52 protein-coding genes and 4 pseudogenes are annotated in these 49,440 nt (G+C 68.5%); 34 read left to right on the plus strand and 22 right to left on the minus strand.

Translation table 11 applies throughout. The features are described from left to right. Window positions 1–56 precede the first annotated feature (56 nt). Together F8R89_RS36495 and F8R89_RS37190 are read right to left on the minus strand one after the other, a co-directional pair. Window positions 57–647: pseudogene (locus F8R89_RS36495) on the minus strand (DUF3710 domain-containing protein); the annotation flags it as partial. 150 nt (window positions 648–797) lie between these two features. Further along, window positions 798–2,489, minus strand: a pseudogene (locus F8R89_RS37190) (peptidoglycan DD-metalloendopeptidase family protein); the annotation flags it as partial. A 308-nt stretch (window positions 2,490–2,797) separates the two neighbouring features. Between F8R89_RS37190 and F8R89_RS00970 the strand changes: the two are divergent. Continuing rightward, the gene (locus F8R89_RS00970) at window positions 2,798–3,031 is read left to right on the plus strand and encodes a hypothetical protein (RefSeq protein WP_151782153.1); all 234 of its coding nucleotides are present in this window, start codon (window positions 2,798–2,800) and stop codon (window positions 3,029–3,031) included. A gap of 285 nt (window positions 3,032–3,316) precedes the next feature. On the opposite strand, the gene F8R89_RS00975 is transcribed toward F8R89_RS00970, so the two are convergent. The 7 genes and pseudogenes from F8R89_RS00975 to F8R89_RS01005 form a co-directional block, all read right to left on the minus strand. Further along, window positions 3,317–3,892, minus strand: a complete 576-nt coding sequence (locus F8R89_RS00975; RefSeq protein WP_225994274.1) for a hypothetical protein — start codon at window positions 3,890–3,892, stop codon at window positions 3,317–3,319. Between the two features lie 52 nt (window positions 3,893–3,944). Beyond that, window positions 3,945–4,817, minus strand: coding sequence for a hypothetical protein (locus F8R89_RS00980; RefSeq protein WP_225994275.1), 873 nt, complete (start codon window positions 4,815–4,817; stop codon window positions 3,945–3,947). Between the two features lie 258 nt (window positions 4,818–5,075). After that, window positions 5,076–5,651, minus strand: a complete 576-nt coding sequence (locus F8R89_RS00985) for a transcriptional regulator (RefSeq protein ID WP_151782154.1) — start codon at window positions 5,649–5,651, stop codon at window positions 5,076–5,078. A gap of 96 nt (window positions 5,652–5,747) precedes the next feature. Continuing rightward, entirely contained in the window at window positions 5,748–7,277 is a 1,530-nt protein-coding gene (locus F8R89_RS00990) for a helix-turn-helix domain-containing protein (protein ID WP_151782190.1), read from the minus strand. 20 nt (window positions 7,278–7,297) lie between these two features. After that, a pseudogene (gene dnaB, locus F8R89_RS00995) lies at window positions 7,298–8,617 on the minus strand (replicative DNA helicase); the annotation flags it as partial. Window positions 8,618–8,731: 114 nt separating this feature from the next. Beyond that, on the minus strand, window positions 8,732–9,811 hold the full coding sequence (locus F8R89_RS01000) for a helix-turn-helix domain-containing protein (RefSeq protein WP_151782155.1): 1,080 nt from the start codon (window positions 9,809–9,811) through the stop codon (window positions 8,732–8,734). 390 nt (window positions 9,812–10,201) lie between these two features. Next, window positions 10,202–10,474: a helix-turn-helix domain-containing protein gene (locus tag F8R89_RS01005; protein ID WP_151782156.1), complete on the minus strand. Its 273-nt coding sequence runs from the start codon at window positions 10,472–10,474 to the stop codon at window positions 10,202–10,204. Window positions 10,475–10,579: 105 nt separating this feature from the next. On the opposite strand from F8R89_RS01005, the gene F8R89_RS01010 reads away from it, so the two are divergent. Next, window positions 10,580–11,224 carry an HAD family hydrolase gene (locus F8R89_RS01010; RefSeq protein ID WP_151782157.1) on the plus strand — a complete coding sequence of 215 codons (645 nt, stop codon included), beginning with the start codon at window positions 10,580–10,582 and terminating at the stop codon, window positions 11,222–11,224. Window positions 11,225–11,228: 4 nt separating this feature from the next. Further along, entirely contained in the window at window positions 11,229–12,068 is an 840-nt protein-coding gene (locus F8R89_RS01015; protein ID WP_151782158.1) for an NAD(P)-dependent oxidoreductase, read from the plus strand. Window positions 12,069–12,075: 7 nt separating this feature from the next. Here F8R89_RS01015 and F8R89_RS01020 read toward each other — a convergent pair whose 3' ends face one another. The 3 genes from F8R89_RS01020 to F8R89_RS01030 form a co-directional block, all read right to left on the minus strand. Then, window positions 12,076–12,645 carry a phosphotransferase-like protein gene (locus tag F8R89_RS01020; RefSeq protein ID WP_151782159.1) on the minus strand — a complete coding sequence of 190 codons (570 nt, stop codon included), beginning with the start codon at window positions 12,643–12,645 and terminating at the stop codon, window positions 12,076–12,078. Beyond that, window positions 12,642–13,679, minus strand: a complete 1,038-nt coding sequence (locus F8R89_RS01025; protein WP_192806012.1) for an AAA family ATPase — start codon at window positions 13,677–13,679, stop codon at window positions 12,642–12,644. The genes F8R89_RS01020 and F8R89_RS01025 overlap by 4 nt, the downstream gene beginning before the upstream one ends. Window positions 13,680–13,920: 241 nt before the next feature. Next, the gene (locus F8R89_RS01030; protein ID WP_151782160.1) at window positions 13,921–14,670 is read right to left on the minus strand and encodes a GntR family transcriptional regulator; all 750 of its coding nucleotides are present in this window, start codon (window positions 14,668–14,670) and stop codon (window positions 13,921–13,923) included. 329 nt (window positions 14,671–14,999) lie between these two features. Here F8R89_RS01030 and F8R89_RS01035 point away from each other — a divergent pair, with 329 nt between their 5' ends. The 14 genes from F8R89_RS01035 (at window position 15,000) to F8R89_RS01105 (ending at window position 27,264) form a co-directional block, all read left to right on the plus strand. Then, entirely contained in the window at window positions 15,000–15,569 is a 570-nt protein-coding gene (locus tag F8R89_RS01035) for a hypothetical protein (protein WP_151782161.1), read from the plus strand. Window positions 15,570–15,974: 405 nt separating this feature from the next. Further along, entirely contained in the window at window positions 15,975–16,388 is a 414-nt protein-coding gene (locus F8R89_RS01040; protein WP_225994276.1) for a hypothetical protein, read from the plus strand. A 143-nt stretch (window positions 16,389–16,531) separates the two neighbouring features. Further along, window positions 16,532–16,861 (plus strand): hypothetical protein, encoded by a 330-nt coding sequence (locus F8R89_RS01045; RefSeq protein ID WP_192806013.1) that lies wholly within the window; start codon window positions 16,532–16,534, stop codon window positions 16,859–16,861. 291 nt (window positions 16,862–17,152) lie between these two features. Then, window positions 17,153–17,386 (plus strand): hypothetical protein, encoded by a 234-nt coding sequence (locus tag F8R89_RS01055; protein WP_225994277.1) that lies wholly within the window; start codon window positions 17,153–17,155, stop codon window positions 17,384–17,386. Window positions 17,387–17,519: 133 nt separating this feature from the next. Continuing rightward, window positions 17,520–17,795, plus strand: coding sequence for a hypothetical protein (locus tag F8R89_RS01060; protein WP_225994278.1), 276 nt, complete (start codon window positions 17,520–17,522; stop codon window positions 17,793–17,795). A gap of 318 nt (window positions 17,796–18,113) precedes the next feature. Beyond that, window positions 18,114–19,835: a DUF2637 domain-containing protein gene (locus F8R89_RS01065; RefSeq protein ID WP_151782163.1), complete on the plus strand. Its 1,722-nt coding sequence runs from the start codon at window positions 18,114–18,116 to the stop codon at window positions 19,833–19,835. Between the two features lie 142 nt (window positions 19,836–19,977). Beyond that, the gene (locus F8R89_RS01070) at window positions 19,978–20,487 is read left to right on the plus strand and encodes a hypothetical protein (RefSeq protein WP_151782164.1); all 510 of its coding nucleotides are present in this window, start codon (window positions 19,978–19,980) and stop codon (window positions 20,485–20,487) included. Further along, window positions 20,487–20,705 carry a hypothetical protein gene (locus F8R89_RS01075; RefSeq protein WP_151782165.1) on the plus strand — a complete coding sequence of 73 codons (219 nt, stop codon included), beginning with the start codon at window positions 20,487–20,489 and terminating at the stop codon, window positions 20,703–20,705. The genes F8R89_RS01070 and F8R89_RS01075 overlap by 1 nt, the downstream gene beginning before the upstream one ends. Before the next feature lie 121 nt (window positions 20,706–20,826). Then, entirely contained in the window at window positions 20,827–22,917 is a 2,091-nt protein-coding gene (locus F8R89_RS01080; RefSeq protein ID WP_151782166.1) for a hypothetical protein, read from the plus strand. A 26-nt stretch (window positions 22,918–22,943) separates the two neighbouring features. Next, window positions 22,944–23,321, plus strand: coding sequence for a hypothetical protein (locus F8R89_RS01085; protein WP_151782167.1), 378 nt, complete (start codon window positions 22,944–22,946; stop codon window positions 23,319–23,321). A gap of 83 nt (window positions 23,322–23,404) precedes the next feature. Further along, window positions 23,405–23,848, plus strand: coding sequence for an NUDIX domain-containing protein (locus F8R89_RS01090; protein ID WP_151782168.1), 444 nt, complete (start codon window positions 23,405–23,407; stop codon window positions 23,846–23,848). Window positions 23,849–23,949: 101 nt separating this feature from the next. Then, on the plus strand, window positions 23,950–26,400 hold the full coding sequence (locus F8R89_RS36505) for a DNA translocase FtsK (protein ID WP_225994279.1): 2,451 nt from the start codon (window positions 23,950–23,952) through the stop codon (window positions 26,398–26,400). A 111-nt stretch (window positions 26,401–26,511) separates the two neighbouring features. Then, window positions 26,512–26,700, plus strand: coding sequence for a hypothetical protein (locus F8R89_RS01100; RefSeq protein ID WP_151782169.1), 189 nt, complete (start codon window positions 26,512–26,514; stop codon window positions 26,698–26,700). 12 nt (window positions 26,701–26,712) lie between these two features. After that, the gene (locus tag F8R89_RS01105) at window positions 26,713–27,264 is read left to right on the plus strand and encodes a hypothetical protein (RefSeq protein WP_225994280.1); all 552 of its coding nucleotides are present in this window, start codon (window positions 26,713–26,715) and stop codon (window positions 27,262–27,264) included. Between the two features lie 14 nt (window positions 27,265–27,278). On the opposite strand, the gene F8R89_RS01110 is transcribed toward F8R89_RS01105, so the two are convergent. After that, on the minus strand, window positions 27,279–27,467 hold the full coding sequence (locus F8R89_RS01110) for a hypothetical protein (RefSeq protein WP_151782170.1): 189 nt from the start codon (window positions 27,465–27,467) through the stop codon (window positions 27,279–27,281). 216 nt (window positions 27,468–27,683) lie between these two features. Between F8R89_RS01110 and F8R89_RS01115 the strand changes: the two genes are divergently transcribed. The 5 genes from F8R89_RS01115 to F8R89_RS01135 all read left to right on the plus strand — a co-directional run bounded on the left by F8R89_RS01115 (window position 27,684) and on the right by F8R89_RS01135 (window position 30,143). Then, window positions 27,684–28,133, plus strand: coding sequence for an RRQRL motif-containing zinc-binding protein (locus F8R89_RS01115; RefSeq protein ID WP_151782171.1), 450 nt, complete (start codon window positions 27,684–27,686; stop codon window positions 28,131–28,133). 20 nt (window positions 28,134–28,153) lie between these two features. Beyond that, complete coding sequence (locus F8R89_RS01120) at window positions 28,154–28,627, plus strand: Pycsar system effector family protein (protein WP_151782172.1); 474 nt, start codon at window positions 28,154–28,156, stop codon at window positions 28,625–28,627. A 218-nt stretch (window positions 28,628–28,845) separates the two neighbouring features. Beyond that, window positions 28,846–29,523 (plus strand): GGDEF domain-containing protein, encoded by a 678-nt coding sequence (locus F8R89_RS01125; RefSeq protein WP_151782173.1) that lies wholly within the window; start codon window positions 28,846–28,848, stop codon window positions 29,521–29,523. Then, window positions 29,520–29,801, plus strand: coding sequence for a hypothetical protein (locus F8R89_RS01130; RefSeq protein WP_151782174.1), 282 nt, complete (start codon window positions 29,520–29,522; stop codon window positions 29,799–29,801). The genes F8R89_RS01125 and F8R89_RS01130 overlap by 4 nt, the downstream gene beginning before the upstream one ends. 21 nt (window positions 29,802–29,822) lie before the next feature. Beyond that, a complete protein-coding gene (locus F8R89_RS01135) occupies window positions 29,823–30,143 on the plus strand; it encodes a WhiB family transcriptional regulator (RefSeq protein WP_151782175.1) in 321 nt (106 codons plus the stop codon). Window positions 30,144–30,346: 203 nt separating this feature from the next. Here F8R89_RS01135 and F8R89_RS01140 read toward each other — a convergent pair whose 3' ends face one another. The 3 genes from F8R89_RS01140 to F8R89_RS01150 all read right to left on the minus strand — a co-directional run bounded on the left by F8R89_RS01140 (window position 30,347) and on the right by F8R89_RS01150 (window position 31,638). Then, a complete protein-coding gene (locus F8R89_RS01140) occupies window positions 30,347–30,604 on the minus strand; it encodes a hypothetical protein (protein ID WP_151782176.1) in 258 nt (85 codons plus the stop codon). A 128-nt stretch (window positions 30,605–30,732) separates the two neighbouring features. Further along, entirely contained in the window at window positions 30,733–30,996 is a 264-nt protein-coding gene (locus F8R89_RS01145; RefSeq protein WP_151782177.1) for a hypothetical protein, read from the minus strand. Beyond that, the gene (locus tag F8R89_RS01150) at window positions 30,997–31,638 is read right to left on the minus strand and encodes a hypothetical protein (RefSeq protein ID WP_151782178.1); all 642 of its coding nucleotides are present in this window, start codon (window positions 31,636–31,638) and stop codon (window positions 30,997–30,999) included. It lies immediately after the preceding gene. A gap of 219 nt (window positions 31,639–31,857) precedes the next feature. On the opposite strand from F8R89_RS01150, the gene F8R89_RS01155 reads away from it, so the two are divergent. From F8R89_RS01155 to F8R89_RS01165, 3 genes and pseudogenes are all read left to right on the plus strand, one after another. Beyond that, window positions 31,858–33,009 (plus strand): ParA family protein, encoded by a 1,152-nt coding sequence (locus F8R89_RS01155; RefSeq protein ID WP_151782179.1) that lies wholly within the window; start codon window positions 31,858–31,860, stop codon window positions 33,007–33,009. Then, on the plus strand, window positions 33,009–34,172 hold the full coding sequence (locus F8R89_RS01160; protein ID WP_192806014.1) for a ParB/RepB/Spo0J family partition protein: 1,164 nt from the start codon (window positions 33,009–33,011) through the stop codon (window positions 34,170–34,172). Before F8R89_RS01155 ends, F8R89_RS01160 begins: the two co-directional genes overlap by 1 nt. A 102-nt stretch (window positions 34,173–34,274) precedes the next feature. Then, a pseudogene (locus F8R89_RS01165) lies at window positions 34,275–34,543 on the plus strand (hypothetical protein). 115 nt (window positions 34,544–34,658) lie between these two features. On the opposite strand, the gene F8R89_RS01170 reads toward F8R89_RS01165, so the two are convergent. After that, complete coding sequence (locus tag F8R89_RS01170; RefSeq protein ID WP_151782180.1) at window positions 34,659–35,384, minus strand: hypothetical protein; 726 nt, start codon at window positions 35,382–35,384, stop codon at window positions 34,659–34,661. Window positions 35,385–35,819: 435 nt separating this feature from the next. Between F8R89_RS01170 and F8R89_RS01175 the strand changes: the two genes are divergently transcribed. Then, window positions 35,820–36,956 (plus strand): replication-relaxation family protein, encoded by a 1,137-nt coding sequence (locus tag F8R89_RS01175; RefSeq protein WP_192806015.1) that lies wholly within the window; start codon window positions 35,820–35,822, stop codon window positions 36,954–36,956. Between the two features lie 289 nt (window positions 36,957–37,245). On the opposite strand, the gene F8R89_RS01180 is transcribed toward F8R89_RS01175, so the two are convergent. Beyond that, window positions 37,246–37,938 (minus strand): restriction endonuclease, encoded by a 693-nt coding sequence (locus F8R89_RS01180; RefSeq protein ID WP_151782182.1) that lies wholly within the window; start codon window positions 37,936–37,938, stop codon window positions 37,246–37,248. Between the two features lie 825 nt (window positions 37,939–38,763). On the opposite strand from F8R89_RS01180, the gene F8R89_RS36510 reads away from it, so the two are divergent. From F8R89_RS36510 to F8R89_RS01210, 4 genes are all read left to right on the plus strand, one after another. Then, on the plus strand, window positions 38,764–40,548 hold the full coding sequence (locus F8R89_RS36510; RefSeq protein WP_225994281.1) for a hypothetical protein: 1,785 nt from the start codon (window positions 38,764–38,766) through the stop codon (window positions 40,546–40,548). A 282-nt stretch (window positions 40,549–40,830) separates the two neighbouring features. Next, the gene (locus F8R89_RS01200; protein ID WP_225994249.1) at window positions 40,831–41,826 is read left to right on the plus strand and encodes a tyrosine-type recombinase/integrase; all 996 of its coding nucleotides are present in this window, start codon (window positions 40,831–40,833) and stop codon (window positions 41,824–41,826) included. Next, complete coding sequence (locus F8R89_RS01205) at window positions 41,826–42,149, plus strand: helix-turn-helix domain-containing protein (RefSeq protein WP_151782000.1); 324 nt, start codon at window positions 41,826–41,828, stop codon at window positions 42,147–42,149. Before F8R89_RS01200 ends, F8R89_RS01205 begins: the two co-directional genes overlap by 1 nt. 305 nt (window positions 42,150–42,454) lie before the next feature. Beyond that, window positions 42,455–43,879 carry a hypothetical protein gene (locus F8R89_RS01210; protein ID WP_151781999.1) on the plus strand — a complete coding sequence of 475 codons (1,425 nt, stop codon included), beginning with the start codon at window positions 42,455–42,457 and terminating at the stop codon, window positions 43,877–43,879. A 100-nt stretch (window positions 43,880–43,979) separates the two neighbouring features. Here F8R89_RS01210 and F8R89_RS01215 read toward each other — a convergent pair whose 3' ends face one another. From F8R89_RS01215 to F8R89_RS36075, 3 genes are all read right to left on the minus strand, one after another. Further along, entirely contained in the window at window positions 43,980–44,831 is an 852-nt protein-coding gene (locus F8R89_RS01215; protein ID WP_151782184.1) for a hypothetical protein, read from the minus strand. After that, a complete protein-coding gene (locus F8R89_RS01220; RefSeq protein ID WP_151782185.1) occupies window positions 44,828–45,172 on the minus strand; it encodes a helix-turn-helix domain-containing protein in 345 nt (114 codons plus the stop codon). Before F8R89_RS01220 ends, F8R89_RS01215 begins: the two co-directional genes overlap by 4 nt. A 316-nt stretch (window positions 45,173–45,488) precedes the next feature. After that, window positions 45,489–45,626: a hypothetical protein gene (locus F8R89_RS36075; protein ID WP_192805992.1), complete on the minus strand. Its 138-nt coding sequence runs from the start codon at window positions 45,624–45,626 to the stop codon at window positions 45,489–45,491. Between the two features lie 1,331 nt (window positions 45,627–46,957). Between F8R89_RS36075 and F8R89_RS01225 the strand changes: the two genes are divergently transcribed. The 4 genes from F8R89_RS01225 to F8R89_RS01235 all read left to right on the plus strand — a co-directional run bounded on the left by F8R89_RS01225 (window position 46,958) and on the right by F8R89_RS01235 (window position 48,396). Then, window positions 46,958–47,269: a hypothetical protein gene (locus F8R89_RS01225; protein ID WP_151782186.1), complete on the plus strand. Its 312-nt coding sequence runs from the start codon at window positions 46,958–46,960 to the stop codon at window positions 47,267–47,269. 171 nt (window positions 47,270–47,440) lie between these two features. After that, window positions 47,441–47,572 (plus strand): hypothetical protein, encoded by a 132-nt coding sequence (locus F8R89_RS37045; protein WP_264158874.1) that lies wholly within the window; start codon window positions 47,441–47,443, stop codon window positions 47,570–47,572. A 97-nt stretch (window positions 47,573–47,669) separates the two neighbouring features. Further along, on the plus strand, window positions 47,670–47,972 hold the full coding sequence (locus F8R89_RS01230) for a hypothetical protein (protein WP_151782187.1): 303 nt from the start codon (window positions 47,670–47,672) through the stop codon (window positions 47,970–47,972). Between the two features lie 241 nt (window positions 47,973–48,213). Further along, window positions 48,214–48,396 (plus strand): hypothetical protein, encoded by a 183-nt coding sequence (locus F8R89_RS01235; RefSeq protein ID WP_151782188.1) that lies wholly within the window; start codon window positions 48,214–48,216, stop codon window positions 48,394–48,396. 79 nt (window positions 48,397–48,475) lie between these two features. Here the strand turns inward: F8R89_RS01235 and F8R89_RS37300 are convergent, their stop codons facing one another. Beyond that, the gene (locus tag F8R89_RS37300; RefSeq protein WP_225994283.1) at window positions 48,476–49,069 is read right to left on the minus strand and encodes a helicase associated domain-containing protein; all 594 of its coding nucleotides are present in this window, start codon (window positions 49,067–49,069) and stop codon (window positions 48,476–48,478) included. Window positions 49,070–49,440 lie beyond the last annotated feature (371 nt).

Here is a 49,440-nt window from a genome sequence, read left to right on the forward strand (position 1 = left end):
GAAAACCCCTCATACTGCCCGGGCGCTCTAGGTTGCGGCTCTGCCAAACGCATTGGTCAGGCTGATTCCCTTGGGGATGCCGCTTGCTCCTCCTGTCGGACAGCCTCGGGAACCATCTGGGCGTCGTTGGGCAGCTGCAAGGCGATAGGGTCCCACGGGGCCATCGGACCCTCGCCCCGCACCACGACCGTGTCACGGAAGATCTGCTCGAGCAGGCCGGCCGCCTGCGGCTGCACCGCGCCCTGGCCCGAGATCAACCCGCGCAGGAACCAGCGGGGGCCGTCCACACCGACGAACCGCACGACCTGGAAACCACCCGTGCCGTCCGGCAGCTGCACCGGCACCTGGGCCCGCAGCTCCCAGCCGAGCGGGCCCTCGACCTCGTCGATGACGCCACCCTGCTGGGTAATCTTGGAGGCGAGTTCCTCGCGCACCTCATCCCAAATGCCCTCACGCTTGGGGGCGGCGAACGCCTGCAGCTGAATGGCGCTGTCGCGCAGCACGACCGTCGCCGCGACGATCGCGTCGCCCGCGACCTCCACCCGCAGCTCCATGCCGTCGACACCGGGCACGAGAAGCCCGCCCAGGTCCACCCGGCCGATTTCTGGGGACGTCGTCTCTTTGATGTCCCAGGGTCCGCGCGGACGGTCCGGCTTCCCCTTCTTTTTCCTTTCTCTGCTGGGTTGACTTTGAGGTTCTGGGATGTCTTCCTGCGGAATCGAGGAGGCGAATACGGTCGTCTCGTCAATGCGAGTCTTCCGAATTGTTTCGCGCGTGATTCCTGTGGCTTGACTCAGGTCAGCTCCACGCAAATCAGCCCCGTCAAGTTCCGCATCGGCGAGATTTACAGATTCCAGCTTGGTTTTTCGTAAGTCTGCCTCTTGCAGCTGTGATTTACTGAGATCGACGCCCTTGATTGACAGGCCGGACAAATCTGCCTTCTTCAGAATGAGCGGAGCATCCCGAGGGCGAGGCATTACGAGCACGGCTCCGAGGGCTTTAAGAACACTGGGTGGCCTCTTTTCGCTGCCATATTCGGAGGATGGGCGGCGGATGTAGGAGCAGAGAGCTTCGATAATGTTGGGGATGCTATGCGGTAGTTCGTTTGCCAGTGTTTGAAGTTCGGTCACAGCGTGCGCTCGTTCTGACTCTTGATGAGAGCGGAGCCGGCGGATCTCTGCTGAGACGAGGAACTCGGTCGGCTGCGGAACAGCCGCCTGGGGCGTCGTTGTCGGGGTGGCAACGGCATCGGCTGCCGTGGAGCCCATGACTGAGACCCCTAGCGTTGCCAGGTAGGCAACAGGGTCGATGTCGTCTCCCGCTGCGGCAGTCGTACGAACCTCGAAGTGCAGGTGCGGAGTCTCAGTGTTGCCGGTCGCGCCGCTCGAGCCGATCTTCTGCCCCATCATGACTGGGTTGCCCTGTTTCACCGAGATGGCCGAGAGATGGGCGTAGCAGCTGAAAGTGTCATCGTAGTGGTGCAGGGTGACTTGATAGCCGTAGCGGCCGTTCCATCCTGCTTGTACCACCCGTCCGGCCTGGATTGCTTTGACCGGGGTTCCGGTGGGAACGCTGAAGTCGATCCCGGGGTGGAGATCCGAGCGGATCATTTCCTTGTACTTCTTCGTGACAGGTCCATCGACGGGCAGTACGCCAGTTTTTGTGTTTCTGGAGAACCATCGGGGATGAGATTTGCGCGATGCGTTCTGGTTGATATTTTCCGATGGCGCTTCTTCGTCTATTCCGAGCCGTTGCCTTGCGGCTAGCACCGATTCCATCTTTTGCTGGAGAGCCTTCAACTGGCTCTCCAGGGACCTGCTTTTTTCTCGCTCGCGGTCCAATTCCGCTGCATGCTGCCTCTGGGCTTCATCTTGAGCTGCTGCATAGGCTTCGTTTTTTGCGGTTTTGAGCTTTTCTTGAAGGTCCTCGCAGCGTCGGACCGCGTCATCCCGCTCGGCCTCTGCCTGCCGCAGCTCGTCCGTCAGCTCGCTGATCTCTTCGGTCAGCTGGATCCGGCTTCGCTCGTACTGGGCGCGTTCCGACTGGAGCCTATCCAAAGCCTCGGATTTTACTGACTGGTCAGCAGAGGCTGCCTGCTCTAGAGCCCGGAACTTCTGTAGGACGCTATCCCGCTCCGCGCGAACTTCAACGAGCTCACTTCTGATCTGTGTGACCAGGCGTTCAGCTGACGCGAGTTCCTTCTGAACCGCTCTCGTCTGCTGCTCGAGCTCGAAGGCTTTGTATTCATAGGGCCGCGTGTCGCGGATGCAGTTGTAATACAGGCGTAAGGTGTCCGTCTGCATTTCTTCGGAGATTCCCCTGCCGTTTTTCTCCTTGAGAGCGGCGAAGAAGACGTCGAAGAAGGTCCGTGGAGGCCGGCGGTCGCCCGAAAGGAGACGCGATACCTGCGAGCTGGACAGGTCCACTGCGGACGCCAGTTCACTCAGGCCGTTGTAGCCACTGTGCTCGTAGAGATCACGCAACCGCATAACCAGAGCCAACTCGGACCCTTTGACACCATCCTTGACGGCCTTCAGCTCCGGCTGCTGACCCTGGTCCTGCTCGCTCACGTGTCCCCCGAGTGGTCCGTTGCCTTCATGGCAATCGTCCCACTTTGCCGAAGGTCTGACGGTGCGTCTTCTGGCAAGACCCTTGAGAACTCGAAGCTGATGGGGCCGCCGCGCGCTGGACCCTGACCGATCAGGGTTCGTCAAGCGTGCGCGGAACGATGGAGCCCTGCCCGCCCCTGCCCTGCCAGAGCCTCGGGCGGACAGGGCTCCCCGGCCGAAGGATGCTCATGCACATCGACCTGTCCGCCATTGTCGTCCTCGTTCTTGGAGGACTGGCCGTCTACGTCGCGTACAAGAAGCCCGAACTGGGGACCCCCCTCGGGCTGGGCGCCGTCATCATCACCCTCCTCGTCCTCCTCCTCCAGAGTCAGGACAGCCCCTCCACGGACTCCCAGGACAACAAGAGCCCGCAGACCTCAGGGCAGACGTGCTCGGCGGACGAGGACCGTATGCCGAGCTGACCGGGACCCGACCGAGGGTCCTTCCATCCGTGCCCCAAAGCGGAGGGGGCTGCCGGCGTCAGCAGGCAGCCCCCTCCGCTTGCATAAGCTACGCAACCACATCGCCCACCACGAGGGCATCTGGCCCTGAAGCTTAAGACCACCGCGATCCTGTTCGGCATGGCATTGCCATGCCGAACAAGGTACGGTGGAGGCGAAGCTAGCTGCCGCGGGCGGCTAGAAGTGGAGCCAGGTGACCTGGGGCAGACCGGGAGCCTGGCTCGGCGTCTGTCTGGGCCCTTCCTTTCAGCAGTCGGTGTTCACATCGATGTCCATGAGGGCTTGACCCAACATGTCCGTGTAGCGGCTGTCTCCTTGTCGCTGGTCCCGGACGGCCCCGGCGACGATGTCTGAGATCCACAGAAGCGGTTCCGTTGCACCGGGACGATGCTCCGCGCGCATCTGAGTGCCCTTGGGCAGCACGGTCTGCCGGGCCGTGGCGACGGTTCGGATGTCGCGCGCGTTGAGTTCCTTTTCCCGGGCTTCCAGGCAGAGGTGGGAAACCCCGAAGCCGTGCAGCTCGAAGATGAGTGTGCTCAGGCACTTGCTGCGTGCTCGTTCCTGCTTGCGCCTGGGAACAGGAGAGCCGACCGAAACGATGTGCAGGCCGTCCTGGTCGGCGACCGCCTGGGCGGCCTTCATGCGTTCCTTACGGTCCATCTCGCTCCAGTGGAGCTTGGCCGTGTCGCGCGGGCCTTTCAGACGGCGCATGGTGTGTCGGGCGGCGTCGGTGACAGCAGGGTCAAGGATCGTGGCCGCGATGATGTAGAAGCCGGCCGAGTCGTGCTCGAGGAAGGATTCGTCGAGCCAGGCGGTCTTCATCTCATCGCTGTTGTGGGTACGTGTACGTTCCCCCCGCGGATCACGTATGAGGTCACCTCCCCTGCCGAGCGGCACGGGCCGCGGGCTTCTTTGTCTGGGTGTGCTCCGGCTTGGCCGCGCTGCCGCCGTTGAGCTTGGTGGCAGCCTGCTTCCGGGGCTTGCGCGGCCGCATCGGGGCAGTGCGCTGGTATTGGTAGGCCATGGTGACGCCGCTGGGTGCGAGAGGGGCTTTGGTGTACTGAGGACGACGCTCGACCAGGCCAAGGTCCAGCAGTTTCTTCAGTCCACGCTCGTGGGTGTCTGGCGACCAGCCGTACCAGTCCGGTGCTCTCTCCGCAGGGAACTTCGACCAGTTCTTCTCCCGCAGGACCACCAGCAGCAGGGCCAGGGCGGGAAGGTCAATCTGCTCGTCGTAGCCCTTGGTCCAGAACGCGGCCGGGATCTGCAGGTAGAGGTCCTGCTCCGACTGCCCCACCGGCCTCTCGTAGGGGGCCCCGCTGCCGTCCTCTCGCAGCAGGGTCACGGTGATCATCGTCCCCTTGCGCGTGCAGGTGATCAGGTTGCGCTCCTGCAGCCGGCGCAGGGCGCGCCATGCTCCGGTACGTGCAGCCTGATCGGTGGCGGTCCGGTCGATGTCCATCATCCGTGCCCATACGGCGCTGTCATGCCTGGTCGACCAGCCGTCCGTACCGTTGCTGCAAGCGGCCACGATCAGCAGGTATGCCTTCAGCCCGCGCAGGTCACGACCGGTCACGAAGTCGCGGAGCGGCCCGTGCCGGCTCGTGGAACCTCTCGGAGCCTGCACGAACGTCTTACGCAAGGGCACGTTGGCGCGGATCGAGCGCTTGAGGATCTCCGTCCGGGTGTCCCGGCCTGTCGCCTTGGCTATCTGTATGTCCCGCTCAGCGGGCGAAGTCGTCTTCATGCCGCAGAAGTTAGACGCTTCGACCGGTTGAGCTCAACCGATTCAGCGTCCAGCAGCCTGGACGTGTGAGCGGGTGTATGAGAGAGCCAAGTGAGAGATCAATGTGAGAGAACAACCTGGAACGACAGTGTAAGGACAGTTGGGATCGGGGACGTTCCAGCCTTCCGACCTGCACGCGCTGCAGTGCTTGAGTCGGTGCCACGGCGCGCGGTGCCGACCACTTCGTCTTTCGCAACCAGCCCGAAAATCAGGCCCCGGTCATGCGGCGAAACCGATGTTGGTGACGTACTCGTACTGGCCCCATTCGGAGCCGAGGTCTACCGCCGCGTCGCTGACCCACGCGTCGTCCAGGGCTTGGTCGTCGTCGTTGGCCCAGGCTTGGACGATCCGGTCCCAGTGGCGGACGTTGAGGCTGCGGTACGACACCACTCGCTGGCGGGGCCGGTCGACCTGGGACTGGTTGACGGGGTGGAACTCCACGCGGGTGCCGCGCCCTTCGCGGTTGAGGCGGGCGAGCAGGTAGCGGGCCACGTTGTGGCGGCGCACGGTGCGGTAAGCCTGCTCGACGCGTTCGAGGTTCTTCCTCAAGGGTGTGCGCGTGCCGTCCAGCCAGGCTCGCAGGGTGTGGTCGGTGACGGTCAGGCCGGCGGCGCGGGCTGCGGCGCGGGCGTGGTCAGTGCGGGTGAGGTAGTGCAGGCGGGCGAGGAGGCCTCGCCGGGTGGTGATCGGGGTGGCGATGTAGCCGGCGAGGGCGTCCAGCTGGCGGGCGACGGCTTCGTGGCCTTTGAGGCCGCTGGCGCCGTACTTGCCGAACTCGATGTTCCGCTCAGGCATCTTTTCCAGTCCTCGGGTTACGGATCACTGTACGGGGCTGTGGGGGGCGATCGTCCGGCCCGGCGAGGGAATTGACGCCGGGCTGGGTGATCGGCGCTAGGAGGGCCTTGCAGGGGGCTGCGTGGCCTGGTCCTGGTCGTTGCCGACGGTGTAGACGTCCTTGAGCTTCACCTCGGTGACGCCGCGGCCCTCGGGGAACACTGCGCGCCAGTCGCCGATGACGTGGAGTTCGTCGGTGCCCATCGCGCGTACGACCATGAGGCCTTCGTCGTAGGCGCGGTGGGCCTTCCACCACAGGTTCGCGAAGGCTTGGGAGCGGATGAGGTGCATCCAGTCGGTGCGGTACAGCTCCCGGTTGTAGTTCGACTCCCCCAGTGTGGAGACGAACTTCGAGTACATCGCTTTGACGTACTCCAGCGTCACGTCGTCGTTGTCGGTGATCGCCCGGTCCCGGGCATCCTTGAGGGCGATGCGGAACTTCTCCAGCAGCCCCTCTGTGGCCCCCGAGGTCCATGACTCGTGGATCTGCGGTGAGTCGCACAGCCCGTACTTCGGGCCCGCCAGGCGCAGCAGGAGGCGCAGTGTCGGTTCGGTCACCCACAGCGGGCCGGGCTCGTCTCGGCTGCCGATCGGGTTGGGCAACACCGCGTCGTGCTCCCAGGCTGGCGGGGTGATCAGGTGGACGCCGGCGCGGCGCCGGTCGTGGTGGTCACCGGTGGAGTGCTCCAGCTGCCCGATCGGCAGGTGCGTCTTGAGCGCGGACAGGTAGGCGCCGTTGATGTCGAGCGCGGCCACCTCGTGCTCGCCCACGGGCAGTTCGGGGCGGGTCCACTTCGGTCGGGCCTCCCAGACCTGGTCGGCCCCACGGGCGGTCTGCTTGCGCAGGACGTCGGGCAGCCACGGGTGGGCGACCACGTCGTAGCGGCCGCCCTTGCGGCTGTGGTCGAGCAGTGCCATCGCGTCCGGGATCGCCCGCTTCACCAGCGCGGCCGTCGCCGCGTCGACATCGCCGGCGTGTTCGGCGAGCGCGACCGCGACCGCGGAGCCGATCAGGTCGGGCGAGTCGGATGCCGCCTGCACCCGGCGGCCGACGGGCACGACCTTAACGCCGCGCGCCGCCCGGCTTCGTTGCCCAGTGGACGCCGGCTGCCGCAGCTTCACAGGGGGCGCGGGCTGCTCCAGCTGCGTGGGCTCAGCCGTGGCGCACTCGGCAGGGTCTAGATGCTGCGGGTATCCCGCGACCTGGTGGCGGGCCGGCTGCCCGCACAGCACGCACGGTTGAGGCACGGGCAGGGCGTCGGCGTCGTCCGTGCCGGTCTCGTCTGCCTCCGCTGGGCTGTGGCCTGCGGGTTCGGCTTGGGGTATCTCCGCAGCCGCGGAGGCGTCCAGCTTGGTGCGGGCTCCCTCGAGGAAATACGCGTACTTCTCGCGCGCTTCGCCGCTCGGGTCCCGCCCGGACTCCCAGCCTGCGACCGTGGACGGGCTGACGCCCAAGGCCTGCGCTAGCTGGGCGCGTGAGAGGTTCAGTCCCTCACGCCGTGCGCGCCGCTCCTGGGCAGGCGGGAGCGGGATGAGGCCGGGCGATGTGGACGCGAGCAACGCGTCAATGGCCTGGAAAGCGCTCATCGTCTGTCCCTTCCGGTTGGTCACGTCTGCGCCATGTCGACGAAGCGGCTGTAGTGGCCCTGGAAGGCGACCGTGATGGTGGCGGTCGGCCCGTTGCGGTGCTTTCCGACGATGAAGTCGGCTTCGCCCGCGCGGGGTGACTCTTTGTCGTAGGCGTCCTCGCGGTGCAGGAGGATGACCATGTCCGCGTCGTTCTCGATGGCGCCGGATTCACGCAGGTCCGAGACGACCGGCTTTTTATCCTCGCGCTGCTCGGATCCACGGTTGAGCTGCGAGAGAGCGATGACCGGGACACGAAGGCTCTTAGCGAGCAGCTTCAGTCCGCGGGACATGGCGGCTACCTCTTCCTGGCGAGAGACACCGCGTCGGCTGGCCGGGGTCAGGAGCTGGAGGTAGTCGACGATGACCAGGTCCAGGCCGCCACGGGAGGCGATGCGGTGGGCGCGGGTGCGGATGTCGGCGACGCTCAGGCCGGGGGAGTCGTCGACGTGGAAGACGGCGCTGCCGATGTCGGGCAGCCGCCGGCCGATGCGCCGCCAGTCGTCATCGGTGACGGTGCCGCCGCGCAGGTGGTGCAGGCCCACACGGGCCTCTGCGGACAGCAGACGCATACCGATTTCGTCCTCGCTCATTTCCAGCGAGAAGAACGCGACGCTCAGGCCATGCTCGATGGCTGCTGCGCGGGCGAAGTCCAGGGCTGCGGTGGACTTGCCCATGGCAGGGCGGGCGGCGAGGACGATGAGCTGGCCGGGCTGCCAGCCCTTGGTGAGGGAGTCCAGGTCGGTGAAGCCGGTGGGTACGCCTGTGATCTCGTCGTCGGAGAGGGTGCCGATCTGGTCGACGACTCGTTCGAGGATGCTGGAGATGGGATTGCCGGTGGTGGTGCCGGTGCGGGCCTCGATGGCTTCCAGCAGATCGCTCTGCGCCTTGGCCACGATGTCGTCCAGTTCGCCCTCGGCGCTGTAGCCGAGCTGGGCGATGCGGGTGCCGGCCTCGGTGAGGCGACGCAGTACGGCTTGCTCGCGGACGATCTGCGCGTAGTACTCGGCATTCGCAGCGGTGGGCACGGCCTGCACGAGAGTGTGCAGGTAGCCGGGGCCGCCGATCTTGTTGATCTCGCCGCGCTTGGTGAGTTCGGCGGCAACAGTGATCGGGTCGGCGGGCTCGCCCTTGGCGTAGATGTCCACGATCGCGCCGTAGATCGTCTCGTGCGCAGGCCGGTAGAAGTCGGCGGCGCCAATCAGGTCGGTGACTTCGCCAATAGCGTCCTTGGACAGCAGCATGCCACCCAGGACGGACTGTTCGGCGTCGAGATCGTGTGGCGGCATGCGGTCGAGGCTGGCCTCGGGCGAAACGGCGGGGCTAGGTACGGTGATGGTCACGGATCTCCTTCGGTCCGTCGCGTCCGGGGCAGGGAGGTCAAACCAGGCCCCGGACGCTGCTGTGTACCGGGGTCAGGACGTGGTGCGGTCGGCGGACTGGCCACCGCGCAGAAGGCCGATCAGCGCAGCCGTATCGATCCTGGACGCGCCCTCGCGGCGCGGCCTGGCCTCAGACGCGCACCGCGGGCAGTCGTCAGCCGGGAACGCCCCCCCGCCGTGGCCGGGCTTGACGCACATTTCCCGGCGCTTGCCGGGAGCAGCAGCCGGGCGCTGCCCAGGCAGCGGAACCCGGGAGGCTTCCGCGTGCTTGACCAAGTCCTTCCAGTCCGGCCGTGCGGCCATCTCCCGGGCCCGGTCGGCGATCCACTCAGCTGGCAGCCCTGCGGCCAGCAGTTGCAGAGCTTGCTCCCGCAGGGCCAAGCGGCGGCCGTTGAGTAGCGGCCGTCCCAGAGCCTCGCTGTACGCGGCGAGAACCACGTCTGCGTCGTCCTGACCCGCACGGTCGACGGCGCTCCCGCCTGTTGCTTGTTCCGGCGCAGCCGTCTCTCTCTCTCGCCTGTGGGACTGCCGTGACGGCTGGAAGGCGAACGCGTCAGCGGGGACAGAGAAGAGAGAGTTCAAATCCTTAGAACTATTGGTGCTCGATTTGAACACCCGTGAGAGATCGATTTGAACACCCGTAGCGGGCTCTTCCGGCTGCGGGTGTTCAAATCGAGCACCCGCTGACCTGCGCTTTTTCGGCGGGTGCTCAGATCGAGCACCCGTGGCGCGGGCCGGTTTCGACGGGTGCTCGATCTGAGCACCCGTGGATGTGACATGGCAGAGATCGTTCACGTCATGGCCGCCCGGGCAGCCCTTCTCGTGCCCGCCGGCGAGGTCGTAGACCGGCGGCCGCCGGTCCGCACGCAGGTGGCTAACCATCTTCGGATCGCCCGGAATCAGAACGCCCGCGGACTTCAGCCGGCGCAGGTGCTTGAGCACCGTGGACTCGCCCATCAGGCACTCGCCCGCCAGCGTCTCCGCCGACGCGTAGCAGCCACGCATGTCGGCATTGGTGTGGTTCGCGACGCGCACGAGCACCAGTAGCTCGCCAGAGTTGTTGCAGAGCTTGATGCCGGTTTTGTCGACCCACGTCTGCGCCTGATAGCTCATCGGGCCACCTCTGCCAGCTGGACGCCGACGGCGGCCGGAGCGGCCCACGGCATGGCCGGTGGACGCGATGGGAATGAGATCGTCCGCGTGGTCTGCGGACTGTTGAACAGGCGGTGCAAGGGTTCATCTCCCCAGGTTGGGGAGCCGTGACCAGTAGATGTGACCTACCAGGATCCCGGAGTAGTGGCGTTGCGCAATCTCTTGCGCATACTCTGGGTATAGGTGACCACGCGGGCTCTAGAGCCCACGGGCATCACCCGGCAGACGAGGTCACCTCGCTGCTCACGACTCAAGGGTTGCGAGCTCGATTGAGTCGGACTTGGAAGCGGCTCCCGTTGTGGCGACGGGGGCCGCTTCGCATTTATGGCGGATAGGCGGGGAGGGGCATAGTCAGTCAGTCTCCGCGAAGAAGCCTTCGGCTGCCTCGGGATGCTTCGTAGCCCATCGCCTCAGGAGATGGGCATACGCTTCCAAGCGGTGTCGGTGCGGCTTCACGGCCCCGACTTCCCATCGGTTGAACGCGGCACGGGTGACGCCGAAGACCTTGGCCACCTCTTGCTGAGTCAAACCGTCAGCCTTACGCAGGCGTGCGCGAACCTCCGGCGGCGGCAGGATGTCCGGCCGCGCGACAAGCGCATCGACTGCATCAAGCAGTTCAGACACCAATCCCCCTCTCTTCACGTGATCCGAAACTATACACAACCCTTGACTGATTGCAGGGGAGTTGGTGCTGTGTCCCCAAAGATCCGTCAGGTTAGTGTCAACGCTGTGAGCCTCGCCCTTTTCGACCTGGACGGCACGCTGGTCGATCGCCAGTCGGCCTTCGTCGACGCCGTGGCCGCCTTCTGCCAGGCGCACCGATTCGGCCCCGAGATCGAAGCCTGGCTCCTCGCAGAACTCGCCGACCGGGCAAACGCAGCCGACTTCTCCCGCTTGCGCCAGGCGTTCACCCTGACTGAACCGGCAACAGAACTCTGGCAGGCATACGGCCACTGCATAGCGGGTGCCGTCTCGTGCCGTCCGACTGTCGTAGAGGGCGTGGCGCGACTTCGTGCAGTCGGCTGGACGGTCGGCATCGTCACCAACGGGGCCTCCGACATTCAGCGCGCCAAGCTCGCTGCCACCGGCCTCGTCGGCCTGGTCGACGGCGTCGCGGTCTCCGGCGATCACGAGATTCGCAAGCCGGACCCGCGACTCTTCGAACTCGCAGCCTCCCGTTGCGGCGTTAGCCTCGCAGACGGCGGCTGGATGGTCGGCGACAACCCGGCCGGGGATATCGGCGGCGGCCACCGGGTCGGCCTGAGCACCATCTGGCTGCGCGGCCGCCCGTGGCCCGACGGACTCCCCGCCGCGGATCACGTCGTCGGCGACGTCACCGACGCCATCACCATCCTGCTCGCAGAGACGGAGTAGCACCGTGGACCAGCCGACCGTCGGCATCCTCCACCCCGGCAGCATGGGCGCCGCCGTCGCAGCCTGCGCCGCGACCAACGCAGCCGACGTCCTGTGGTGCGAGGCCGGGCGCAGCTCCGCATCCGTGGAGCGCGCCGCGCAGGCCGGGCTGACACCTGTGGCTACGCTGGCCGAGCTGTTGGACCGCAGCGACATCGTCATCAGCCTCTGCCCACCGGCTTCTGCCGAGGAACTGGCCCACGACGTCGCCGGGCACCGCTTCGCCGGTGTGTACGTGGAGGCGAACGCCATCAACCCCGAGCGATCAACGCGGATCGCCGCGCTGCTTGAACCGGTCGCGATCGTCGTCGACGGTGGCGTTGTCGGCTCCCCGCCGGTCGGTGGCAAGACACCGGCCCTGTACCTGTCCGGCCCGGCCGGCGCGATCGAGCGCATCGAGGCGCTGTTCGTGGGCACCGCCGTCCGGACGGTCGTACTGGGCACGGACATCGGGAAGGCGTCCGCGTTGAAGCTGGCGTACGCCAGCTTCCAAAAGACGTCGCGGGTGCTGGTGGCGCTCGCGGTCGGCATGGCGCGGGAGCACGGCGTCGACCAGGAGCTCATCGAGGTCGCCTCGCGGCGCGCTGACTCGTACCTGTCCGAGCGGCAGTATGTCGCCAAGACTGCGGCCCGCGCTTGGCGCTGGGGCCCGGAGCTGGAGGAAGCTGCCGACACGCTCGCGGCCGCCGGCCTCCCACCGGAGATGCTGCGAGCGGCCGCGTCCACACTGGCACGGTGGCACGACACCAAGGACGACAGCTCGCTCACGCTCGCCGACGCCTTGGACCGACTCGCCCATCCATAGCCCGCACTCACAGCGTCGCCGCCCCCGTCCGCTGCGCCAGCAGCTGGTGGATAAGTCGCGCTGCGTCCTGCGGAGATGCTGCCGTGGTGTCCACCGTCAGGTCCCAGACCATGCCTGGATGCGCGTCCAAGTCCACGCGGGTCGCGTCCCACGCCGCCAGGCGCGCCGCGGTATCGCTGTCGCCGCGCTCTGCCGACCGCTGCTCGGTCACCTCGCGCGGGCACCACAACAGCACCACCGACCAGTCGGCCGGGTATCCGTTGACCAGAGCCCGGATGCCGTCAATTTGCCCAAGGTGCACCACAGGCACCCCGACCGTGAACGCGGCATCGACGCCGGGCCGGTCGATCGCGTACGTGTTGCCGTACCGGGCGTTTGCGTAGACGACGTCGCCCGCAGCCTCGAATTTGCGCAGTTGCTCCGCTGTGCCCATCCGGTAGCCGGCGGCCTTGCCTGTTCCGACCTTGAGCCGCGCGAACTGTGTGTACTTAGAGTTGAGTTTGCTGAGAGCGGTGGTGACAGTGTCCTTGCCCGATGCTGGCGGGCCGTAGAGGATCACGCCTTGCTTCTCCGTCATCCGTACATCGCCCCCATCGCCTGCCGGGCCTGGTCCGCAAGCGTCACCGCGGTTCCCAGCCGGTTGTCGACGACCAGGTGTGGCACCGCTGGGCGCAGGCCAAGGTCGATGGTCGTCATGTACTCATCCCACCGCTGAAGCTTCCACGCGTCCCGGGCCGCTGAGCGGAATCCGATGTACTCGCGCATCGACTCCTCGTCGCAGCGAACCCACACCGGGAACACATCGACACCCATCGAGCCCGCGCGGTTGGCCAAGCGCTGCATCCAGTCCGGGTCGGTCATCTCGGAGATGAACGGCGCGGTCAACACCGTGGAGATACCGCACTTGATGTTGGCCATGGCCGACTGCATCAGGCAGTCGTACTCCACGGGCCGAACCTGTTCACGGTAGAGCTTGGTGTGCCGGTCGTTCGCGTCGCCGCCCAGCGCGACGAGGAGACGCTCCACCAGCGGGCGGGTGAGCGGGTCCTTGTCGAGCAGCGGCCAGCCGGTGAGCTGAACGAAGAAGCGGGCGAGCTCCGTCTTACCGCTGCCAGCGAAGCCGCCGACCAGGATGAGTACAGGACGGTGGGGATCGCCGCCCGTGTGCCGGCGCTTCCAGGCGTCGATGATCCGCTGCTGCAGGTCGAAGTGGTCGGCTTCCCCGGAGCCCGGCGCGATGCGATGAATAGCCCGCTCAACCGCCAAGACATGCGAGCCGTTAAGGCGGTCATCCATCGGCGTGAGCTTGAACGACGTCTCCTCACCAGGCAGGGCGGTGCGGAAGCCCAAGTCGGGCTCGGTGGCCCGGTACAGAAGACAGTAAGCGCGCCGGTAGTGAGGACCGGGATACACCTCGCCCTGCTCGTGCTGCCAGAGAGTCTGAGGATTCGCGGCGGGAATGCCCTTCAGCTTGGCCTGCTCAGCAACCTGACGGAGGCGCTCACCGGCCTTCTCCAGGGTCAGCCCGTGAGCCTCACGCTGCTCGCGCAGCTTGTCCGGACGCCAGCCCGCTCGGTGCTTTCCCACCCTGTGCCCCTCCGTGATCGCCATGGCCGTGAGCCTAGAGCTGGCCCCGCAAATCCCATGTGTACGCGGATGTTGAAAACCCGTGAACCCAGGTGTGCACGAGCTTCGACAAGCCGCTGTGATGTCCCGTTCCGCTCTCCCCGGATGTGATGGCTCCCACAAGAAGAGCAGGTCGAGGGGGCAGAGCGCAGTGAACGGTAAACCCAAGAGCGAGGGTCTTGGTGGGCAATCTCAGCGGATGGCAGCAGGCGACGAGGTGTCGGACTCACCCGTTACCTCCGTGCCACATGCCTGGACGGAGAATGTCTTCCCAGACCTCCAGCGGTCCGTCCTCGTCGGAGTAGACGGTGCGCAGGACGAGGACAGGCACCGGCACATCTGCAGGAATGTCGATTCCGAATTCCTCAAGTTCGTTGGTGGATGCCAGACGGGCGGTGCTTTGCTCCGGGCCCGCGATGACCTGCTTGCCGGTGCGCTCGGTGTACAGATCATGTCGAAACTTTGGCATTGGACTGGCATCGAGCAACTCAGGCAGCGACTCCAGCGCTCGAATATGGATGACGTTCAACGCCAACACGGTGGGCTTGCCGTCTCGCATGAACGTACGCCGTCGAAACACGATCTCGTCATAGAGCTCGATGCCGAGCAGGTTCGCAACTTCCGAGTCGGCACAGGAGCGCAGATCGGAGCGCGAGTTCACGTAGGTCTCCCGAGGCGCCAGAGGGCGGCCAGTGCGACGCAGCCGCTCCAAGCGAGCAGCGCCCGTCACGACCGTCGGCGGCGTTTCCGTTGGCCCCAGGACCGTGGTCCCGCTGCCTTGCGTGGTGCGTACGAGCCCTTCGGCCTCCAGGGCCTGATAGGCGCGGTGAACGGTCGCAGTGGCCCCCTTCCCCGCTTCGACCTGGGCTTGGACCGACGGGAGACGCTCTCCAGGCGCGTATACCCCTTCGTCGATCTGTGCCGCGATCTCGTCGGCGATCTGACGCCACTTCGGCAGTTGCTTGGGCGGGGGCATCGCGACTCCTTCGGGTTGATGGCACCAGTGAACCCCTTCTAGAAGACCTTGACAAGTCTTCTAGAAGGGTTCATGGTCGTACTCGTGCAGTTCGTCGCCTCGCAAGGGACGCCCTGACAGCACGACTGCAAGACCGCAGGAAGTTGTCCGCCTCGCAAGAGGGGGCCGGGATGTGGCACCAACAAACTCCCGGGTTCTCGACTCCCTGCATGTACGTCGCAGCGCTATGCGCTGTCCGTCCTCCAGGACGCCGGGCTTCCGGTGCGCCTGGTGGGTGGAGAGAGCACCGCGACGCAGCCCGTACCCCTCCGCACGCAAGGAGATTCCGCATGACCATCACGTCCGCGATGCCCAAGGCCAAGGAGCGGAAGCGCCGGATCCGGACGAAGCGGGTCAGCAGCCTCCCCGCCATCAAGCTCTCGCAGCTCCGGCCGTCGCACATCGACCTCCGCAACCCGCTCAAGGCCGTCCTGGTCTGCGTGGACTGCGGGACCTGGGTGCCCATCACCGGCATGCAGGGCACGGTTCAGAAGCTGGTCCCGCACCACACCGGCAAGGCCTACGTTGACGCCGCAATCCGCTGCCGGAGCAGCAACCGCCGTGTTGAGTTCGACATGACGATTCCCGAGTGGTGCCGGGCCTTGACCGACGCGGTCAAGGAAGCCTCCAGCCGCCAGTCCACCGCGGTGCTGCCCAAGGCATTCAGCCCGCAGACCGACCGGACCCTGCGGGCTCGTGCCGAGCGCACGCCGGCCGGACGCCGGGCCGATTGGAATGCGGTGCTGCCCCGCGTGGCCGACACGGACAAGAACCGCCGCTCGATCCCCGCCGGTGACGCTCCCACGGAGGGCCCCGCGGTCCCGCTGGACACGCTCCGCCCCCAGCGCCCCGCGCGCTGAACCCTGCACGAACCGCCACGGCCCTGGCCATCCCGCGATTGAGGAGGCCCGGGCCGTGGCTGCTCGTACACGGAGACAAGGAGGGACTTCGCATGGCTATCCCTACTGATCCGCGTACCCCCCAACAGCGCGTCGCCGTCCGACTGGAAGCGGCTCACCGGCAGCTGACCAAACCGGGCTTGAGCCGCCGTGACCGCGCTCGGGTCGCTGACCGCATTCACCAGATGAAGCAGGAAGCCAGCGACCTCGGTCACTGACCTTGCAGCCTGCGCTGCCCGTCGGCCACCACGCTCTCCGGGGTGATGACCGGTGGAGTGCGCAGGACGCACTCACGCGACGAACCCCCAGGGATGCCGCCCTGGGGGTTCTTGTCGCAGGTCACCCTGATGGAAGGACTCGACCTACATGACCAGCATGACACTCCCGGCGCGTGCCGAGACCCGCCCGCCGCTGCCGATTCGTCCAACCCCGCACGAGCGGGACGGCCGCCAGGGCGGCGCGGGCACGGGACGTCCGCACCCGCAGCAGTACATGACAGCACGCCGCAGCGCCGCCGACCTGGCGCGTGTGGAGAACGAGATCGGCCCCCGCCTCTCTGGCGCGATCTACCAGAACGTGGACGGGCGTTTCGAAGTTCTGGCAGTGGTCACCGACCCTGCCGACGCCGCAGCGCTGCTGCGCCGCGACAGTGCCCGGTGGGCGGTCATCGTCCGGGACACCCTGCGCCCGGACGGGCAGCCGTTCGCGGTCGGTTCGGTGTGGACGACATCGGACTACCTGATCCGTCCCGCCAGGACGGCGTACGCGCCGGCGGCCTGACGATCCGCCACGGTCCCTCTCCCGCCCGCCAGAGCGTTAGGGGTGGGAGAGGGGCCGTGGCTGGCCGTCCGGCCAGCCACACGGTGACAGCCCCGGAAGGTCAGAGCTCCGGGGCTGTCTGGTCAAAGGACACAGGAGGTCCCGTGACCACGACGATCATGACACGCTCCCGTCCCAGCTCAACAGACGTCGACGCGACGGATGCGCACCACCAGCTCGGGGAACTGCTGACGCGCATGGTGCGTGAGGCCGACGCCCGGATCGCGGTCGGCCGACGGGCGCGGCGCACGATACAGGAGATGGTGCCTGGCTATGAGCGTCAGCCGGTGCTCACCCTGCACCGGTCGGTGATGGCCGACGACGCCTGTCCGCTCTGCGGCCGGTGGAGCTGCAAGGGCAGCGATTGCCCGCCCGGGGCGGCACCCGCCCCGAGCACCACGGTCCAGGACGCGCGTAAGGCGGTGACCGCATGATCACCCGCCTCACCGAAGAGGAACGCAAGAAGCTCTCCGAGAAGGTCCGCGAGGTCAACAAGCAGTCGCAGCAGCGGCCCCGCTGACGAAACGGACCGATGCCTCACCGCATACACGCGGCCCGGGCGGCGCAGCACCGCGCTGCCCGGGCCGCCCTCGCTCTCGGCCCTGGCCATCCCCTCGCCCGTCTGCTGCTGGCTGCCGCCGCCGTGGCTGCCGCAGCGGCATGGGAAGCGGGATACCGCGTGGCCGACCTCCACCTCACCCGCCGGCACCACGAACGGATACCGCGTGCCTGACGATCTGTACCAGCGCTACCAGGCAGCCGCCCGCGCCCACCAGGTAGTGCCTGACGATCTGTACCAGCGCTACCAGGCAGCCGCCCGCGCCCACCAGGAGCACACCACCAGCTGCCCCCGTTGTACTGGCACCGCCCGCTGCTCCGAAGGCGCGCGGCTGTGGTCGGTATTCGAGCGGCTGCAAGACGCCTATATCGACCGCCAGCGCACCAAGCGCACCCGCTGAACCACTGCCTCAATCGACACCGCCACCTCTGTCGGTTGCCTTCTGCGCCCGTCCCGGCCCCGCCTTTGGCGGCGGCCGGTACGGGCGCGGCGAGGGGAGCCGGACAGCCCGGACCACAGTCGAGGGAGGCCACATGGCCACGACGATGACCCCGCTCCAGCCCAGTATGGAAGCCACCGCCCAGGCCGCCGCTTTCGCGATCTTCGGCAGCGACATCCCGCCGATCAGGACGGAGGACTACAGCGGCAGCTGGCGCACCACCCTCCACGTCATCGCGGAGGAGTGGGTGGGCGAGGGCCGCTTGGAGCAGCACGCCGCCCGCACCGCGACCGCGCTCAACGAGTGCAGCAGCGGGACGGCATCGGCTCGCCCCAGGCGCTCGCCGGCGGCAGTGCGCTCCAGCCGCTGATCGACCGGTGCCGCCATTTCGGCATCACCACCGACCGCCGACCTTGAGCGGCATGGCGCGCAGCTTCCCGAGAGCTGACTTCGCGCCCACCCGGCGCGAGCAGCACCCAGTTTCGCGCCCGCCCCGTGACGCTTCGCGAGACCGGCCGCCCGCCGCCCGGGCCGCCGGCCAATTCATGCGCGCTGAGCGGGTGGAGCCGGTGCCAGTTTCGTGATCGACCGACCGCACCGACCACCGCTTCGGGAACGCCGCCCCGCGTTTCGGGAGCAACCCCCGCCATTTCGCGCACACCCTGAACGACCCCCTCCGGAGGCCCCCATGACGATCACCGACTGGCCGCGAACCGCGGCTGAACCCGACCCCGATACGAGCGCACCGGCCGCCGTTTCGGGAACACCCCAGCCGGTTTCGCGGACACCCGGCACCGTTTCGGATACGCCGGAGTTCGTTTCGGAGACGGAAAGCGGAACCGGAACGGACGCCTCCCCGGCGAAGCTCACCGGCACCCAGAAGTGGACGACCGGAGCGATCGTCATCGCCGCGCTCGCCCTCGCGGGCATCGGCCTGTACCTGTCCTTCGAGCACGTCGCGGACTTCGCCTACAAGGAGCTCCGCTTCGGCTCGCTGGGCAAGGGCCAACTGTTCGCGGTCGGCGTCGACGTCGGCATCATGGTGATGATCGCGGTCGACCTGCTGATGGCCTGGCTCAAGCGCCCCATCAGCTGGATTCGCTACCCGGTGTGGCTGCTGACCGCCGCGACCGTCGTCCTCAACGCCGCCTCCGGCGCCCCGGAGGGCGCCTGGAAGCTGCTGGACTACGTCGCGGCCGGCGCCCACGGCGTCGTTCCGGTCCTCTTCATCACCGTGGTGGAGCTGGGCCGTGACGCCATCGACCGCGTTGTCCGCCCTGAGCAGGTCGAACGGGACTCCATCCCGTGGCTGCGGTGGATCCTCGCCCCCGTCGCAACCGCCCGTATCTTCCGCAGGATGCGGCTGTGGGGCGTCACCTCCTACCCGGAGATGATCCGCCGCGACCAGCAGCTCATCGCTTACGAGCAGTGGCTCAAGCGCAAGTACAAGGGCGACATCTCCCAGGCGTCCGAGGATGAGCTGCTGCCGATGAAGATGGCCCCTTACGGCTACACCGTCGACCAGGCCCTGGCCATGCCCGATGAGCAGGAACAAGCAGCTCAGGAGCGTGCGGAGGAAGCCGAACGCCGCCGCCTGGACGCGGAGACGCGCAGCGAGGTCGCCAAGGCGGAGTCCGAAGCCGAGCGGCTGCGAGCCAAGGGCAAGGTGGAGGCGGTCCGCGCGGAGGTCGACGGCCAGACCGGCCAGGCCCGCGCCCACGCCCGAGCCCAGGTCAGCGCCGCAGAGCGGGCCGCCGCTCTGGAGCAGGAGGCGCTAGACCAGGCCGTCATCGCCGAAGCCCGCGCCCGTGAGGCGGAGGCGGAGCGCAAGGAGGCCGACGAGCGCGAGGCGAAGGCCGCCGCTGATCTCCGCGCGGCGGAACTGGAGCGCCATGCAGCCGAGAAGCGGAAGGAAGCAGCGGACGCCGACCGGGTCGCCGCAGCGGAGGCTCAGGCGATCGAGACCCAGGCCATCGCCGAAGCTCGCGAGGCCGCTGCCGAAGCGAACCGGCGTGCTGCCGAAACGGAGAGGGCCGCTGCCGAAACGCAGCGCGCCACCGCCGAAGCTGCCCGCAAGAAGGCGGAAGAGGAGCGCCTCGCGAAGGTCGCTCTTGCTGATGCCGCGCGTGCCGAGACGGAAGCCGCCGAAGCCGAGCGGGCTGCTGCCGAAACGCGGCGGGCTGCCGCCGAAATCGAGCGGCGCGCGGTCGAAGCCGAGGACGTTGCGAAGCTCAAGCCGCGCGAGCGGGCGGTCCGCAAGGTCGCCCGGATGATCCTCGCGACCGGCGGCGAAGCCGACCGGGTGCCGCTGGCCGACATCCAGCACGAGCTGGCGGTCACCTCGCCCGGCACCGCGTCGGAGTACCGCCAGGAGGCAGCCGAGCTGCTCGCCGGCGGCTACCGCCCCTGACCACGCACGACGGACTGTCCGACGGTTTCGCCGGCCCCCGAACTGCTGTCGACAGCTCGGGGACACGGCGAAGGCGCCGAGACGCCAACCCGCAGCTTCCCACCGATCCGGATCACCCCACCACCCCGAGGAGAAATCCCAGATGAGTAAGGACATCGCCACCCGGGTCATGACCGGTGTGCAGGCCCTGGCGCTGCCTGGGCAGCGTGAGGGCTGGCAGGCACAGCACCGCGGCTCCCTGCTGACCGACGCGCAGACCTACGACGCTCTCGCCGACGCTATCCAGGCCGACCTCAAGGCCCGCCGTCTGGACGGTGACCTGCCCTGGGGCATTTCGGCTGCGGCCCGGGCCCGTAAGCGGGTCAAGCCGCTGAGGGAAGCCGCTCGGGCCATGCGGCAGGCCGCGAAGGCCATCAACGGCACGGTCGCCGCCTATGAGGAGACACAGCCCGAGGTGGTCCTCCAGCGTCGGGAGGACAAGGCGCTGCGCAAGATGCAGCGCAAGCAGCAGCTCGGTGCCACCGCCCACAACAGCGCGCAGGCCACACTGCAGCGGCTCGCCCCCGCCGACAGCGAGGACGGCCAGGCCGGTGCGCCGAAGCTTCTGGGTGACTACTTCGGCGGCAACAACCGCCAGCAGCGGGGCGCCTGATGCCCGCTGCGATGTCGCCGCGCAAGGCTGCTCACTGGAACGCCCGATTCGAACAGGCCAGCGCGGCAGGCGAGAAGGGCCCGGAGGAATTCTTCCGGGTCTGGCTCGACCTGGTGAAGGTCTCCGCTTTGCAGAAGGTGAAGCGGACCGGCGACCACGCCCCCTTCAACGCCCTGTCCGCCGAGCTGGAACGGCTCTACCGGGATCACTGCCAGTAATCGTCATCGTCATCATCATCACCGCCGAAATGAGGGTTGACGGGGGTCCCAACCAGGCGTACGCGTACGCGTGCGAGGCGGCCCCCTTCCCTCACCGGCAGTTACCAGGAGAGGAGGGCGCGTGTCCGACGACGACAGCCCGGACAACGTGGTCTCACTGCCCCGGATTGGCTCCCCACCACCCCCGCCCGTCCCTGCGCCGCCGGCCCTCGACGGCGACCAGGACCCCCCTGCCGCCGGGGACGGTGTTGTTCGAATCAGTGCCTTCGACGCGCCCGCCGTGCCGCATACACCGCCCCCGCCGGATGCGGTGCCGGCGGCCCTGCGCAGCGACGGACTCAGCGAGCCGCATGCTCCCGGCGACGCCGGACCACCGCGCACCGGAGCGCTGTCCCTGGCCGCCATCCTCGCTATCGCTCTGGCCGCGTTCGAGGGTCTGCAGACCTGGATCCAGGAGTCCGGGCCGCGCCGGGCGGAGGCAGCAGCGCATCAGCGCGAACTGGAGTTGCTGGCGGCGAAGGCGACCGCGGACGCCACCCGGCACCACGCGGAAGCCGACCGCGAGCACGCCCGTGGCCGCCGTATCCCCTCCAGCCACGACTACGGCCGCAGCGCCCTCGGACGTGGCTCAGGCGGCACGGGACGGGGTGCAGGCGGCATCGGCCCAGGCAAGGGCGGAACGGGCCGCGCAGGGCCGCACAGCGGCTCCACGCACCGCTCCGGAGCAGGCCCCGGCGGCCGGCCGTCTACCGGCACCGGCCGGAGCGATGGCCATGCGGGCATGGGGCTAGGCTCCCGCCGGAACGGTCCCGGGGCTCACCGAAACGGCCCGGGCTCGCATCGAAACGGCTCCCTGCGGGACCGAAACAGTGGCGGGGGCAGCCGAAACGACGGCGGCTCTCGGCGAAAGGACGGCTCTGGGAGCTCCGGCGGAACCAGCGCCCGCGGCCCCGCCGGTTCGGGCAGCGGTCGCGGGAGCGCGGGCACGGATGGGAGCGGACACCGTTCCGCGCGCCGCGCCGTCGCGGACTGGTGGAGCAAGGGAAAGAAGCTCCGTGACACCGGCCCGGGTGCGAAGCACTCCGGGGGCAAGGGCAGTAAGGGCGGATCCGGTGCGGCGGACACGAAAGCCGCGCTCCGCAACGCGGTCAAGGCGAGCAAGCCGGGGCCGACGTTCTGGGAAAAGGCCGGCGACCGGATCGAAGAACGGTGGCGTAAGCGCCGTCCCAGCACTAACGCCCCCACCACCGGCGCGGACGGCAAGGACGGCAGCGCCAAGGGCCGCAACAGCCGCACGGGCAACGACGGCTGGACACCGCCCGGTAACCGCGGCGGTTTCCGCGAGGCTGTTTTTGACGCCGTGAACGACCGGTGGAAGAAACGGCGCGAACGCTGGACGGCCGACGGCGGACCGCGTCCCAAGCCGAACCCGTCCACGTCCCGAAAGCGCGGGAGTTCTGAGCGTGCCACCAACCCGGGGCCCTCCTCAGGCCCCGGTCCGGGCACGCCCGGCCCGGACGGCACCCGTGGCCACCCCGGATACGGGCAGGCACGGTCCTCGCCGTTCGACGCCGACACCGAGCCCCGCGTCACGATCACCGTCGAACAGGTCGACCCGCCGGGCGCCCACGCCAAGCGATGGGAGCCCGACGCGATCAGCCCCGCCCCCAAGGCACTGCCCGCCCAGAGCCAGCCCGCCCTGCCCCGCGCTCCGCAGCGACCGGCCGGGCCCCGCCCCGGCACCACTCGCAGAAAGGACCCCATCCCCATGCCCGCTGCATCGTCCGGCGCTGTGACACAAATGAACACTGCCGTCGGCATGGCCGGCGAACACCTCACCGAGATCACCCTGGACGACGTCCTCAAGGTCCTTACCCGGCTGACCACCGACGGCATGGAGACCCACGACGACGCGGTGAACCTGGCCGGCAGGGCCAGGAGGCTGCTCGCCGAGCTGGAACAGATGACGGACGACCTGGCCCGCACACACAACGTGTCCGGCCCGCGCACCAAGCGAGCCATCGCTGGCCTGATGGAGAGCGTGGCGGACATGGCCGCGACGGTGGAGCGACTCGCGCAGGCCGCTCTGGCTGCCGCCGAAGGCGCCGAAGCGGAGGAGACGGCGATGGCCAGGGACTACCGGCCTACGCAGGACGCGACCGCCGACGCCGGGCTGCACACGCCCAGCGCCCGCATCCACAACGAAAACTGACGAGAGGAAGCACAGTGCTCATCGGCATGGAAGGCGACAGCAACGGATACCTCGCGCTGGTCGCAAAGTTCCGCGCGCTGCGGAAGGCCGCCTCCGGTCTTATGGAAGAGTCCGAACGGCTCGCCCAGCGCATGCGCGCCAATGCCAACACGGCGACCCGACTGGCCGCGCTGAGCGCCGCCGCGCACGTCGACTCCCAGCACGTCGCCGCGATCGAGGACGTCGCCGGCCTGTTCAGTTCGGTGGCCGGCAGGTGCACAGGCCTGGCGGGCGCCGCCGACACCATGCACACCGCCGCAGGCCACCTCCACAGCGAGCACCAGGCGGAGTACGGCGGCATCCACGCGGCCGTGACGTCCTCCCGGGCGCGCCAGGCCAAACCCGGCTTCTACCGGCAGAACTGACCCGCCCTTCACGTCCCACCAGCGGGGGCCGCGCCTGACACCGGGCGCGGCCCCCACCCATATCCCGAGAACGGGGACCACCTATGACCGAGACGACCGCAACCGTCCAGCTGACCGCCGACGTGATCTGCATCCGAGGCGGCGACATGCTGCTCATCGAACGGGCTTGGCCGCCCTACGAAGGACTGTTCGCCCTGCCGGGTGGCTACGTCGAGCCCGGAGAGACCTTCCGCGCCGCCGCCGTGCGGGAACTGCGGGAAGAGACCGGCGTCCGCATCGCCGAGGACGACCTGGCCCTGGTCGGCGTCTACGACCGCCCCGACCGCGACCCTCGCGGCCGGTTCGTCAGCGTCGCGTACATGGCCACCGTCCCGGACGACGCCACCGCCCAGGCCGGGGACGACGCCGCCGCTGTGCGGTGGACACCACTGGCCACCTTCCATGACGCCCTCGCCTTCGACCACAGCCAGATCGTGGCCGACGCACGACACCTCCTCGCCGGCGGAAACGACCCCGGCGAGCACTGACACACCTCTGGCCTCGCTGGATGCGGCACCGCCCCGCCCGGGACGGTGCCGCATCCAGCACGCCCAGCGGCCCCAGCCACCGCACGGAAGGAACCTCACTGATGAGCACGCTGCCCACCCGAGCCAAGGCAGAGATGGCCGCCTACGGGGCATCCGCCGCCGCCCTCGCCTACGTCCCCTCCATGGAGCTCCTGCCCGCCAACGCCACCGCCGCCGCGATCAGTGGCGGCTGCGTGTGGTGGCTCTACCGCAAGGTCAAGACGAAGGACTTCCGCCGCACGATCCGCACCGCCCAGCGCGTGCTGGGACCGGTCACCGGCGGCGCCGTCTACGCGGCAGCCGCGATCGTCCCCGGCCACACCTGGTGGGAGCCGGTCGCGGCCCTGGCATGGGGCGGCCTCATGTCCGCAGCCCTGCCCATCACCCGCTCCACCTGGGCCCCGCCCGCCACCATCATCGCCGCCTACCCGCCCGGTTTCCGGGGCCTGGTCATGCAGATGTGGGACACCGCCGAAGTGGCTCCCGGCACCTGGCTGGAGAACATCGAGCAGACTGTCTCCCCCCAGTATCCGGACTTCACTGCCGACGTCGTGGCCCCGGCCGGAAAGCCGGTGCCGCGCATCGACCTGGTCGACGTCGCCGCCTGCTTCGGCTACCCCGTCGGCTGCGTCGCCCTGGACGAGATCCCCGGCACCGGCCCGGGCCGCCTGCGCCTCACCGTCGCCCCCACCGCCCGCCGCGGCGGCGGCAGCATCGAGGAGATGTGGGCGGCCAAGGTGGCCCGCCCAGGCGGAGCCATCCCCGGAAGCGAGATCGTCCGCGTCGAGCAGCTGCCCGCGCGCGCAGACCTCCCCGCCCGCGGCATGATCCTCGCCCAGGTCGACGCGGGCGAGGTCGCCCGCATCAACCACGCCCAGCTCTGCTCCGCATTCGGAGTCGAGCCCGAAGAACTGCGCCTGGTCGCCGAATCACGCGGCCGTGAGGCGCTGGTGACGCTGTACGACTCGGCACCGCTGAAGGGAGCACGCCGCGCCACCCGCGAGCTGCTCACCCTGGACGCCTACGGCCGCTACACCATCGGCACCGCCCACGACGGATCCAACGCCAAGGTCCACATGCAGTCCGCGGCCGGCACCCTGCACGGCTTCCTCGTCGGCGTCACCGGCTCCGGCAAAACCGTCGCCCTGGCGCTGATGTGCGCAGCGTGGGCACTGGCGGGCCTGACGAACTGGGTGACCTCCGCACGCCCCGACGCGCAGATGAGCGCAGTCGGACGGCACATCGACCGCCAGAGCGCCGGCCCGGTCTTCACCTGGTGGATGCTCAAGGCCGCCATCGCCCTGATGGACATCCGAGGCCAGATCAACAGCGAGGTCGGGCACGACTTCTCCGCACACTCCCCCTACCCGGGCCTGGTCCTGGTCCTCGACGAGTTCAACTCCCTCGTCGGCGACGATGCCTTGGGTGACGACATCGCCCACATGACCGACGTCCTCGCCCGCGAAGGCCGCAAATTCGGCATCGGCATCGTCTTCGCCGGCCAGTCCCTCAACCTGTCCAAGCTCGGCGGCGAAGCCTCCCTGCGCGACCAGGTCCAGGGCGGCATCGGCGTCGTACTGCGCATCGCCGCATCCTCCGGCGGCATCGCCGCCCGGCAAGCCACCGGAGGACTCGCCGGAGACGTCGACCTGGCCGACATCCCTGACCGGTTCAACGCCTCCACCTCACTGATGGACCGCATGCACGGCATCACCGACGACGCACCCGGCGAGACCACCCAAGGCGTCGGCCACACCGTCACCGGCTCCACAGCGACCATGATGCGCACCCTGTACGTCCACCTGCCCAAGGACGGCAGCCCCGACGGCCTCGGCGACATCTTCCCCGCCGACGGCTCCATCAACTGCCTCACCGACCGCGAGACCGACGCCCTGACCGAGCTGGGCCTGTGGCACGACTGGACCATGCCGCCGCCCTCCAAGAACGACGACGGCGAGGGCGCCGTACTGCCCCCGCAGTCCAGCGGGATCGGCTCCTTCGACCCGCCCGCCATCAAGCCGAAGAACCGCACCGTCAAGGACAAGGTCCTCGCCGCGGTCGACCGGCAGATGACGGCCAAGGAGATCCGCGCCCAGGTCGATGCCGCAGCAGGGAGTGTCCGCAACGCCCTGTCCGACCTGGTCGCCGAAGGGCGTCTCCACCAGGTCGACCACGGCGTCTACGCGCCTGTCGACCAGGACGCCACGACTGCTGTCGAGCAGGACGGGCAGGCAGCTCAGTCGGCCTCCGTCCCGGATGGGGTGGACGGCGCCCTCGTGGTTGAGGCCGCCAGTCTCGTCATCAGCAGCCAGTTCGGCTCGCAGTCGATGGTGCAGCGCAAGCTGCGGGTCGGCTTCGCCCTCGCCGGGCGCCTCCTGGACATCCTGGAGGAGCGCGGCATCGTCGGCCCCGCCGACGGCAGCAAAGCCCGCGACGTCCTGGTCGCCCCGGACGTTCAGGACGACGTTCTGCGCGAGCTGCGCGCCGACTTCGTCCTCGCCACCGGCGACTGACTTTTCGCCCCCCCATCGTCGCCCCCAGCACACCGCCGGGGGCGACGGCGTCCCGCCTGGCATCCGTCCGGGCTACACCACCTCACCCCGCCCCATGGAAGGAATCACCCCGTGATCGTCTCCGTGTCCGCCGCGCTGCTCCTGGCCGTCGTCGTCATCGTGCTGCTGCGCCAGCGCGCCGTCGGTATCGGCTCCGCCCTCGCGTGCACCGCCTTCGGGTTCTGCCTCGCCTCCACCGGCATCGCCCCAGCCATTGAGGCGTTCCTGGCCGCCCTTACCCGTCTCGCCACGCTGGTCTGACGGGAGACTCCGATGGCCGCCTCATCCCACACCGCGCCCGCCCGGACCGACCAGCAGACGAGCCCGGCACCCGCGACCGGCGCCCTGAGCCTGGACGCACGGCTGGCCGCTGCAGAGGCGGCCATGACCGTCCGACTGGACGAGGCCGCTGTCGCACACGAAGTGCGCACCGCCCACATCGACACCACACCCGTCGACCTTGCTGACGTCATCACCGTGCCGCTCACGCCGACACTCCAGCCGCAGCCCCAGCAGCTCCCCGCCACTCCGGTCGCCGCTCTCCTCGAGCGGGCCCGAGCCCGGATGGAAGCCGACGGATGGTGCGCAGGGGCGCTGACCGACGACAGCGGCGCCGTCTGCCTGCTCGGAGCCATCCGTAAGGAAGCCAGCGGTGACCGCGGCCTGGAGGCCGACGCCGCATCCGTCGTGCTGGACGCCATCCGCCGCCGTTTCGGCGACCACGTCGACTCGGTGCCGTCCTTCAACGACGCTCACGGCTCCGGCCGCATCCCCGCACGCATGCTGGGCGAAGCCGCCTCAATGGCCGACGCGCAGGGCCGGTAACCCGCCCGGACCCGTCAGTCCAGCTCGATGACGAGCCGCCCAAAGTCGTCCACCCAGGCCGGATAGACGTACCCACCAACTACGGCACGGTTCACGAACACCTCGACGTCCGCGTCGGTGTCGATGACCAGCACCCCGTCATCGTCCGTGAACGCCTGCCACGTCACACCGTCCGTGTCGATCACCGCGTCGAAATCGACCACCGGCGGATCACTGCGAAACCAGCCCATCACTCCCCCTGCCGCCCTGCCTGCGCGCGCACTCCAGCCTGACGCACCCGCCCTACCCACACCAGCCATGGAGACAAGCCCGATGCTCACCCCCCGCCCCCGCCGCCGGATCGGCCGGCCACGCCCGCAGCGCCCCGGCCCCCGCTACCCGCAGTGCCCCCGCCGCCCCTCCCCCGCCTGGGAGCCGCGGTGACGACCCGCACCCGACGCCGACGCACCACCACGCATCCACGCGCCGCGCACGGATTACCCGAATACGACTGGGGGACCGCACCCACCGAGCAATTGGCTACGCGCCGCCAACTGCGCGCTGCGGGACTGCGCCCCGGCGGGCAGGAGCCCGTCGCGCTCCTGCGTTGCAAGGCATGCGCAACGCGCCCATATCGCGCGTGCTCCCGCGCCGCCTACCTCTACCGCGTCGACCTGGCCCTGCCCGTGCGACCGATGACGCTCGCCAAAGAGGCCGCGCTCGACAAGGCCATGGCCGCGCGAACCACCTGCCCGCTCTGCCGACGGCGCTACCACCACGTCCTGCCGCTGCGCACCCTCGGCTCCTGCCTGGAGTGCCACGACGGCACCCCGGCCGACCCTGCCACCTACATCGCGCCACCTGACCACGCCCAGGCCCTGGCGGCCTGACCGTGAAAGGACCTCCTCGCATGCCGGCATCGTCTACGCCGCTCACCACGGGCCAGACCACAGACAAAGAGCTGGACGCAGCCTGCGCCGCAGTCACAGGCGAGATCGCCCGTACCGACGGCAAGGCGTCGCTGCTACTCGCTTTCAACGGCGCCGGCCTCGCTGGCCTGACCACACTTGCCGACCACGACCTGCCCGCCCACACCATCGCGGCGGGAGCCCTCGCCTTCGTCGCCCTCGGCACGGCGGCAGTGCTGCTGCTCCTGGTCGTCAGGCCCCGCCTGCACGGCCGCGACCGAGCGTCCTTCCCCTACTGGGCACGCCTGACCGAAGCCGAGATCCGCGCTTGCATGACCAGCGACACACGCGCCGCCCGCATCCGCGTCCTGTCCGGCATCGCCGTGGCCAAGTTCACCCAGCTGCGGCGTGCTGTCGACTGCACCCTCGCAGCGCTGGCTTTCCTCGCTCTGGCCGCGATCAGCGCCCCGCTCTAACAGAGTCCCAGGGCGGTCGCAGTAAAAGGGCCGGTGCGACCGCCTCGAGCGCTGACGCCATCGTCACAAAACGCCAGCACCTTCCAGCATGACTGCTGCCCGGCCCCGGCCTGGCACGGACGCCCCACACGGCAAGAGGCGCACCCCCACCAGAGCCTGGACAGCCCGGAGATGCGCCTCTCTCATTCCGCCCGCACGGGCGAGAACGGAGATCCATCATGCCCGCTACCGCCGCCTTACGTCAGCGGCCGCGCACCTTCGTCATCGCTGCGGCCGCCGTGCCGCTCGCCCTGGCGATCCTCGCTGACGACGTCCGGGTACGGCGCCATCTGGAGGCCGCACGCCGGGACCCGCTCACCGGCCTCGCCGACCGGCCGGCCCTCATGTACCGCATCACCCGCCTCGCCGCCACACACCGCGAGCAGCTGCACGTCCTGGTCGCCGACGCCGACGGGCTGAAGACCGTCAACGATGACCTGGGCCACGCCGCCGGCGACATGCTCATCGCCGCCGTCGGACGCCGCCTCGGCACGTGGGCAGCAGCGCGCGGCGGCCTTGCCGCACGTCTGGGAGGCGATGAATTCGCTGCCGTCGTGCTGCTGCCGCCGACCACGACCGTTCGGGAAGTCACCGCGCTGCGCGACCAACTGGCGCGGCCCGTCACATGCGGAACAGAGATCCTGAGCCCGGCGGTGTCCATCGGGACTGCCCGGGCCGCCGACCTGCCCGACGCAGCAGACGCTTCCCGCATCCTGCGCGGCGCGGACATGGCCATGTACCGGGTCAAGACCCGCCGCGAGCAGTGCGGCTACGTAGCCACACGCCACGACGCCTACACGCCCTCGGTCCATGGCCGCCGCCCGGGCCGCCCCGGCACCCACCTCCCGGTCGGGTGACCACCCAGGCCCGCAAGACCGCCCGGACCCTCGCCGACTTCGCCGGCGACGTACCCGCCCCGGGCGCCCTCCTGGACTGGCGCCACCACCTTCACTACCAGTGGCCCGCACCGTGCGTCCTGTGCCGACGCCCCACACCACTGCGCTCCCACGACGGAGAAGCCGCACACAAGGTCTGCGCGGAGCAGTGGATCACAGCCCACAACACCGAAGCCCTGCGCACACACCGCTTCGTGTCCGACCGCCGCACCACATCGAAACCCAACCAACACGCCTGACCGGCCCGCGATTGGAGACCCATGGGCACCACCGTCCAGCGCATCCCGTTCCCCGCGTCCGCAAGCCCGACCGCCTGCCGCCGCAACCCCCGCATATTCGACGTCGTCCGCGGCGAAGCCACCGATCCGGCCGCAGCGAGCCGCATCCAGAAGGCCAAAGCAGCCTGCCGACACTGCCCGATCGCCACGGACTGCCTGCGATGGGCACTCACCAACCCCGACCAGACCCCCACCAACGTGTGGGCAGCCACCACCGCAGGCGAACGCACAGTGCTGCGCACACGCCTGGCCCGCCGCCTCGGCCCCCACTGGATGGACGCCCTGACTCGGACCGTCAGCTGAGCCAATGCCACCAGGGCCGGTGACCCCGGCGCCACCATCACAGGCAGATGAGTAGCACTACGAAGGCCGTGCTCCCCCTTGCAGAGGGAAGCCGGGCCGCACAAAGGGGCCCCCGTCGTCCCGGATCAGTTCCGGGCGGCTGGGGCCCTTTTTTGTTGCCCCTTGCACGGGAAGTTTGTTGTCCGCGGACAACAAACCAGCTGCTAGCTGATCAGCGTGGTCACGTAGTTGGCAACGGTTTCGGCGGCATCACCGAGGGCGGGGATGCCCACGGTCTTGCAGTAGTGGACGCCCATGTCGACGGCCTCCCACAGGGCTGCTCCCGCGAAGGCGTAGAACGTGGCACCGGTCGGGGCTACCGGGTCAGGCAGCCAGTGCCGCGGGGGGTGGTACTCGCTGTGCTGGGGATTCTCCCCCGCCGGCCTGCTCCCGCGGGCCTTCCGTGTGACAAGCTTGAACACGGCATGTCCTCTGCTCTGCTGTGGTGGATGGTGCTGGAACGGGCCCTTCCACCGGGGTTTTCGACGCCCGCCGGTGTGGGGCCCGTTGCTATCCAACTCCTAGAGCCTGAAGAGCTTGTGCCGCTTGATCAGTCGGTTGTACGAAGCACAGCGCGCAGCCATGCCGTGACGGCACCCGGCACCGCGCCGATCACGGCCAGCAGCACCGAACCGGCTTCTGGGTGCAAGACATTGGTTGTAAGAAGCAATGCAATGCATCCGATCACTCCCACGACAATGAGGGACGTCCAGGTGAGTACGACGGTGTACGTCCCATCGCGGCGGCGCTGATGCTGCATCATCTGCTGCGCCCGCTGCCTGATCCGTTCGCGCGGAATCGCCTCGACTTCCATTCAGAAACCTCCTCCCTTCTGCATGTAGCGGTTGAACAGGGCCTGGGCAGCCGCAGCTGAGGCGGCGCCTGCCGTCCGGTCGATCTTCCGCTCGATGCGAGAAGTCATCGGCCCGACGGAGTTCTGGTTGACTCCCATGCGCTTGGAGGTCAGGTCGACAGGCCAGCCGTAGACCCGGCGAGCCTCGTAGACGTGCAGGGCTTCGTTGACACGGGGATTGTCCTCACCACGCGCCTTGCGGCGGCCCTCTTCGTCAATGGCCAAGATCGCCTTCAGCGCGGCCAGCTCCTCCGCACTCGCCACGTCTTTGAAGAGCCTGACGTAATTCGCCGTGTACCAGGAGTCCGGCTCCCATCGCGCCGGCACTCGGCGCAGGGCACGAACCGAGTACTCCTCCACGAGTTCGAAGAGGTGCAGGCGAGGATCCCGCTCGTACAGCATCCAGCCCGCCTCGAGACGGGCGAAGGACTTCTCGACGATGTCGACGGTGTCAGTGCGAGGGTCCGAACAACAGGTGAAAGCCCGCACTAACGCCTCGCCGTAGTGCGCGGTCAGCACCTCATCCTGAGCTGCCTTAATCTCGGGCGTCAGATCGTATTCGGGAAGCCTCCGCCTCCGTTGGTTCAAGTTGCGCCCCAGCACCCGTGTCCTCCTTGTCCGGTCTCCCCCAATCACGGTCGCAGAGAGACGGACAAGCGTTGTCCGCCAAGTCCCGCCTTGCACAAGAGACGATGACCGCCGATGGCCGTGCGGTTCGTTGTCCGCGGACAACGAACCGCACCATCTGCAGACCGGACTAATCGGCGTGTAGCGCGGCAAGCCCCGCACAAGACGATCCTTGAGGGTGAGTAAGGTAGCCGCATGACCGCTCCCTACGACCCGAACGATCGGGAAAAGGTAGTCGCGAAGCTGCCTGTGCAGCTACGCCGTGAACTCAAGATCCGGGCCGCCGAAGTCGGCATGGACATCCAGCACGCCGTCACCGCCGGCGTGAAGGCATGGCAGAAGACGGACAGCCACCCGACCGTCGATACCGCCGGTGGCTCCAGCTTCTCCACCTACCTACCCACGGGCCTGTACGCGGAGCTCAAGGTCAGCTGCAAGGCCCGCGGCCTCACCTACAACCAGGGCATGGCCCAAGCCATCCGCGGATGGCTCGACGCCACCCCGTCGCCGCGACGTGCGACCCCCAACATCACCGGCACTCGCCGCCTGATCATCGGCAACCAGAAGGGCGGCGTCGGCAAGACCAGCGTGGCGGCCGGAGTCGCCACGGCGCTCGCAGAGAACGGCAACAAGGTCGTCCTCATCGACTTCGACCCGCAATGCCACCTCACCCGCCAACTTGGCCACCAGATTCTCGACATCGAAGAGCCGAGCCTGGCCAAAGTCATGCTGGGCGAGACGAACCAGGACATGCGCAGCCTCCTAGTCCCGATAAAGGGCGGAGACTTCGAAGACCGCCTGTGGCTGCTCCCCGGCTGCAAGGACGCATTCCTTCTGGACGCGCGACTCGCCACCAGCCGCCACGTCCGTATCCGCGAGACGGCGCTGGAGAAGGCCCTCGAACCGCTCGAGGAAGACGTCGACTACGTCGTCGTCGACTGCCCGCCCAGCTTGGGCTACGCGATGGACACCGCCCTCTACTACGGACGTCTCCGTTCTGGCGAGGAACCCAACTCCTCCGGCATCGTCATCGTCGTCCTGGCGGAGGACTCCTCCGCCGACGCCTACGACATGCTCGACGAGCAGATCCAGGACCTCGCCGACGACCTCGACATCGACATCCCCAGCCTCGGCTTCGTGGTCAACATGTACGACAGCCGCAAGGGCTACGTCGCCACCTCATCCCTCGACAGCTGGAGAGAGATCGGCGAACCGCGCGTCCTCGCCGTCATTCCCGAGCTGAAAGACCAACGCGAGGCCGTGCGCGTCAAGAAGCCACTACTCGTGCACGCCCCCTACGGCGAACAAGCCGAAGCCATGCGCAACCTGGCCCGGGAGATCAGCTGATGAGCAAAGAAGAGGAACTCGGCAAGGGCGCATCTTTTGGCCGCAGCCGCGACCGCCGCAGCGAACGCGGCCGCGCCAAGGCGCTAGCGCAAGGCGACATCCCGCCCTACACACTCGTGCGCCTCCCGCTAGACGAGGTCGCCTCGACCCCGCTCAACCCGCGGCGCCGGTTCGGCACCGACGAAGACCTCACCCGCTTCGGCGAAGAGCTCCGCGCGGCCCAGCTCCACGCATGTGTCGCCGTCAGTCGGTCCGCCTACTTGAGCCTGTGGCCAGACCACGCTGCTCGCCTGGAACCATCAGCGCAACACGTCCTCGTCAACGGCGAACGCCGCGTGCGCAGCGCCCGGCACGTCTCCCTAACCCACCTCGACTTCGTCATCCGTGACGACCTCGCCGCAACGCGCGAGACGTTCATCAACCATGTTCTTCGGGAGAACCTTTCCCGCGAGAACTTCGACGTCATAGAACGCGCACACGGCGTCAAATCACTCGTCGAAGCGTGTGCAGAGGAAGCAGGGCCACGCGGAGCCCAAACCCGAGCTGCCGACCAGCTCGGACGCGACAAGTCCTGGGTCACGAACCAGTTGATCCTCCTCGCCCTACCTGAAGAACTCCAAACCCGTCTCAGCGAGGGCACCCTTCCCGAGCGCGATGGTCGCGTCATGGCCAGGCACGCCAAGGACAACCCAGATCTCGATGTCGAAGGGCTGCTGGCCTACCTTGACGAGACCCGGCAAGCAGAGAAGGAGAAGAAGGCGAGAGCATCTGCCGCCCTGGCCTCCGTTGCCGAGTCCTCCAAGAAGGATGGAACTGAAACCCCCGCGATCCCGTCACCGAGTGCACCGGTGGACACCTCGAACGGGAATGAGGGCCTCGGCACGGAGGAACTAGAGACGAGTGGTTCGTTGTCCGCGGACAACGAACCGGCGTCGGCAGCCGAGGGCAAGTCGGAGCTCTTCGACGGCGACCCGCTCGAGCAGCTCGATGTCTTCCGCCGCAGGGCAGTCAGGTTCGCCAAGGAAATGACCGGCCTAGAGGAGACCTACCGACTGGCGTCCAAAGCGAACCCTGAGCTCGCAGAGTCGCACCTGAGGCAGATCCTGGAGCGACTGGATCGAGTCGGGCGCCATCTAGAACTCCGTCAGAAGCAGTCGCAGTAAGTTCAATAGGAGTACTGGAGCGGTGGGGGGTGTTGTCCGCGGACAACACCCCCCACCGCAGTGGGACCCGCGTTGTGGGTGGCGGTTGCAAGGCTTGGACTGGTGAATGGCGATGATCAGCTGCTGAACGGCCGGGTCTCCGCTGCGGAGCACGACGACCTCAACCCCGGTCCGCTCCCGTACCGGACCTGTGCCGAACTGGTCGGCGGGCCGCTGGACGGCCTACTGCAGTCGACGACGGCGTAGCCCTGCCCACTGAGCTGTCACGGTGGCCCGGCGGCCTCGCCCTTTACGATCCGCGTCCTGGCGAGCCCCGCGCGCAGGGTCCTGGCGTCAGCTGTCGCTTCTACTGCTCCGGCGACACACCCTGACGCCAGGCCCGATCACGGCGCCGCCGCCCCGACCACAGACCCGACCGTGCCTGGTCAGCGGGGTGCCACATCGCTACTCGCCGTCCGGGGCAGGGAGCTGGATTCCCCTGGTACGTCAGATCCAGTGGATGCGTTGCCGCGTCGGCAGCAGGCTGAATTCGAGGGTGCGCAGCCCGGATCCCTCGGTCAGGTGCCACGGTGCGATCATCCACAGACCGTCCCGGTCGGGGACCGGCTCGACGGGGTAGCCGGTCAGCACCAGGTCCCAGCGGTCCGTGATCCCGTTGTCGCGGTCGTCTTCCACTGTCACCGTGCCGAGCACTTTGTGCGGGAGCTCCCGTCCAGCCTGCTTGGCTGTGAAGTTCTCCGAGAGCTCCTTGATGGTGAAATCCTTCTGGAGGTAAACCTCCCGGCTTGTCTCGCCAGGCTCGATGAGGATGACGCCGGCAGCAGTGGGCCGCCTGTTCTCATCGGCCACGACCAGGTCGCCGTCGAATCGAGCCTGCACGCGCCGGTCGCTGAGGTTCTCCAGGACCAGGACCTGTTGCAGAACGAGACGGTTGGCGCCGTCCTCATCCGCGGGGAAGTGCCATGTGTGCCCTGTCGGCCAGGTGCTGCAGGGCATCCCGGCGGGTGTCCATGCCTGCGGCTCCCACGGCGGGGGAGTGAGCTTGAGGGTGACCACCGGCGCTTGCGAGTCGAGCCGGCCGCGGATGGCGTCGGCGTTCATGAGCTGGCTGACCTGCAGCGTTTGACGTGTGAGGTATGCCTGCCACGCGACGAAGCCGAAGGCCAGGGTGGTGCTGATCGAGCCGAGGGCCACCCAGAAGGTTTCTGACATGGCGGAGATTTTGGCCCCACCCCGCAGGGCAGCGCCCGGGGTTCGAGACGAATCGTTAGCCAGCTAGAGAAGGCCGCGCGCCGGTTGGGCAGGGATGGTTCCCCCTATAGATCGCCCTACAGTTCCCCCTACACTCTCCCCTACAATGATCAAGTGTTCGGGTTGGAGCATCGGTGCAGCTCAGCGTACGGATCCGGGCCTGACTAGCGCTTCGACAGCCCCTTACTCTCACTTACTGTCAGTGAGAGTGTGGTGGAGTGATCGTCTCGGGGCCGCTGGGTCCCAGTGACCGCCCGGCCCCTGGACGGCTCCGGTGCCGCATACGCCTGGCGGGCGCAGCCCGTCGCGTGGCCCGCTGCGGGGACGAAGAGACGGAGAGCGGGAGGGGATCGGGTGGGCGGGACGCGGCGGTGGCCGTATGGGTCGACGGCGCGGGTGCGTGCTCTGGTGCTGCTGGCGCTGGGGGTGGTGAAGGTGGCCACGGCCGCCCAGCTGCGCGCTCTGGTGCTGCCGGGGACGGCGGATGCGCAGACGGTGCGCAACGCGTGCAAGGACCTTAAGGGTGCGGGGCTGGTGGAGTCGGTCGGGTCGACCAGCCGCCTGGGCAAGGCCGGCCAGCCGGTGACCGAGCAGCTGTGGAACCTCACCACCGCCGGCCTTGCGGCGGCCGCGACCGAACTGGACCGTCCCGTCCGTGAGATGGGCGGCACCGCGCGGGACGCGGCGAAGGCCGGCGCCGGGCACGCGCTGAAGGTGACGGACACGATCGACGCGTTCCGCCAGTCCGAGCCGCTGCCCACCAAGCGGGTTGCCCGGACGCGGCAGCCCGGCGCCGCGGCCGCCATTCCCGCGCAGCCGGCGGCGGTGACGCGCCCGCCGGGGCTGGGGAAGCTGCGGGGCTGGACCACCGAGGTCGCGCTGCCCGTCGTGGGCACGTTCACCGCGCCCGGTCGGGGAAGCCTGCGTGCCGATGCCGTTCTGACCGCGCCCGAGGACGGTGTGCCGGTGCTGTTCGTGGAGGTCGACAACCACACCGAGCCGCCGGCCGCCGTCGCCGACAAGATCGCCCGCTACCGGAAGTTCTTCCAACGCTCGGCGATGGACCACCGCGGCCAGGACGTGCCGCTGTGGTCGACGCTGTGGGAGGACTCCGGCCGCGGAGGCTTCCCGCCCGTTGCGCTCGTGTTCACCAAGCCGGTCGGCCCACGCGTCATGCAGGAACGCATCGGGGAGGTCGGCCGCCTGTCACAGGAGCACTGGCAGGGCCGCTGGCACACCGACTACACCAGCCCCGAGGGCAAGCGCGACGGCTACCGCGACTACGACGGCACCGTGCCCGTGCTCGCCACCACCCTGGCCCTGCTCGCCGAAAAGGGACCGCGCGGGCCGGTGTGGTGGCGCTACGGCCACACTGCGGTCGAGACCCTGGAGCAGGCCCTCGACAACCCCGACGACCACCGCGCCTACCGCCTACGCGACGAGCAGCGCCGCGCCGCCCGCCAGGCAGCCGACGAAGCCGGCCAGGCCCAGCGGGAGGAGGAGCGCCGCGTACGGGATGCCTCGAGGTGGTAGTGCCCGTCCTGCGGCAAGGACGTCTACCCCGACCCCGCTGCCAGCCTGGTGCCCGGCAGCGGTGAATGCGGAGTGTGCCGTGACCGCCGCGCACGCCTCGCACAGGAGGCACAGGAGGCACAGGAGCAGGCGGAGGCCGAGGCTGAGGCCTTGCGTTCGCGTCGACGTGAGGGCGCGTTCGGGTGGCTTCGCAAGTGAAGGACCCCGGGAATGAGGGAACCCGGCAAATTTGCCGGGTTCCGCTTAACTACGGGCCTTCACGGCTGCCCATAGCGGGCGAGGTTTGCTTTCAGCTCAGTGATGTGGGTCGGCGCGGGGGTGGGACTGCCCTCAGGAGCTCCCACAGCGGACGCGAGCCGGCTGCCCACGTAGCGAGCGTCTCGCGGTCCACTATGTGCAGCCGCTGCTGCCTCGCGAAAGCCACGGCGGGCGCCGTCACTCGTCCGTTCGTGACGATGACCGCGACGTCCGCGCCGTGCACCTGACGCGCTGTGCCGTTGAGCACTTGCAGATCAGGGGTTCCCACTGCCGATCCTCGGGCTCCGTTGCGGCGGTGCTTGCACTGGATGACCCAGCGGCGGCCGTAAGGGTCGGTTGCCTTCACGTCCGCGCCCAGGTCCCCGCCACCGCCGACACGGACGGCATTGCGGCATCCATCGCGGTACATCAGGTCCCGCACGGCGTCCTCGAACCGTGAGTGGTGCAGCCCGTCCAGCTGCGCAAGCCCGTACCGCAGACTCTGCGCTCGCGCGGCATCCCAACGCGCCCGCTGCTGACGCTGGTGCCCCCATGCGAAGCCTGCCAGGGAGGCGAGGAACGCGGCGATGACGAGGACCCACCAGTGGGTCACAAGCCAATCGACCACCACTATGAACAGCCCGATCGCGACCGCGGCAGCCGCCAGAACGCCGAACAGGTCCGCCTCTGCCTGCTTCCTGCTGCGCCGGCGTGGTCGACGCGCAGGGGACCGCCGCGGCGTCACCGGGCACCGTCCGAGCGCTCCCACGGGATCGGGTACGAGACCGTAGGCTGCGGCCGCTGCTTCACCGTGTTCGTGCTCTCGAACTTGACCGGATAGCGAACCGTGGACTGCGGACGCGGAGTCGACCCCCCTCCGCTCGCACCCCCACCGCCGCCGCCCATCCCCACGACCGCTAACGCGATGACGGCTAAGACCGTCATCTCCCGCCTTGCGCCCGGAGCCCATCGCGAATGACCGCGAACCGGCGTCCCGTCAGAGCGCACGTAATCCCGTACCCAAGGCAACGGATGCCTCCCCCTCGTGATGAATCCCCGCAACGGCCGGCCCATAGTTGCAGCCAGCACTGACAACGGGTCAGCTCACCACTGCGTGGGGTGATCAATCCAGGTGGGAACAGGCCAGCTCATACCTGCGCGCAGCTCGCGAGGGGGGCCTGGCGAAGCTGGAGGGTGTCTAGCCAATGCTGGGGCTTTCGGCCAGAACGCCGACGACCCTGAGGGCGAGGACGTCCGGCACGCCTCCGTCGGCCAGCTCGCGCTCACGTACTGGGTGAACCGGCACTTGCACCGCCTGTCGGTTCTGACCATCACCTGGCTCGGATAGCCCCGGTGCAGGCGCTCGACCCCGGCATGCAACGGCCAGGGACAGGACGTCGCCGGCGTGACAGGAACTCGGTCAGCGACCGTAGTAGCCGACACCCAGCCCACCCTTGATCGGGAATAAACGTGATTGCCGGAATTACTTATGATCACCCGGCATCTGTTGGATTGTCAGTGCCCGGTTCTACCTTCGAGGGGAAGTCCTCCCAAGCGAAGGCGGTGCACGTTGGCGAACGGCGTCTGGCACGAGGAACTCCAGCAAGTCCTCGCACTCGACAAGGACGACCTCGGTCTCCCCCGCGACAGCAGACACCTCGTGCCCGATTTGATCGACGCGCTACTTCGCCCGATTGCCGAACGCGACCGGTTCCTGCTGCAGTGCGTCGAAAGCCAGGCGGGTCGCGTGTGCAAGGCAGAGCAGAACGGCGTGCAGAGCCGTTTCATGTACGTCCGGAAGCATCGCGGACCCGATGGCCTGGTGCGCTTACGGGCGGCGCACCTGCCCACGTCCCACGAGATGACGCCGGAGGAAAGCGACCGGCACAAGGCCATGAAGGAGTTCGTGGCCCGGACCTGTGACGCGGCCGGCATCCGGTACGACGTGGAGAAGGCGACCAAGTTCCGAACGTCCCGGCCGGACGTGACCGTCATCGGTGATGGAGGGCTGAATCTGGGATGCGAGGCGCAGTACTACAACGCCAGCTCCGGGACGGTCCTGCGCCGGTCCCGAGCACACGCCAGCGCCGGGCTCACCGCCAACTGGATCACTGACAACGACAAGTTCCATCTCGTCGACCGAGCGAACTGGATGCTGACCCGGCCGGCGACGTGGCGGCAGATCAGCAATGCCATCGATCTTCCGCTGATGGGCGGATACCGCGTTCTCGTCGAGTGGGCCTGTACAGCGGCGGCCGAACGTCCGTGCCCCGACGGGCTGGCGAAGACTGGCTGCGGCCGGGTGCACCTGCAGTGGGACACCCCCCGGCGGCTGGACGACGAAGGTACGGGCTGGACCGGGGCAGCCGGAAACACCCGGGGTGTCACCGTCGGCCAGACGCTGATCGGCGCGGCCACCGGAGCCGTGGTGCCGCTCTTCATCCCCTCACAACGCAGCCCGCGGGCTGGGGCATACATGTGGGTGCCTGCCCGGGACCGGACCACGTGGTCCGGGTACCGGCCGATCGAAGAGCCGCCTGTGGAGGGAGTCGTCGAACCTGGCGACGCGATCCACTTCTCGGATGAGGAGGCGGAGCTGTCCTGCCGATTCGGAGAGGAAAAGTGGACGCCAAGCGCACCGTTGCCCCGACGCGGTCTCGCGCAGCTCTCCATCACTGTCGACAGGCCCCAGTCTTCCGTGCACCCAGCCGCGGCGGAGCTCGCGCCGCATCGTGTACCGCTGGTCCTTCGCCAGCCGCAACCCGCGGAGGGCGAGACCGGGGCTTTCCGACGTGACCAGGCGGCACAGCCCATCCCGCCCTTGGGCGCAGAGCCGGGTACCTGTCCAACCCCGGCTGCGCGGCTGCCGTCACAGCTGGTCAGCACCCCCACTGCAGAGAACCGACAAGCCCCTCAGGACGCGCCCAGCACAGGCACGCCGAAAGACGAACCAGATTCGAACACACCCATTGTTTCGGCCATGGCTGAGACGCGCTTTCCCAGCGACCTGCTCGCCGCCCGGACCCGCCTGAACCAGGCCACCGCGGAGCTGTCAGCGCTGCTGCGAACCCTGCCCTGGTCGGTGGAACCCCTAGATGGCTGGCCCGGTATCGAACACCCTCATACCAAAGAGGCCACCGAAGGCCGGGATCCCAGCCCAGGATGGACCAACGAGCAGAAGGCCGCCGTCGCCCGGCTGCGCCGGGAGTGCTTCGAACTGTCCGCAACTGTCGCTACTCACTCTTACTGGGATGCCTTCCAGGGCGAGGACGTGGTCAAGGAACGGATGCGACTCAGAGCTGCCTCCCGCCCCGAGATGACGATGACCACAGCGGGCCTGAGCCCGGCTGTCTGAGCCGTACGGCGCAGGGCATGTCCTACATCTACCCGCCCTCTGTGCGAAAGGTGCTGGGTTGGTGGGTGGTGGTGTGGTGGCTGGTTGGTGTGTTGGTCTGGGAGTTTTGGGTTCGCTCGGTCGGTTGGTTTGGTCGGTGGGCGTCGGGATTCCTGATGGGTGCGGGGTATCCCGGAGGGGGTGTGGCGAGGTCGGGGGGTGGGTGTGGTGTTGCGGGTGGTGCAGTCGTCCGGGCCAGGGACCGGTGGGCGGTCGGGCCCGGGTGGGTTGGATGGGGAGTTGGTGGACCGGTTCGTCCTCGCGGGGGCGGGGGCGGGGGTTTCGGATCGGTCGCTGGCGGAGGACCGTCAGGTCCTCATGGAGTTCGCTGCCTTTGTGGGCGCAGGCTTGTGGACGGTGCGGCCGGCGGTGGTGGATGGCTGGCTGGTGTATTTGCGTGGGGTGCGGGGGTTGGCGCGGGCGACGGTGTATGACCGGGCCAACACGGTCGCCCGGTTCTACGGCTTTGTGCTGGCCCGCTGTCAGCAGGAGGTGTATGCCCGTACGGGGTGGGTGGTGGTGCAGCCGGTTGATGAGTTCAACCGGCCCCGGCACACCGATTACGGGATGGTCCGGGTTCCGCCGTCGGTGGCGGAGGTGGCGGGCTTGTTCGACGGCTGGCGGGGGCAGGTGGCGGGTGCGCGGAAGTATCTGCCGGCGGCCCGTAATTATGTGGTGGCGTCGTTGTGGCGGCGGGCGGGCCTGCGGATCAATGAGTCGGTGATGCTGGATGTGGCGGACTGGCGGCCGGAGTTGGGCGGGTTCGGGAAGCTGCATGTGCGGTTCGGCAAGGGCAGCATGGGGCGGGGGCCCCGGGCTCGGCTGGTGCCGGGTATCGATGGGGTGGATGTGCTGCTGCAGTGGTGGCTGACGGAGCTGCGTCCGCGGTTCGGTGACGATCTGGGTGCGGCGGGTGCCCCGTTGTTTCCGAGTGAGCGGCGCCGGCCGGACGGCCGGCCGTCCCGGGTGGCGGCGTCGAGTCTGCGTGCGGCACTGGCGGGGGCTGTGCTGCATCATCTGCCCGCGTGGGCGGGCCGGTTGACCCCGCACACGCTGCGCCATTTCTGTGCGTCGTCGCTGTATGAGCGGGGGGTGGATCTCAAGGCGATCCAGGAGTTGCTCGGGCATGAGTGGCTGGTGACGACGACCCGCTACGTCCATGTGCGCAGCGAGCACATCGAGCAGGCGTGGGTGCGGGCGAACGCGCGGGTGGCTTCTCGTCTGGGGGTGGGCGGCTGATGCGCTGGGAGCTGAGGGCGCGGGCTGTCGAGCGGGGGATTGTCACGGCCGCGGAGATGCGCCGCCGGCTGGCCGGCCAGGGGCTGAGGGTCAGCGCGGGCAAGATGTCCCATCTGTGGTCGGGCAGGCCCCTGACGGTCCGCCTTGAGGATCTGGATGTCTTCTGCGCGGTGCTGGCCTGCCGGCCGTCGGATCTGCTGGTGCCGGAGGAACCCGCCCCGCCGCCTCACTTCGCTCCTGCGGCCGGCCACCAGCCGGCCGCGCCGCCTTTTCTGCCCGCGGCCGCAGGGCTCTCCCGGACGCGTCTGGTGCCGCCGCTGTGAAAGGTCCGGCGCGTGCCAGGGCGAGGTGCGGGGTGTGTGGGGTGCGGCCGCCGGCGATGGCGCGGGTGGAGTTCTGTTTCACGTGCTGGCCGGGCGGGCCGGTGGCGGCGCCGCCGTGTCTGCGCTGCGGGTCGTCCCGTCTGTTCTGGGCTGCGGGGCTGTGCATGCGCTGCCACCCGGGCGCGATCCCGCCGCCGGATTCGTGTACCGGCTGCCTGGCCTGGGGTGCGACACGGAATCTGGGCTGGCGGTGCAAGGGCTGCGCTTCCTGGTGCCGCAAATACACCCGTATCGGCCCCTGCGCGGTGTGCGCGCATACGGCGGTCCTGGACGCCGACGGGGTGTGCCGGCTGTGCCGCAAGCAGACCGCCTTGATCCGCAGCCCGCACGCGCGCACCCCCTACAGCGAGGTCGCGCGCAGTGGGCAGCAGCTGTTCATCGCTGATCTGTTCTCCAGCCGCCACCGCGGCGCTGCGATGACCGCGCCCGCTCCCTCTCGCCCCCTCCCGGCACCGCCGCCGGCGTACCGCCAGTTGTTGCTCTTCACCGCCGCCCGCACCCTCAGCCGCCGCGGCGGCTTCCGGGGCCTGGCCGAGCGCGCCGACCCTCACCTGGCCGCCTGGGTGGACCGGTTCACCATCGAGCGGGCCGCCCGCCACGGGTGGAGCCGGGATCTGACCTGGCGCGTGAGGACCGGCGTCACCATCATTCTCGGCTTCCTCACCGCTCCCGGCGCGGCCGTCACCGCCGACGACCTCGCGGTTCTGACGGAGGCGAACCTGCCCCACGCGCACGTCACGGACGTCCTCGAGGCGGCCGGCCTCCTGGCCGACGACGACCGTGTTCCCACCCTCACCGCCTGGGCCGCCTCACGCATCACCCACCTGCCCGCCGCGATGGCCGGTGAGGTGTGGGCCTGGTACGCCGTCATGCGAGACGGCCACGCCACCATGCCGCGGCGCCGGCCCCGCTCCGAGACCACCACCCGACTCCACCTGCGCTGGGCCCTGCCCGCCCTCACCCAGTGGGCCGCCCAGGGAAAGACGTCCCTGCGTGAGATCACCCCCGCCGACGTCCGTGCCGTGCTCCCCGCAGCCGGTGCCGCACGCACTCAGATGGGCCAGGGTCTGCGCTCGCTCTTCCGTGTCCTCAAAGCCCACCGCCGCGTCTTCACCAACCCCGCCAGCAAGATCAAGACCGCTCACCCGGACCCCACCATCCCGATGCCGCTGCGCGTGGACCACGTCCGCCACGCCCTCACCTCAACCGACCCTGCCCAGGCCCTGCTGTGCGCCCTGATCGCCTTCCACGCTCTGTCCGCACACCAGCTGCAACACCTCCAGCTCACCCACCTGCACGGCGCCCGCCTCGACGTCGACGGCCGCACGATCACCCTCGCCGACCCGGTCCGCGATCGCCTGGCCTCCTACCTCGAGCATCGCCGCCGGCACTGGCCCGACACCGCCAACCCGCACCTGTTCGTACACTTCCGCAGCGCCAACACCACCACGCACGTCGGCCACCGATGGATCAACCTGCACCTCGGCCCCCACCTGACCTGCCGCTCCCTGCGCAACGACCGCCTGCTCCACGAAGCCCTCGCCACCGAAGGCGACGCCAAACGACTCGGGGACCTGTTCGGCATCAGCACCCGCACCGCCCACCGCTACGCCAGCACCATCAGCCACCCCGACCTCCAGCGCCCGCAACCGGGTCATTCCCACCCGTAACGCCGACCGGTCTTGCGCCCGGGGCCGCTCCTGCCACCACCGGACGGCATCGGGTAGCAGAGCTTGAACGCGGAGGTCCGTGTCGTGTGTCTGTGGTCGCTCAGCGGCGGTTGGTCAGGCGGCTGTCGTTCCAGAAGAAGTACGGGTCGTGTCCCAGGACGTGCGCGGTACGCAGGTGCCGGCGGAGCATCGAAGCCCGCGGAAAGGATGAGGGAAGCCAGCCGTAGTGCTGCATGTCGGGGCGGATAGCCCCTTGGATGGGATAGATGGCCCGGTAGTAGGGCAGCGTGTCGACGAAGAAGAGGACGCCGCCTGCGGAGAGAGTGACGCTGCTCAGCGTTCTCTCGATGAGGTAGTAGTCGAAGATCTTCTCAAGCGAGGCGACGGTCGAGGCCTCCAACTGCTGAGGCTCCATCCCCATCGGTCCTGCGGTGTAGAGCTGCACGAGGGTCTGCCAGCACTGCTGGGACATGGGGTTAGTCAGGTACTGCTCCAGGAGTTCAGGCCCCTGCCGCTGGATCCTGTCCATCTCGCCCTGCAGGTTGTGCAACTCCCGCTCGTAGTGCTGGTTGAACCGGTGGCTGGCTGTTGAGAAGTCCAGTCGTGCCTGGACTTGGGCCCGTTGGGAAGCGATCTGGCGAAGGTCCGACAGATGGATGTTCAGCAGTCGGCTCACGACCGTCGGCCTGGACCGGAACAGGATGGCCAGGCCGTGCGCTTCGGCCGTTGTGTCCTCGACCGGTGCGAAGGCCCCCGGCTTGAGCGCCTGCGCCACCACGTCACTCAGCAGAGAGGTGGCGAGCCTCAGACGTGTCTCGACTGCGGGGATGCGCCTGAAAGCGCTGTGGAGCCTGGTGTGATCCACGTGGAAGACCCCCGCCAGGTCCCAGATGATCCCGGCACGCCGTTTGGGCAGGGCTCCGTCGAGCTCGATCCGGCGATAGGTGTTCACTGCGACCCAAGCCTGGACGCAACCTCGCTCATGGTCAGCCCGCGCGCCACCCGCAGGTCGCAGAGCTGGATGTCGCTGGTCAGCAGAGCGGTGGCCGGCACTTTTACAGAGGCGGCGAGCTGCGCAAGGCGCACCGGGGAGGGACTGCTGCGGCCGTTCTCGTAGCTGAGAATCAGTGCCTTGGACGTGCCGACGCTGCGTGCCAGGCAGGCAGCGGTCAGCGTATGGCCGTGCTCCTCGCATTTAGCCTCTAAACGGGCGGACTTCAGGGCCGCGCCGTCGAAGCCTGTGACACCCCGTGCCATGGCATCCTGACCAATCGTGGAACTGCTTAAGTGCATGGAGGCTCACCATGCTGCCTTGTGAGGCGGCTCTGCGTGAGGCGTAATACCGCAGCCTGATTGTAGGCGGGAGCCTCAGTTGGGTACTGTTGAGATGCAAAAGATGGTTGGCATGAGAGCGCTGACTCCCCATGCTGGGAGCCATGTGCAACCCTGCACATGGAACCAAAAGCTCGGATGCGCCCCCTGGCCGGGGGTACTCATCTGTTGCAGAAAACCAAGATGCCGCGTGCCCTCCCCTGCCACGGTTCGAGCACACGGCACCTTGTCCGACCAGAAGCGGTCTCGGCTGTTGGCGCAGCCGGGACCGTTTTCGTTACGGCCAGAGCCACTCGAACAGCGCGCGAACTGCAGCCGCAATGGCCGCCTTCAGCGCCAGTCGGGTAAGCCGCCGGCGGTAACGCTTCTTGCCGGGCTCCTTCTCGCCCGCGGGGGGCGAGCTTTCGACCGACATGGTCGTCCTCCTTTCCCGGGTTCGGTCGACCCGCGCGGAGTCGGCCGGGCCCCTCGATGGGAAGGAGTGGGAACCATCGTAGCGGCATCCACAGGCGTCAATTCCGAGACACATACCGCACCTCTCCTCTACGCGCGCAGATCAGCAGTGAGAACGAACTCACCAGCCAGATCAGGCTCCTGAGCACACGTCACCAGGACCCGCTCTCGCGCGAAAACGATCAAAAGGCGCAACAACACGAGCCGCTCTGCGCTCCACATGCCCTGGACCGAACGTAAACAAAGGGCCGAGAAGATCATCGGCTTGTTCCCGCTGTTCCCACGCGACAAGAGCGTCGCCAGCTGTCGGATGGCGACGGGCCTCCACCACGAGCCAGGCCCCTGCTCCGGCCATACGGACCTACAAACGCGACGCGCAGCCACTGTCCGCCTGTCCGCCCAGGCGCCCAGGACCGGCTGCGGTCATGGAGGTGATCCGGGCGGCGGATCCGTCCGCGCCGCCGTCTCGACGGCCGGTGCGTCGGTGGGGGGTGGGGTGGCCTTGCGTACGCGTTCGAGGTGGCCCAAGCCTTCTGCCGCCCCGGTGACTTGACTGAGAAGACGGTCTTCGTGCCGGCGCCGCATCGACTCCGTACGAAAGCGGGAGAAAGCCGCGAGGGCCTCGCTCACGCTCTGGCTCACCGCAGTGAGCACTCGAGGCAGCGCGAGGGCAAGCACGACCCACACGGGGAGTACTGCCAGGCCTGCGAGCGCGGTGGGGCTGAGGCTGTCAGGGATGAGGGGCGCGGTCACGTCGGAACTCCACAAAGACAAGGCGGGCCAGAGACGGAGGCTTCACCCACTGGTGCGTTCAAGCAGCGGTTGGACAGTGCCAAAGCAGGAGAATCCTTGGCACGCACTGTGATCGAGTCAGGTGTTAGCGGCGCAAGCCCGCAGCGGAGCAGGAACATTGACACGACGCGCCCTATCCGAGGCAGGCTGGTGCGGGCCGCTACACGAGTACCGGCCTAGCCGCGCGACCAGCGGCACCCGGACCCGCACCGAGCCCATGACACGCGGTGATCAGGATCAGGGTGAGGAGGCCGATCGAGTCACCGGTCAGCGAGGGAATCCGCTCGCGTCCTGGCAGGGCATATAGATGCCGCAGGCCCCCGGGGGATCAGCCATGACATCCCCCGGGGCCCCTCGGGGGCCGCATCGTCCAACGCCGCCGTCCCATAGGGGCCGACTGCGTTCTCCTGACAGTGGTGCGTTGCTGTGCGTCGCGGCCCTGTTGTCAGTGCCCGGGAGCACAATGATGAGAAGTCACTCACCTGGAGCAACAGGAGCAGGATGGACAGGCGCCTCATCCGTACCGCGGTCTTCGGCAGCCCGGACTCTGACGAGCCAGCTCTGTGTCCTGAGACCCCTGAGGAACTGGATGCTTTCCGGCGTGAGCACGAAGACGTCACCATCTGGTGCGGCACCATGTTCGAGGGCGGGTGTGGCCGTCAGCTCATGACCAGGCGGTGCACCGACAAGATCTGCCACTTCGCCCACTACGGAAGCGGCGGGGAAGGCCATCAGTGCGGCCGCAAGGAGCGCGGTAAGGACAGCGCCGACCATCTCTTCGCCAAGGCCCACTTTGGCGTCCTGGCTGCGTGAGCTCGGCATCGCTGCCGAGTTCACCTACCCCGAGCCGCGCGGGTCCGCTGTGGTGATCCGCTTGGAGGACGGACGGTCACTCCTGGTCCACCTCGACCGAAACCGACCCGTCGCCTGGAACAACGAGGCGTGGGAGACCATTCTGGGGCCCGGCGTACGCATGGCCCGGGCGTGCTTGCCCAGCGCGGCTACGTCCACCGGATCCGCTTCGACGACCGTCCCGAGGGCGGCCGCCACATGCAATTCGGCACCGAGCTCCCCGGCGAGGCACCACCTGGGGCAGCCTGGTCGACGCCGTCCTGACCCCCGAGAACCTGTGCTCCACACGACCAAGCCCGCCGCCATCCACGCGCCGGCCCCCGCTGTACAGCAGGTGACCGCTCCGGCGGGGCGGGCGATCGTGACCGTAGCCCCCTCCACCGCCCACACCGCGTCCGTGGCGCGGCAGGCCGATTCCGTCCGGCGGGCGCTCCTTCGTCTCGACATCGCCCTGCGTGACCATCCAAGGGGAGTCCTGCCCGCAGTGGAGACCATCCGGCGGCTCCTGGAGGCCGACCAGGAACCGCACGAAGCGGCAAGGCTGCGCATCGCCCTGGGCCGCGGTGAGCGCTGGCTGGAGGAGCGCGCACGGCGTCGGCGGGCTGTCGTGGAACGGCTTCAGGAACGGCCGGCCCTGAGTTGTACAGGCAGGCCGCTGAGCTGATGAAGGACCCCGACGCCTCGGCAGAGGAAAGGGAGATCGTCGCTGCCGTCGAGGCCCGAGCCCGGCGTGTTCAGGAGCAGGAGCGAGCGGCCCGGGAGCAGGAGAGGCCGCCAGGCGCGAAGCCGAGGACCGTGAGAGGGCAGAGCGGCGCGCAACTGCAGAACGCGAATGGGCCGAGAGAGCAGAAAGGCGCGCAGCCGAGAAGGCAGAGGCCAAAGAACGCTCCGTCCTCCAGGCCCGCGTGGAGAAGGCGCAGAAACTCGCTCCGGCCGTCCGCGGTGCGTTGAAGAAGGCGGCCCGCGAGCAACGCACCACCACCTGGTCGGAAATCCAGCAGAAGACCGGCTTGCACCAGCTGGGTCGCCTCGACCACGAGGACAAGGTGGAACTGCTGTCGCTCGTGGAGAGCGAACACCGCCCCTGACACCCCCCTGTGGTCAGCTCTTCTCGCCGCTGACGGGGACAGCGCCGCGCTACGCCTCCACCGCGACGTCTCGCCCGTCTCAGCCGGCCCCTGCCCCCCAACGACGGCCGACCTCATCAACCAGCTCGCCGCAGAACGCACACAACTCCACCGCCCGTGGTAGCCAACACGTGACATCTTGGCCCGTGCTCGACCGCCTTTCACAGCGCATGCCGAGGGCGTCCAGCGCGGCCTTGCGTTGAGGGCTGAGTTTGGCTGCGCGGCGGCGTGCGTTGGCGATGAACGATCCCAGCCCGAGCTGCTTGCCGTCGATTTCCTCGCGGTGCTGGCGGGGGACGCGTAGGTGGCCTTCGCGGGCGTGGAACTGGCGGGCTGCGGCCATGTTCTGCTCCCAGATCTCGTCCTGGGACCGCCGCACCGGCCGGAGCTCCCGCCCTGCTCGGAGTCGATCCCGAGGGATTCCAGGAGCCACTGCTGGGCCGGAACCAGCCGATCCACCCGGCGCGCGTGCCCTGCGATCCAGGTCCCCAGGTCTTCGCCCTGGACGACGACCTCTCCCGTGCCGGCCGGGAGAGCCCCGCCAGCCTTCACGTGGGCGAGGTGAGCCGGTAACACCTCTGCCACCCGATCTCCCACGCCGGGCACCACCCAGGATCGATCTCGTCCAGCGCATCCATCCGCGCCGGGGAAAGCTCACCGCACTGGACACCCCCGTTTCCCCGTTCGCGCGCCGTACGGCGTTCTCACGCGCCTTCTTGCCGCTGCACGCTGGTTTTGGCCCACACCCCGATGGGGAAACCGTCCCCGCCCCACACCGCGGACGCCGGCGCAGGAAGTGCCCATGCGTGTCGGCGTAGGAGCGGGCCACCTCCAGGCCGGCCTCCACGCGGATGCATGCACGGACCAGACCATGCCAGAGCCTCCAGCTCCGCCACCCTCGACGCCTCCAGAACCCCGCCGCGTAGTACTTCCGCTGATCAGCGACGAACACCCCCCACGGATGCGAGCCCACGCCCGGCCAGTCCTCCGGCGTGACATACGTGA

Source organism: Streptomyces sp. SS1-1, assembly GCF_008973465.1.
Classification (GTDB): Bacteria; Actinomycetota; Actinomycetes; order Streptomycetales; family Streptomycetaceae; genus Streptomyces.

What these genes read in the sequence shown, in the direction of transcription:
- F8R89_RS00970 (WP_151782153.1), top strand. Translation starts at nt 2,798, where the DNA reads ATGCACATCGACCTGTCCGCCATTGTCGTCCTCGTTCTTGGAGGACTG.
- F8R89_RS01065 (WP_151782163.1), top strand. Translation starts at nt 18,114, where the DNA reads ATGACGATCACCGACTGGCCGCGAACCGCGGCTGAACCCGACCCCGAT.
- F8R89_RS00985 (WP_151782154.1), bottom strand. Translation starts at nt 5,651, where the DNA reads ATGCCTGAGCGGAACATCGAGTTCGGCAAGTACGGCGCCAGCGGCCTC.
- F8R89_RS01170 (WP_151782180.1), bottom strand. Translation starts at nt 35,384, where the DNA reads ATGTCAGAAACCTTCTGGGTGGCCCTCGGCTCGATCAGCACCACCCTG.
- F8R89_RS00990 (WP_151782190.1), bottom strand. Translation starts at nt 7,277, where the DNA reads ATGAGCGCTTTCCAGGCCATTGACGCGTTGCTCGCGTCCACATCGCCC.
- F8R89_RS01125 (WP_151782173.1), top strand. Translation starts at nt 28,846, where the DNA reads ATGCCCGCTACCGCCGCCTTACGTCAGCGGCCGCGCACCTTCGTCATC.
- F8R89_RS37300 (WP_225994283.1), bottom strand. Translation starts at nt 49,069, where the DNA reads ATGCGCTGGACGAGATCGATCCTGGGTGGTGCCCGGCGTGGGAGATCG.
- F8R89_RS00980 (WP_225994275.1), bottom strand. Translation starts at nt 4,817, where the DNA reads ATGAAGACGACTTCGCCCGCTGAGCGGGACATACAGATAGCCAAGGCG.
- F8R89_RS01020 (WP_151782159.1), bottom strand. Translation starts at nt 12,645, where the DNA reads ATGACGGAGAAGCAAGGCGTGATCCTCTACGGCCCGCCAGCATCGGGC.
- F8R89_RS01035 (WP_151782161.1), top strand. Translation starts at nt 15,000, where the DNA reads ATGACCATCACGTCCGCGATGCCCAAGGCCAAGGAGCGGAAGCGCCGG.
- F8R89_RS01000 (WP_151782155.1), bottom strand. Translation starts at nt 9,811, where the DNA reads ATGAGCTATCAGGCGCAGACGTGGGTCGACAAAACCGGCATCAAGCTC.
- F8R89_RS01030 (WP_151782160.1), bottom strand. Translation starts at nt 14,670, where the DNA reads ATGCCCCCGCCCAAGCAACTGCCGAAGTGGCGTCAGATCGCCGACGAG.
- F8R89_RS01085 (WP_151782167.1), top strand. Translation starts at nt 22,944, where the DNA reads ATGGAAGGCGACAGCAACGGATACCTCGCGCTGGTCGCAAAGTTCCGC.
- F8R89_RS01040 (WP_225994276.1), top strand. Translation starts at nt 15,975, where the DNA reads ATGACCAGCATGACACTCCCGGCGCGTGCCGAGACCCGCCCGCCGCTG.
- F8R89_RS01120 (WP_151782172.1), top strand. Translation starts at nt 28,154, where the DNA reads ATGCCGGCATCGTCTACGCCGCTCACCACGGGCCAGACCACAGACAAA.
- F8R89_RS01205 (WP_151782000.1), top strand. Translation starts at nt 41,826, where the DNA reads ATGCGCTGGGAGCTGAGGGCGCGGGCTGTCGAGCGGGGGATTGTCACG.
- F8R89_RS00975 (WP_225994274.1), bottom strand. Translation starts at nt 3,892, where the DNA reads ATGAAGACCGCCTGGCTCGACGAATCCTTCCTCGAGCACGACTCGGCC.
- F8R89_RS01220 (WP_151782185.1), bottom strand. Translation starts at nt 45,172, where the DNA reads ATGCACTTAAGCAGTTCCACGATTGGTCAGGATGCCATGGCACGGGGT.
- F8R89_RS01060 (WP_225994278.1), top strand. Translation starts at nt 17,520, where the DNA reads ATGGCCACGACGATGACCCCGCTCCAGCCCAGTATGGAAGCCACCGCC.
- F8R89_RS36505 (WP_225994279.1), top strand. Translation starts at nt 23,950, where the DNA reads ATGAGCACGCTGCCCACCCGAGCCAAGGCAGAGATGGCCGCCTACGGG.
- F8R89_RS01225 (WP_151782186.1), top strand. Translation starts at nt 46,958, where the DNA reads ATGGACAGGCGCCTCATCCGTACCGCGGTCTTCGGCAGCCCGGACTCT.
- F8R89_RS01070 (WP_151782164.1), top strand. Translation starts at nt 19,978, where the DNA reads ATGAGTAAGGACATCGCCACCCGGGTCATGACCGGTGTGCAGGCCCTG.
- F8R89_RS01105 (WP_225994280.1), top strand. Translation starts at nt 26,713, where the DNA reads ATGGCCGCCTCATCCCACACCGCGCCCGCCCGGACCGACCAGCAGACG.
- F8R89_RS01025 (WP_192806012.1), bottom strand. Translation starts at nt 13,679, where the DNA reads ATGGCGATCACGGAGGGGCACAGGGTGGGAAAGCACCGAGCGGGCTGG.
- F8R89_RS01090 (WP_151782168.1), top strand. Translation starts at nt 23,405, where the DNA reads ATGACCGAGACGACCGCAACCGTCCAGCTGACCGCCGACGTGATCTGC.
- F8R89_RS36075 (WP_192805992.1), bottom strand. Translation starts at nt 45,626, where the DNA reads ATGTCGGTCGAAAGCTCGCCCCCCGCGGGCGAGAAGGAGCCCGGCAAG.
- F8R89_RS01155 (WP_151782179.1), top strand. Translation starts at nt 31,858, where the DNA reads ATGACCGCTCCCTACGACCCGAACGATCGGGAAAAGGTAGTCGCGAAG.
- F8R89_RS01145 (WP_151782177.1), bottom strand. Translation starts at nt 30,996, where the DNA reads ATGGAAGTCGAGGCGATTCCGCGCGAACGGATCAGGCAGCGGGCGCAG.
- F8R89_RS01135 (WP_151782175.1), top strand. Translation starts at nt 29,823, where the DNA reads ATGGGCACCACCGTCCAGCGCATCCCGTTCCCCGCGTCCGCAAGCCCG.
- F8R89_RS01160 (WP_192806014.1), top strand. Translation starts at nt 33,009, where the DNA reads ATGAGCAAAGAAGAGGAACTCGGCAAGGGCGCATCTTTTGGCCGCAGC.
- F8R89_RS01075 (WP_151782165.1), top strand. Translation starts at nt 20,487, where the DNA reads ATGCCCGCTGCGATGTCGCCGCGCAAGGCTGCTCACTGGAACGCCCGA.